This window comes from Saccharopolyspora oryzae (assembly GCF_027853915.1).
In the GTDB taxonomy this organism is placed as follows: Bacteria; Actinomycetota; Actinomycetes; order Mycobacteriales; family Pseudonocardiaceae; genus Saccharopolyspora; species Saccharopolyspora oryzae.
This window is the reverse complement of sequence record NZ_JAQGLA010000057.1, coordinates 1-48,607: the sequence shown is the minus strand read 5'-3', so window position 1 is coordinate 48,607 and position 48,607 is coordinate 1. Positions and strand designations below refer to the sequence as shown.

General features: G+C 70.7%; 44 protein-coding genes. 13 read left to right on the top strand and 31 right to left on the bottom strand.

What is annotated here, in order from left to right; translation table 11 throughout:
* Nucleotides 1-38 precede the first annotated feature (38 nt).
* The 7 genes from OU415_RS26545 to solA all read right to left on the bottom strand — a co-directional run bounded on the left by OU415_RS26545 (nt 39) and on the right by solA (nt 10,560).
* Nucleotides 39-1,136, bottom strand: coding sequence for an NAD(P)/FAD-dependent oxidoreductase (locus OU415_RS26545; protein WP_270951974.1), 1,098 nt, complete (start codon nt 1,134-1,136; stop codon nt 39-41).
* Between the two features lie 29 nt (nt 1,137-1,165).
* Nucleotides 1,166-2,644: a peptide MFS transporter gene (locus OU415_RS26540; RefSeq protein ID WP_270951973.1), complete on the bottom strand. Its 1,479-nt coding sequence runs from the start codon at nt 2,642-2,644 to the stop codon at nt 1,166-1,168.
* A gap of 82 nt (nt 2,645-2,726) precedes the next feature.
* Nucleotides 2,727-4,232 (bottom strand): alpha/beta hydrolase domain-containing protein, encoded by a 1,506-nt coding sequence (locus OU415_RS26535; protein ID WP_270951972.1) that lies wholly within the window; start codon nt 4,230-4,232, stop codon nt 2,727-2,729.
* Nucleotides 4,233-4,313: 81 nt separating this feature from the next.
* Nucleotides 4,314-5,549 carry an MFS transporter gene (locus OU415_RS26530; protein ID WP_270951971.1) on the bottom strand — a complete coding sequence of 412 codons (1,236 nt, stop codon included), beginning with the start codon at nt 5,547-5,549 and terminating at the stop codon, nt 4,314-4,316.
* 26 nt (nt 5,550-5,575) lie between these two features.
* Nucleotides 5,576-7,240 carry a hydantoinase B/oxoprolinase family protein gene (locus OU415_RS26525; protein ID WP_270951970.1) on the bottom strand — a complete coding sequence of 555 codons (1,665 nt, stop codon included), beginning with the start codon at nt 7,238-7,240 and terminating at the stop codon, nt 5,576-5,578.
* Nucleotides 7,240-9,300, bottom strand: a complete 2,061-nt coding sequence (locus tag OU415_RS26520) for a hydantoinase/oxoprolinase family protein (RefSeq protein WP_270951969.1) — start codon at nt 9,298-9,300, stop codon at nt 7,240-7,242. The genes OU415_RS26525 and OU415_RS26520 overlap by 1 nt, the downstream gene beginning before the upstream one ends.
* A 117-nt stretch (nt 9,301-9,417) precedes the next feature.
* On the bottom strand, nt 9,418-10,560 hold the full coding sequence (solA, locus tag OU415_RS26515; protein ID WP_270951968.1) for an N-methyl-L-tryptophan oxidase: 1,143 nt from the start codon (nt 10,558-10,560) through the stop codon (nt 9,418-9,420).
* Nucleotides 10,561-10,644: 84 nt separating this feature from the next.
* On the opposite strand from solA, the gene OU415_RS26510 reads away from it, so the two are divergent.
* On the top strand, nt 10,645-11,535 hold the full coding sequence (locus OU415_RS26510) for a MurR/RpiR family transcriptional regulator (protein WP_270951967.1): 891 nt from the start codon (nt 10,645-10,647) through the stop codon (nt 11,533-11,535).
* Nucleotides 11,536-11,561: 26 nt separating this feature from the next.
* Here OU415_RS26510 and OU415_RS26505 read toward each other — a convergent pair whose 3' ends face one another.
* The 5 genes from OU415_RS26505 to OU415_RS26485 all read right to left on the bottom strand — a co-directional run bounded on the left by OU415_RS26505 (nt 11,562) and on the right by OU415_RS26485 (nt 17,148).
* The gene (locus tag OU415_RS26505) at nt 11,562-12,473 is read right to left on the bottom strand and encodes a phosphotriesterase family protein (protein WP_270951966.1); all 912 of its coding nucleotides are present in this window, start codon (nt 12,471-12,473) and stop codon (nt 11,562-11,564) included.
* The gene (locus OU415_RS26500; protein ID WP_270951965.1) at nt 12,470-13,393 is read right to left on the bottom strand and encodes a saccharopine dehydrogenase NADP-binding domain-containing protein; all 924 of its coding nucleotides are present in this window, start codon (nt 13,391-13,393) and stop codon (nt 12,470-12,472) included. The genes OU415_RS26505 and OU415_RS26500 overlap by 4 nt, the downstream gene beginning before the upstream one ends.
* A gap of 91 nt (nt 13,394-13,484) precedes the next feature.
* Complete coding sequence (locus OU415_RS26495; protein WP_270951964.1) at nt 13,485-14,546, bottom strand: ABC transporter permease; 1,062 nt, start codon at nt 14,544-14,546, stop codon at nt 13,485-13,487.
* Nucleotides 14,547-14,595: 49 nt separating this feature from the next.
* Nucleotides 14,596-16,113, bottom strand: a complete 1,518-nt coding sequence (locus tag OU415_RS26490) for a sugar ABC transporter ATP-binding protein (protein ID WP_270951963.1) — start codon at nt 16,111-16,113, stop codon at nt 14,596-14,598.
* A gap of 3 nt (nt 16,114-16,116) precedes the next feature.
* Nucleotides 16,117-17,148, bottom strand: coding sequence for an ABC transporter substrate-binding protein (locus OU415_RS26485; protein WP_270951962.1), 1,032 nt, complete (start codon nt 17,146-17,148; stop codon nt 16,117-16,119).
* A gap of 345 nt (nt 17,149-17,493) precedes the next feature.
* Between OU415_RS26485 and OU415_RS26480 the strand changes: the two genes are divergently transcribed.
* A complete protein-coding gene (locus OU415_RS26480) occupies nt 17,494-18,273 on the top strand; it encodes a GntR family transcriptional regulator (protein ID WP_270951961.1) in 780 nt (259 codons plus the stop codon).
* 74 nt (nt 18,274-18,347) lie between these two features.
* On the opposite strand, the gene OU415_RS26475 is transcribed toward OU415_RS26480, so the two are convergent.
* A complete protein-coding gene (locus tag OU415_RS26475) occupies nt 18,348-19,715 on the bottom strand; it encodes a sugar porter family MFS transporter (protein WP_270951960.1) in 1,368 nt (455 codons plus the stop codon).
* A 218-nt stretch (nt 19,716-19,933) separates the two neighbouring features.
* On the opposite strand from OU415_RS26475, the gene OU415_RS26470 reads away from it, so the two are divergent.
* Entirely contained in the window at nt 19,934-20,851 is a 918-nt protein-coding gene (locus OU415_RS26470; protein WP_270951959.1) for an SIS domain-containing protein, read from the top strand.
* Between the two features lie 4 nt (nt 20,852-20,855).
* On the opposite strand, the gene OU415_RS26465 is transcribed toward OU415_RS26470, so the two are convergent.
* The 9 genes from OU415_RS26465 to OU415_RS26425 form a co-directional block, all read right to left on the bottom strand.
* Nucleotides 20,856-21,872, bottom strand: coding sequence for a zinc-dependent alcohol dehydrogenase family protein (locus OU415_RS26465; protein ID WP_270951958.1), 1,017 nt, complete (start codon nt 21,870-21,872; stop codon nt 20,856-20,858).
* A complete protein-coding gene (locus tag OU415_RS26460; RefSeq protein WP_270951957.1) occupies nt 21,869-22,801 on the bottom strand; it encodes a phosphoglycerate dehydrogenase in 933 nt (310 codons plus the stop codon). Before OU415_RS26460 ends, OU415_RS26465 begins: the two co-directional genes overlap by 4 nt.
* Entirely contained in the window at nt 22,798-23,739 is a 942-nt protein-coding gene (locus OU415_RS26455) for a shikimate dehydrogenase family protein (protein ID WP_270951956.1), read from the bottom strand. The genes OU415_RS26460 and OU415_RS26455 overlap by 4 nt, the downstream gene beginning before the upstream one ends.
* Entirely contained in the window at nt 23,736-24,374 is a 639-nt protein-coding gene (locus OU415_RS26450; protein ID WP_270951955.1) for a bifunctional 4-hydroxy-2-oxoglutarate aldolase/2-dehydro-3-deoxy-phosphogluconate aldolase, read from the bottom strand. The genes OU415_RS26455 and OU415_RS26450 overlap by 4 nt, the downstream gene beginning before the upstream one ends.
* Nucleotides 24,371-24,985 (bottom strand): glucose-6-phosphate isomerase family protein, encoded by a 615-nt coding sequence (locus OU415_RS26445; RefSeq protein ID WP_270951954.1) that lies wholly within the window; start codon nt 24,983-24,985, stop codon nt 24,371-24,373. Before OU415_RS26445 ends, OU415_RS26450 begins: the two co-directional genes overlap by 4 nt.
* 117 nt (nt 24,986-25,102) lie before the next feature.
* Nucleotides 25,103-26,125 carry a zinc-dependent alcohol dehydrogenase gene (locus OU415_RS26440; RefSeq protein ID WP_270951953.1) on the bottom strand — a complete coding sequence of 341 codons (1,023 nt, stop codon included), beginning with the start codon at nt 26,123-26,125 and terminating at the stop codon, nt 25,103-25,105.
* A complete protein-coding gene (locus tag OU415_RS26435) occupies nt 26,125-27,132 on the bottom strand; it encodes a substrate-binding domain-containing protein (protein WP_270951952.1) in 1,008 nt (335 codons plus the stop codon). Before OU415_RS26435 ends, OU415_RS26440 begins: the two co-directional genes overlap by 1 nt.
* Before the next feature lie 19 nt (nt 27,133-27,151).
* The gene (locus tag OU415_RS26430; RefSeq protein ID WP_270951951.1) at nt 27,152-28,153 is read right to left on the bottom strand and encodes an ABC transporter permease; all 1,002 of its coding nucleotides are present in this window, start codon (nt 28,151-28,153) and stop codon (nt 27,152-27,154) included.
* Nucleotides 28,150-29,685, bottom strand: a complete 1,536-nt coding sequence (locus OU415_RS26425; RefSeq protein WP_270951950.1) for a sugar ABC transporter ATP-binding protein — start codon at nt 29,683-29,685, stop codon at nt 28,150-28,152. Before OU415_RS26425 ends, OU415_RS26430 begins: the two co-directional genes overlap by 4 nt.
* 218 nt (nt 29,686-29,903) lie before the next feature.
* Between OU415_RS26425 and OU415_RS26420 the strand changes: the two genes are divergently transcribed.
* The 3 genes from OU415_RS26420 (at nt 29,904) to OU415_RS26410 (ending at nt 33,025) form a co-directional block, all read left to right on the top strand.
* A complete protein-coding gene (locus OU415_RS26420) occupies nt 29,904-30,635 on the top strand; it encodes an SDR family NAD(P)-dependent oxidoreductase (RefSeq protein ID WP_270951949.1) in 732 nt (243 codons plus the stop codon).
* A 23-nt stretch (nt 30,636-30,658) separates the two neighbouring features.
* Nucleotides 30,659-32,146: a xylulokinase gene (gene xylB, locus OU415_RS26415; protein WP_270951948.1), complete on the top strand. Its 1,488-nt coding sequence runs from the start codon at nt 30,659-30,661 to the stop codon at nt 32,144-32,146.
* 141 nt (nt 32,147-32,287) lie between these two features.
* A complete protein-coding gene (locus tag OU415_RS26410) occupies nt 32,288-33,025 on the top strand; it encodes a class I SAM-dependent methyltransferase (protein WP_270951947.1) in 738 nt (245 codons plus the stop codon).
* A 22-nt stretch (nt 33,026-33,047) separates the two neighbouring features.
* On the opposite strand, the gene OU415_RS26405 is transcribed toward OU415_RS26410, so the two are convergent.
* The 4 genes from OU415_RS26405 to OU415_RS26390 form a co-directional block, all read right to left on the bottom strand.
* A complete protein-coding gene (locus OU415_RS26405; RefSeq protein ID WP_270951946.1) occupies nt 33,048-34,112 on the bottom strand; it encodes a threonine aldolase family protein in 1,065 nt (354 codons plus the stop codon).
* A gap of 39 nt (nt 34,113-34,151) precedes the next feature.
* Nucleotides 34,152-34,511, bottom strand: coding sequence for a DoxX family protein (locus tag OU415_RS26400; protein ID WP_270951945.1), 360 nt, complete (start codon nt 34,509-34,511; stop codon nt 34,152-34,154).
* On the bottom strand, nt 34,508-35,065 hold the full coding sequence (locus tag OU415_RS26395; RefSeq protein WP_270951944.1) for a TetR/AcrR family transcriptional regulator: 558 nt from the start codon (nt 35,063-35,065) through the stop codon (nt 34,508-34,510). The genes OU415_RS26400 and OU415_RS26395 overlap by 4 nt, the downstream gene beginning before the upstream one ends.
* Before the next feature lie 90 nt (nt 35,066-35,155).
* Nucleotides 35,156-36,196: a C40 family peptidase gene (locus OU415_RS26390; protein ID WP_270951943.1), complete on the bottom strand. Its 1,041-nt coding sequence runs from the start codon at nt 36,194-36,196 to the stop codon at nt 35,156-35,158.
* A gap of 383 nt (nt 36,197-36,579) precedes the next feature.
* Here OU415_RS26390 and OU415_RS26385 point away from each other — a divergent pair, with 383 nt between their 5' ends.
* The 6 genes from OU415_RS26385 (at nt 36,580) to OU415_RS26360 (ending at nt 42,097) form a co-directional block, all read left to right on the top strand.
* Entirely contained in the window at nt 36,580-36,939 is a 360-nt protein-coding gene (locus tag OU415_RS26385; protein ID WP_270951942.1) for a BlaI/MecI/CopY family transcriptional regulator, read from the top strand.
* Nucleotides 36,936-37,904 carry a M56 family metallopeptidase gene (locus OU415_RS26380; RefSeq protein ID WP_270951941.1) on the top strand — a complete coding sequence of 323 codons (969 nt, stop codon included), beginning with the start codon at nt 36,936-36,938 and terminating at the stop codon, nt 37,902-37,904. The genes OU415_RS26385 and OU415_RS26380 overlap by 4 nt, the downstream gene beginning before the upstream one ends.
* 217 nt (nt 37,905-38,121) lie before the next feature.
* Entirely contained in the window at nt 38,122-38,505 is a 384-nt protein-coding gene (locus OU415_RS26375; protein ID WP_270951940.1) for a hypothetical protein, read from the top strand.
* 117 nt (nt 38,506-38,622) lie between these two features.
* Nucleotides 38,623-39,771: a PLP-dependent cysteine synthase family protein gene (locus tag OU415_RS26370; protein WP_270951939.1), complete on the top strand. Its 1,149-nt coding sequence runs from the start codon at nt 38,623-38,625 to the stop codon at nt 39,769-39,771.
* The gene (locus OU415_RS26365; RefSeq protein WP_408641919.1) at nt 39,768-41,060 is read left to right on the top strand and encodes an MDR family MFS transporter; all 1,293 of its coding nucleotides are present in this window, start codon (nt 39,768-39,770) and stop codon (nt 41,058-41,060) included. The genes OU415_RS26370 and OU415_RS26365 overlap by 4 nt, the downstream gene beginning before the upstream one ends.
* 113 nt (nt 41,061-41,173) lie before the next feature.
* Entirely contained in the window at nt 41,174-42,097 is a 924-nt protein-coding gene (locus OU415_RS26360) for a cation diffusion facilitator family transporter (protein ID WP_270951938.1), read from the top strand.
* Nucleotides 42,098-42,105: 8 nt separating this feature from the next.
* Here OU415_RS26360 and OU415_RS26355 read toward each other — a convergent pair whose 3' ends face one another.
* Together OU415_RS26355 and OU415_RS26350 are read right to left on the bottom strand one after the other, a co-directional pair.
* Nucleotides 42,106-42,330: a hypothetical protein gene (locus OU415_RS26355; RefSeq protein WP_270951937.1), complete on the bottom strand. Its 225-nt coding sequence runs from the start codon at nt 42,328-42,330 to the stop codon at nt 42,106-42,108.
* Entirely contained in the window at nt 42,297-43,589 is a 1,293-nt protein-coding gene (locus OU415_RS26350; RefSeq protein ID WP_270951936.1) for a M24 family metallopeptidase, read from the bottom strand. Before OU415_RS26350 ends, OU415_RS26355 begins: the two co-directional genes overlap by 34 nt.
* 94 nt (nt 43,590-43,683) lie before the next feature.
* Between OU415_RS26350 and OU415_RS26345 the strand changes: the two genes are divergently transcribed.
* On the top strand, nt 43,684-44,604 hold the full coding sequence (locus OU415_RS26345; RefSeq protein WP_270951935.1) for a LysR family transcriptional regulator: 921 nt from the start codon (nt 43,684-43,686) through the stop codon (nt 44,602-44,604).
* Nucleotides 44,605-44,760: 156 nt separating this feature from the next.
* Here the strand turns inward: OU415_RS26345 and OU415_RS26340 are convergent, their stop codons facing one another.
* From OU415_RS26340 to OU415_RS26330, 3 genes are all read right to left on the bottom strand, one after another.
* On the bottom strand, nt 44,761-46,347 hold the full coding sequence (locus tag OU415_RS26340) for an APC family permease (RefSeq protein ID WP_270951934.1): 1,587 nt from the start codon (nt 46,345-46,347) through the stop codon (nt 44,761-44,763).
* A 29-nt stretch (nt 46,348-46,376) separates the two neighbouring features.
* Nucleotides 46,377-47,579 (bottom strand): ornithine--oxo-acid transaminase, encoded by a 1,203-nt coding sequence (rocD, locus tag OU415_RS26335; RefSeq protein WP_270951933.1) that lies wholly within the window; start codon nt 47,577-47,579, stop codon nt 46,377-46,379.
* A gap of 27 nt (nt 47,580-47,606) precedes the next feature.
* On the bottom strand, nt 47,607-48,607 hold a 1,001-nt coding region (locus tag OU415_RS26330; protein WP_270951932.1), incomplete at its 5' end, for a M20 metallopeptidase family protein.

The following is a 48,607-nucleotide window of genomic DNA, read 5'->3' as shown; positions in this document are numbered from 1 at the left end:
CCGGGGGGACCGGCCCGCGGGCCGCATGCCCGCGACTCTCAGCGCAGCGGGTCGTAGGGCGCCAGGTCGAACCCCGGGTCGACCTGGCGGGCCAACCGCGCCGCGACCGAACCCGCGTACGGGCCCATGGTCAGACCGGACGCCCCCAGCCCGTTGGCCACGACCAAACCGGCGACCTGCGGGACCGCGCCGAGCAGCGGCCGGATGTCGGGTCCCATCGGGCGGAACCCGATGCGGGTCTCCACGTGGGTGGCACCGGCCAGTCCTGGCGCCACCGACAGCGCTTCACCGAGCACCTCCGCCATCCCGGCGGCGGTCAGCCGGTGGTCGAAGCCGGCGTCGTCCTCGCGGGTCGCGCCGACCACGACCCGCGAGTCGTCGAAGGCCAGGAGGTAGTGCCGCGACCGCGGCAGCACGACCGGCCAGTTCGCGGTGTCCACGCCCGGCAGCCGCAGGTGCGTGATCTGCCCGCGCTGCGGCACGACCCGCACCTGGACGCCGATCGGTTCCAGCAGCTGCGGCGACCAAGCACCGGATGCCGCGATCACGGCATCCGCCTCGACGAACACGTCGTCGACCCGCACCCCGCGGACCGCGCTGTCGGCGACGATCGCGGCCGTGCCGTTGATGAGCCGAGCCCCGTGCTGGGCTGCGGCGCGACGCATCGCATCGCGGACCGACCGACCGTCCAGGCGCGCTGCGCCGGGGATGTGGATCGCCGGGCCGTCGTGCTCGAGCGGCGGGAAGAGCTCGCGGGCACGGCTCGCGCTGATCAGCTCCACCTCGCCGGCCATCGGGGACTTCGCGGCGCGCTCGGCCACGAGCCGGAACGCCTCCTCCGATTCGTCCGCCGCGACCAGCCGCAACGAGCCGACCCGGCGGTAGCCGAGCTCGGTCTCCCCGTCGGCTTCCAACGCCGCCAGCAGCTCCTGGTAGTACTCCGCCCCGGCGACCGCGAACCGGTACCACTCGGGATCGTCCACTCTGGACGACCAGGGGCAGATGATCCCGGCACCGGCGGACGTCGCACGACCCGGGTTCGACGAGTCCACCAGGACCACGTCCACCCCGGCCCTGGCCAACTCGTAACCGGCTGCCGCACCGACGATGCCGCTGCCGACGACCACCACTCGCATCTCGCGCTCCTCCAGGTTCGACCGACTTCTCACCGCACACCGGCCATGCGCCGCTGCACCCACGGCGTCATCAGGTGCATGACCACTCCCGCCACCATCACCGCCGCCCCGACCCCGGCGAAGTACCCGACTTCGGTCTCCGCGCGGTAGAACTGCACCAGCTGGGCGTTGATGCCCTGCGCCGCGGCGGAAGCCAGGAACCACAAGCTCATCATCTGCGCCAGGAAAGCACGCGGGGCGAGCTTGGTGGTGGCCGACAACCCCACCGGCGACAGGCACATCGATCCGCAGATCACCACGAAGTAGCTCGCGACGAGCCACCACGGACTGGCCGGCGCATCCACGCCGTGGAGCAGACCGGGCCCGGCCATCAGCACGAACGACGCCCCGCCGAGCAGCAGCCCGGTGGCGAACTTGCGCGGCGTCGCGGGCTGCCGGTCCCCCAGCTTGATCCACAGCCAGGCGAAGGTGGGGGCCAGCAGGAGCGTGGCGATCGGGTTCAGCGACTGGAACCACGAGGACGGCACCGCGAACCCGAAGATCTCCAGGTCGGTCCGGGTGTCGGCGAACTGCGCCAGCACCGAGCCGGACTGCTGGTTGACCACCCAGTAGCACACCGCGCCGATGAACAGCGGGATGTAGGCGATCAACCGGGACCGCTCCACGGCATCGGTGTGCGGGCTGCGCAGCATCATGATCAGGTACGCCACCGGCAGCACCACCGCGAGGACCGTCACGGCGTTGATCAGCGCTTGGACGGTCAAAGCCCCGGCGACGCCGAGCACCACGAGAACCACCACCAGCACGGCGGTGCCCGCGGCTGCGCGCATCGCCACCTGGCGCCGCTCACCGGACCGCAGCGGATTGGTCGGCGCGTCCCCGGACTGCCCGAGCCGGCTCCGCCCCCGTGCGTACACCACCAGCCCCGCCGCCATTCCGATGGCCGCGAGGACGAACCCGAGGTGGTAGTCGACCTGCTGCCCGAGCGTGCCCACCAGGTACGGCGCGATGAAGGCACCCAGGTTGATGCCCATGTAGAACAGGGAGAACCCGGCATCGCGGCGGTTGTCGGTCGGCGAGTACAGCTCCCCCACCATGCTGGACACGTTCGGCTTCAGCAGTCCGGTGCCGACCACGATCAGCAGCATCGACACCAGCAGCGCTGGTAATCCGCCGGGTAGCGCCAGCGCGATGTGACCGCACATGATCAGGACGCCGCCCAGCAGGACCGCGCGGCGCATGCCCAGCAACCGGTCGGCCACCCAGCCCCCGAGGACGCCGGATATGAACACCAGGGCGCCGTAGATCGACACCAGCGCCGAGGAGGTCTGCTTCTCCAGCCCGAGCCCGCCGTCGGAGGTCTGGTCGTACAGGTAGTACAGCAGGATCGCGGACATCCCGTAGTAGGAGAACCGCTCCCACATCTCCAGGAAGAACAACGTGGCCAGCCCGCGGGGGTGGCCGAAGAACCCTCTGTCGCTAGGGGAAACCTTCGTCTGTTCGCTCATGACCGCCTCTCGGTGGATGGCGCGTACCGGCAGGGGATCGTCGGCCGTCCGGTGCCGGACGGCCGACGATCTCGGGTGGTCGTTACGGGACCGGACGCGGGTTCGACGTCCCGACGCGGGAAGCTTCGGCGTCGCGGACGATCTCGCCGGCGTCGTGCGCGAGGACGAAGCCCTGCTGGAGGTTCCTGTTCGTCACGCTGCGCACCGCCCGCACGTAGGCGTCGTGGGTCGGGTACAGCGAAGCGAGCTTCTCCGCGGTGAAGGGCCGGTGCGATCCGTACAGGCGGCAGAGCTCCTGCCCGGAGTTCTCGCCGTCGTTGGTCGCGGTCGGCGCGTCCACTTCGGACAGCCGGATGCCGCCGAACGCGAGTCCGTTCTCATCGCGCGGGATCACGTTGCCGGTCGGGGTGGGTGTCGTCCGGATCGGCTGCGCGGTGGGTGGCTGCTGGTCGTGGCGAACCCAGTTGACGAGGTGCTGGTACCCGGCGTTGAGCACGCTCTTCACCTCGACGTGGCTCAGCGGCTGCCGGTCGCATGCGAACGAGAAGGGCTTCAGGCCGTCGCGCGCGGCGGTCAGCATGCGGTCCATCATGAACCAGTAGTCGACGTGCGATGCACCGGCGATCTCCCACGTCCGGAGAACCCCGGAATCCGGCTGCTCCGGCGTCCGGTTCAGGACGGCCTCGGTCTCGGTGCTGATCCGCATCAGCTTCGCGGGGATGTCGGTCCGGAACGGGCCGCCGCTGCCCACGAAGAGCATGAAGCCGTCGTACACCTGGGCCAGCGGCTGGATCGAGTTGTAGTACAGCGCCAGCCGCGACGCCGACTGCGACTGGCCGACGGCCAGCACGGTGGCCGGTCGAAGTCCGCCGAGGACGGCGGGGTTCGTCCGAACGGCCTGTCCGGCTTGGGAGAAGATGTCGTAGGACAGCGAGTCGTCGGTGATCGTGCCACCCGCGGTGACGTCGAGCGCGCCGTAGCGGCCCGGGCTCCACGCGGTCAGGCCGTAGGGCGGTTCCTGCACGCCGACGCGTTGCGCCGACACCCCCACGTAGGCGTAGCCCTCGCGCGTCAGGTAGTCGCGGGATTCCTGCCAGTGCACGTCGAGGTTGTAGCCCGAGGTCACGTTGACCCATTCGACGATCACGGTGCCGTTGAACTTCGCGGGGTCCTCCGGGCGCCGGACGATCATCCTGGTCTGGTACGGGTTCCCGGTGGACAGCGCGACGCCGTCGGCCATCGGCGGCGTGTCGTAGCGCGTCGCGTTCCCGCCGAAGAAGTACTCCTCCTCGACGTATCCGCGCCGGGACAGGTCGAAGCCGGGTTCCGCGGCCAGCTGGGGGTAGTTGTGCGTGAGGTCGGTCCCGGGTGGCATCGCCGCCGGGATCGGCCCCGTGACGGTCGGCACCGGAACTTGCGCCGCCGCCAGGGCTCCACCATCCGTGGTCGACGGTGCCTGCTCCGCCGCAGGAGCCGCGGGCGGCTCGGCGGCCGAGGCCATCGTGGACAGGAGCGTGGCAGCGGTCAGGGCGCCCAGAACCGCAACGGGAAGCGACCTGCGCTTGGTCTTGGGAAGGAATCTCTTCATGGAACCCTCAGTTCTTCCGCGGGTGTCGAGTTCTGTCCGATCAGGTGGTGTCGGTGACCTGTTCCGACCTGGCGAAATCAGCTAGTCGAGCACTCGGCCCCTGGTCTCCGGGAGCAGCCAGACGAACAGGACGGTCAGCGCTGTGCAGACGAGCAGGACCACGACGATGGCGCTGCCCAGACCGATGCCGTCCGACGCCCAGCCGATCAGGGCCGGGCTGAACGCCGCGACGCCGCGGCCGACGTTGTAGGTGATCCCGGCCCCGGTCCCGCGCACCCGTGCCGGGAACAGTTCGGTGAACAGCGCGCCCTTGCCCGATGCCTGCGCCGAGATGAAGAACCCGACCACGGCTGCGAGCAGCAGGTTGTACCAGAGCGCCTGGACGGGGACGGCCATGAACAGGAAGCCGAAGACCGCCGTGCCCAGGTAGAAGAGCGTGAACGCCCAGCGCCGTCCGATCCGGTCGTGCACGTGCCCGCCGAGCACGTAGCCGAGCCAGTTGCCGACGATCATGAACCAGATGTAGAGCGCCGTGCTGCTCACGCTCAGGCCGCGTTCTTCCTTCAAGTAGAGGGGGATCCAGGTCTGCAGGGCGTAGGTGCTGGCCAGTCCGGTGGCGCCGAAGAGGGTGCCCAGCACGGTGTACTTGCGCAGTCCCGGCGCGAACAGCTCGCCGAACGCGCCCTTCTGCCGCGGTTCGCGCCGCACCCGGACCGTCGGCACATCGCGCAGGTTCCGCCGGATCAGCAGGGCCACCACCGCCGGCAGGATGCCGACGGCGAACATCACCCGCCAGGCGAGGGTTTCGGGCAGCCACGCGTGGCTGAGCACGTAGGCGAGGTTGGCCACGCCCCAGCCGACCGCCCACGCCGACTGGATCCAGGCCAGCGCTCGGCCCCGCCGCTCCGGCGCGGCGTACTCGGCCATCAGCGCCGCGCCCACCGGCCACTCGGCGCCGAAGAAGAACCCTTCGAGGGTGCGCCAGATCAGCAGCTGCTCGAAGTTCTGCGCGGTCGCGGTCAGGCCGGTGAACAGGGCGTAGGCGGCGATGACCAGGACCAGCACCTGGACCCGGCCGAACCGGTCGGCCAGGCGTCCGCCGACCACGCCGCCCACTGCCGAGGCGATGAGCGCGCTGGAGGTGGCCAGACCGCCCTGGGCGGTGGTCAGGCCGAGCGTGGCGATGATGCCGCTGAGCGCCAGCGGGAACATCTGGTTGGTGAAGCCGTCCAGGCCCCAACCCGACCAGGTCGCCCAGGTCACGCGGCGGACCAGGGATCTGTCCGGAGGTGCGGATACGGTCGGTGCTGTCGTCATGCCTGCGCTCCAATCGGTGCCAGGAGTCAGTCGGCCGAGGTGAATCCGTGGTGCTCGCGTGCCGCTCGTTCGGTGATGCGACCGTTGCGCAGGTCCTCGCGCACCTGCTCCGGCGAGCGCTGCGCGGGGTCGCCGTAGCCGCCGCTGCCCGGGCTTTCCACCCGGAGCACGTCGCCTTCCCGCAGCTGGACCCCGGAGATCCGGCCGCCCGGCAGTTGGCGTTCATCGGCGCGGCCGGGGTTGATGACGAACCGCCCGGGGCTGCCGTCCTGACCGCCCTGCAGGCCCCACGGGCGGGACGCCTGGCGGTCGGCGTGCGCGGAGAACTCCGCGTGGTCGCAGCGGATCCGCACGTCCCGGCGGACGCCGAGGCCGCCGCGGTGGGTGCCCGCGCCGCCGGAGTCGGGGATCAGCTCGTAGGTGTCGACCAGCAGCGGGTACTCCTGCTCCAGCGCCTCGATCGGCAGGTTCGAGGAGTTGGTGATGTGCACCTGGACGGCGTCCATGCCGTCCTTGCCGGTCCGGGCGCCGCCACCACCGGCCACCACCTCCGGGTAGACGAAGAACTCGCCGTCGTGCTCCCCGGAGAACGTCACGTACGTGACGGTGCTGTGGCTGGCCGCGGGCACGCGTTCCGGTACCGCCTCGGCCAGCGCGCCCAGCACGACGTCGGCGACCCGCTGGCAGGTGTCGGTGCGGGCGGTGACCGGCGCGGGCTCGATCGGGTTGACGATGCTGCCGTGCGGCGCGCTGATCCCGACGGCGTCGAAGAACCCGCCGTTGGGCGGGATCCCCGGGTCCAGCACCGCTTTCAAGGCGTAGTAGACGGTGGCTTCCAGCGCCGGGCGCACCACGTTGATGCCGACCGGGCTCTGCGGTCCGGTGCCGTCGAAGTCCAGCGACACCCGGTCGCCGGCGATGGTGATGGCCACCACGATCTCGGTGGCGGGCCCGTCGCTGGGGTCCATGCGATCGCGGAACCGGTAGGTGCCGTCCGGGACTTCGAGCAGCGCCGCCGACAGCCGTTTCCGGGAGTGCTCCAGCAGGTGCGCGGTCGCAGCGCGGACGGTCTCGCGGCCGTGGCGCTGGTGCACCTCGCGCAGCCGCCGCTCCCCCACCTCCACCGACGCGAGCTGGGCGAGCATGTCACCGCGCCGTTCCTGCGGCAGTCGCGAGTTGAGCTCGACGAACGCCAGCGGTGCCTGCTCGACCCCGGCGTCGGTGGCGAACTTGACCAGCGGGATCCGCAGGCCTTCCTGGAACAGCGAGTTCGAGTCGCCCGCGTTGCTGCCCGGCACCCGGCCGCCGATGTCGGAGTGGTGCGCGATGTTGGCGCTGTAGCCGAGGAGCTCACCACCGTCGAAGACCGGCTTGACCATCGTGATGTCCGGCAGGTGGGTGCCGCCGCCGTGGTAGGGGTCGTTGGTGATGAACACGTCGCCGGGCCGCGCGGTCAGCGCGGAGGCTTCCAGCGAGTCGATCAGGCCGGTCATCGATCCCATGTGGATCGGCATGTTCTCGGCCTGAGCGACCAGCTTGCCGTGCTCGTCGAACAGCGCGGTGGAGCAGTCCGAGCGCTCCTTGATGTTCGTCGAGTAGCTGGCCCGGCGCAGCACCGCGCCCATCTCCTCCGCGATGGTCACCAGGGACGCGCCGATGACCTGCACGGTGATCGGATCGGGAGTGCTCATCACTGCTCCAGTTCGATGATCAGGTTGCCGCAGCGGTCGACGCGCGCGGTGGACGACGGGGGGATGACCGTGGTGGTGTCGAGCTGTTCGACGATGGCGGGGCCGGGCAGCACGGTGCCCGCGCGCAGACCCGACCGGTCGTAGACGGGGGTGTCGAGCTCGCCCGTGTCGTCGAAGTCCACCGGTCGGTGCCCGAGCAGCGCGCCGGAGGGGTCGGTTCCCCCTTCGACGGCGGGAAGTTCGGGTTTGTCCACCACTGCCGCCGGGGTCAGCTGCACCTCCACGATCTGCACCCGGGCGTCGTGGTGGGCGAAGCCGTAGCTCTTGGTGTGCTGGTCGTGGAAGGCGGCGGTGAGCTCGGCGAGCGCGGCGGCGTCGAACCTCGCCGCGTCGATCACCTGCTGCGGCAAGGTCACGGAGAGCTCGAAGTTCTGCCTGGCGTAGCGCATCCTGGCCACACCGGTGATCGTCGTGTCCACATCGGAGGGTGCTTCGGCGGCGAGCCAGTCCGCGGCGGCGCCGTGCACCTCGTGCAGCGCTTCGTTGAGCTTGTCCAGGTCGCTGTCGGCGACGTCGGCCAGCACCGCTTTGGCGAACTCGGTGCGGATGTCGGTGACGAGCAGGCCGAGCGCGCACAGCGTTCCCGGGTTCGGCGGTACGAGCACGGTGCTCATGCCGACCTCGCGCGCGACCTCGACGGCGTGCAGCGGTCCGGCGCCGCCGAAGGCGACCAGCACGTAGTCGCGCGGGTCCTCACCGGCCTCCACCGAGACCTTGCGCACCGCACCGGCCATGTTGACCGCCGCGATCCGGCCGATGCCGCGTGCCGCCGCTGCCCGGTCGGTGCCCATCGCGGTGGCGATGCGGTCCACCGCCCGCGCCGCCGCCGGGTGGTCGACGGCGAGCGCGCCACCGAGGATGTGCTCCGGGTTCAGCCGTCCGCGCAGGACGTTGGCGTCGGTGACGGTGGGTTCGACCCCGCCGCGGCCGTAGGCGGCGGGTCCGGGCTGGGATCCGGCGCTGCTGGGGCCGACTTCCAGCGCCCCACCGGTGTCGACCCGGGCGATGCTGCCGCCGCCGGCACCGACGGTGTGGATGTCCAGCGACGGGGTGCGCACCGGGCGGTCGTTGATGCGCCGCTGCGCGGACACCAGCGCTCGACCGTCCCGCACAAGGCACACGTCGGTGCTGGTGCCGCCCATGTCGAAGGTGATCAGGTCGCCGAAGCCCGCCTGGCCGGCCACCTGCGACGCGGCGACCACGCCAGCCGACGGCCCGGACAGCAGCGTCGTGACCGGGTAGCGGCCGACCGATGCCAACGACATCATGCCGCCGCTGGAACCGATCACCTTGGGTTCGACCGGCACGCCGGTGGAGCGGATCCGCTCGGCCAGCCGCGACATGTAGCGGTTGATCCGCGGGCCGACGTAGGCGTTGACCACGGTGGTGGAGAACCGCTCGAACTCGCGGAAGACCGGTGCGATCTCGGCGGAGGCGCACACGTAGACCGAGGGCAGCGCCGCGCGCAGCCGTTCCGCCACCTCCAGCTCGTGGTGGGCGTTGCGGTAGCTGTGCAAGAAGCACACCGCGACGGCCTCGGGTTCATCGGCTCGCACCCGGTCGATCACCGCGGCGAGGTCGTCGGCGTCGAGCGGTTCGAGCACCTTGCCCTCGGCCGACATCCGCTCCACCACCGGGTGCACTTGGGACCGCGGCACCAGAGGTGGCGCCTTGTCGGCGTCCAGGTCGTAGAGGTCGGGGCGCTGCTGGCGGCCGATCTCCACGATGTCGCGCAGACCTGCGGTGGTGACCAGGGCGGTGCGGGCGCCGTTGGATTCCAGCACGGTGTTGGTGGCCACGGTGGTGCCGTGGCCGAGGTAGCCGACTTCTGCCGGGTCGGCACCGGCCAGGCGCAGCACCGCGCGGACGCCGTCGGCGACGGCGATCGACTGGTCGTCGGTGGTGGACGGCAGCTTGTGGACGTGGAACAGGCCGGTGGACGTGTCCAGCGCGGTCACGTCGGTGAACGTGCCGCCGACGTCGATACCGATGCGCAGCATGGCATTCCCCAAGGGTCGTTCGAGCGAGCGGTGTGGCCGTCCCGGACCGGGACGGCGGACGAGGTGCCGCGCTGCACCAGGGCTGCGCGGGTAGCTAGGAGGAGGGGCCGGTCCGCCTCAGCGGAGGCGGGACAGCGACAAGTGGTCGATCGGCACGTCGGTGCGACCGGTGCGCAGCAGTTCCGCGGCCGCCCTGGCGAACACGGGTGCCAACTTGAAGCCGTGACCGGAGAAGCCGCCCATCACCAGCACGTTCGGCCGGTCCGGGTCGCGGCCGATGATGCCGTGGTTGTCCGCGGTGTAGCCCTCCATGAAGGTCCGCACCGCGGCGGGGCGCGACGGCAGTCCGCGCAGGCAGCTCGACACCGCCGCGGACACCCTGGCGACGTAGTCCGGAGCCACCTCCGGATCCAGCAGGTCCGGGTCGTCCACTGTGGACTTCGGAACGTGCAGGTTGACCTTCACCCCGCCGCCGACGTCCGGGAAGAAGGAGAAGGTGTTCTCCCCGCCGCTGCGCCGGATTCCCACCGGGAAGTGCGCGGGTCCCCAGCCCTCGGCGGTCTCGAACCAGCACAGCACGGCGCGCCGGATCTCGACCTCGCGAGCGAGCATCGGCACGCTCCGGGTGATCCACGGCCCGGTGCACACGACCGCCTGGTCGAACTCCGCGACCTGGATCTCGTCACCGCGGCGGAAGTGCACGGCGACGCCGTCGCCGTGGTCGACGACGTCCTCGACGGTGGTGCCGGTGTGCAGCTGCGCTCCGGCTTTCTCGGCGAGCAGGGTCGTTTCGGCGATCGCGCGTTGCGGGTGCAGCAGGCCGCCTTGGCGGTCGAGCAGCACGACGTCGTCCGGGAAGAGGCGGTGCTGCGGGAACCGGCGAGCGGCTTCCCGGTGGTCGAGCCGCTCGACGTCGAGGCCCCACTGCTCGGTCACGTCGACCACGGTGCGCACGTCGGCGTCCTCGGCAGATCCGATGGTCATCGCACCGCAGGGCTCGAAGAGCGGGACACCCGCGCGGGCGCTGAGCTCCTGCCACGCCGCGCGCGCTTCCCGCAGCAGCGGGACGTAATCACCGCCCTCCTTGTACGCGACGCGGAAGATGCGCGTCTCACCACCGGCCGCACCGCGTTCGTGGCCGATGCCGAACTGCTCGAAGCCGGTCACCGCGAGGCCGTCGGCGGCGAGCCGGTGCAGCAGCTGGCTGCCCATCGTGCCCACTCCGATCACTGCGACGCTCGACTGCTGAACTGGTTTCATCACGGTCTCCGCAGGAGGTCGGGAACCCTTGGCTCCACTAGCCCAGGAACGTAGCATTCACTTCGTGGAGGCACAATGGACAACGTGAACACTTCGCGAACCGAGTCGCTGGGGCAGCGCATCCGAAACCGGGTGGGCGGGCTCGCGAGCGGCGAACGAGCGGTGGCCGACTACCTGCAACGCCATCCCGAGGAGGCGGCGATCTCCTCGGCCGCCAAGCTCGGGGAAGTCACCGGCACCAGCGATGCGACGGTCATCCGGACGGCGCGCAAGCTCGGCTTCGACGGGCTCAACGACCTCAAGCGCAGCCTCGTCGACCACCTGGCCCGCCGCCGCGACCCCGCGCAGGTCCTCGACCACCGGGTGCAGCGGCTGCACCCCGAGCACGGCGTGCTGCAACCCGTGATCGACGCCGGACTGGCCCTCCTCGGCGAGGTGCCCGCGCTCATCGACAGCGCCGACTGGTCGCACGCCGTCGCAGCGCTCAACGAGGCCGAGCACATCTGGACCTACGGAATCGGCCCCAGCGCCGCCATCGCCGACCACCTGGCGCTGGGCCTGCGACGCGCGGGTAAACCGGCGGATTCCTGGACCGCGACCGGATTCCGCCTCGCCGACGACCTGCTGCGCCTGCAACCCGGGCACGCGGTGGCCGTCATCGCACCGCTGCGGGTGTTCCGCGAGATCGGCATCGTCCTCGACCACGCGCACCGGATCGGCGCGCGCAGCGTGCTGCTGACCGAAGCCATCGACGAGGCCCGCGAAACCCGGGCTGGCACCGTGCTACCGCTGCCCGACTCCACCGAGGGCGCGGCGAACGAGCTCATCGCCCCGCTGACCATCGTGCACGCCCTCGTGCTGGAACTCGCCGCCGCCGAGCGCACCTCGGCGGTGCAGCAGTACCAGCGACTCAACGAACTGCGCACCGAGATCGCCGGCACGAACCTGGACATCAGCCACCTGCCCGAGCTGTGAACCCCTCCCCGCAGCCGGGGCGGGGTTCACGCGTGCCAGTCGAGCAATCGGGCCGGGTTGGCGCGCATGATCGCGTCCGCGTGGGCGGCGCCGAACTCGCGGACCAGCCGGGGCAGGAACCGCTTCGGCAGGTACTCCAGCCCCGGGATCCCGCCGTAGGCGCGGTACCTGCTGCGGCGGGCGACGTCGCCGCCGAGCAGCCGGCGCACGGCACCGCCGCGCTCGGCGGTGCCGAGCAGGCAGTCCAGGACCACCGAGTCCGGCCAGTCGCGGTGCCGGGCGATGCCGTCGTAGCCGAGGTAGGCCCCGGCCGCGCAGAGCTCGGCGTGCAGGCCGGGGTCCGGGTTGCGGTCGGCGTGCGCGAGCACCACCCGATCAGCCCGAACACCGTGGGAGCCCAGCTCGTCGAGCACCTCGAAGGTGGCGCTGCCGTGTTCGAGGTGCACCATCACCGGCGCTCCGGTGGCCGCGTGCGCGGCGGCGACCGCGGCCAGCACCCGGTGCTCGAAGGCGGTGATCGACCAGTAGCCGATCCCCGCCTTCAGCAGCCCGGCGCGCACTCCGTCCACATCGGACATGCCGGTGACCAGGTCGGCGGTGAACCGCTCGGCCAGTTCCTCCTCGGTGCCGGCCAGCAGCGGGTGGTCGTCCGGGTAGTGGGCCTGCCGGTGCGCGCCGGTGGTCGCGATGACGTGCAGGCCGGTGCGCTCGGCGATGCGGGCCATCCCGGCCGGGTCCCGGCCGAGGCCGATCGGCGTCGCCTCGACCATCGCCTCGATCCCGGCCTCGCGCAGGTGCTGCGCCTCCTGCCCGCTGCGCTGCTCGTCGTCGAGCTCGTCGCCCGGCAGCAACGGCGTGACCTGGAACAGGTGCTCGTGGTAGTCGGTGCGGCCGAGCTCCTGCGCAGGTACGTCGCCGAGGACGGTGCGGACCGTCATCGCACCGCCTCGGCCGCCGCCGCGAGCTCGCCGACGGTCTGCTCGTCCAGCTCCAGGTCGAAGACCTCCGCGATCACCTGCGACCAGCCGTGGATGAAGTACCGCCAGCCGTCCACCACGGTGAGCTGCGCCGACTCCTCCTGCGCCCGGGCCTGGTGCAGGAACTCCAGGCTCCCCCGGTAGTTCAGCTCCCACACGACGGCGTTGCGCGGCCACCGGACCTCGTCCGACAGCGGCGAACCGGGCCGGTCCTTGCCGAGACCGGTGGCGTTGACGATCAGGCTGCCCTCCGGGCACGCCGCGACCAGCTCGTCGGCGGGTCCGTCGGCCACCACCGCCACGACGTCGTCGGTGTCCAGTCCGCCTCGGCGCAGCACCTCGACCAGCTCGGCCAGGCGGTGCTCGTCGGTGTCGGTGCACACGATCCGGCGCGGCCGGTCGTCGCGGCGCGCCAGGTACCAGGCGATCGCCGTGCCGGCCCCGCCCGCGCCGAGGCACAGCAGGTCCGCGCCGGTCCTGGCGAAGTGGTCCGGGGCGAGGAACTCCTCAATGGACAGTCCGGCGGTGATCGGGTCCTTCGCGTGCCCGACCAGCGCGTCGCCCCGCTTGGACACCGAGGAGATCTCCCCGCAGAGACCGGCGAACTCGTCCAGCTCGGCGAACATGTCCCCGGCCGCGTCGTGCACCCCGATCTTGTGCGTGGTGATCAGCGCTCCGCGCAGCCCCGGGTCGCCCTGGATCGCGCCGACCACCTCGCGGTACTGCTCGCGGCTGGCCCCGACCGGGAGGTCGAAGCCGACCAACTGGTCCGATGGCAGTCCGAGCACCCGGGCCCAGGCCGGGAAGACCTTGCGGATCGAGGACTCCCCGGTGCTCACGCCGACGAAACCCATCGCCGCGTCGTCGTTCAGCTTGGTCATGCGGTCTTCTCCTCGATCTGTGCGGGACGCTCCGGCGTGCGGCCGGAGGAGGCGCCGGTGCCCATGCGGTCTACGGCCTCAGGAGCGCCGCTCATTTCCCCGCCATCCCGGGTAGGCCGCGCGACTTCCCGCCGCGCAGGTTCTCCGCGCCCACCGCGATCAGGATCAGCACCCCGATCGCGATCTGCAGCCAGAACGGGTCGACGCCGAGCAGCGTGCCGCCGTTGTTGAGCAACCCGACCACCAGGGCACCGACCAGCGCGCCGAGCGCGGTGCCCTTGGCGCCGAACAGGCTGGCCCCGCCGATGACGCACGCGGCGATGGCCTGCAGCTCGTAGCCGGTACCCGAGGTCGGAACACCGTTGCCCAGCCGGGAAGCCAGCAGGACGCCCGCGAACGCGGCGAGCAGCCCGGACAGCGCGTAGGCCGACAGCAGCACCGCTCGCACCGGAACACCGGTCAGGCGGGCGGATTCGACGTTCGAACCGACGGCGTAGACGTACTGGCCCCAGACGGTGCGCCGCAGCAGCCAGGCCATCACGACCGTCACCAGCAGCATCAGCCAGGTCAGGTTGGACACCCCGAACAGCGAGCCGCCGGCGATCGCGGTGAACTCCGCTGGCAGCGGCTGCACCGTGCGGCCGTCGGTCAGCAGCAGCGTCGCGCCCCGGGCGATGCCCATCATGCCCAGGGTGACGATGAACGGCGGCATCCGCAGCACCGCCACCAGCACGCCGTTGATCAACCCGGCGCCTGCGCCGACGATCAGCGCGAGGACGACGGACAGCGCCACCGGCAGACCACCGGTGGTCTCGAACACCGCGGTCGCGGCGACCACCCCGGCCAGGCCGACCACCGAACCCACCGACAGGTCGATGCCGGCGGTGAGGATCACCAGCAGCTGCCCGACCGCGATGATCGCGTAGATCGACACCTGGCGGCCCAGGTTGTCCAGGTTCGTCCCGCTCAGGAACGAGTCGGTGGCCAGGCTCAGCCCGAACGCGATCAGCAGCAGCACCGGGATGCCGCCGAACCCGCGGTCGAAGAGGTGGCTCAGCCGCAGGATCTCCGAATCGGCCGGTTCCGGCTTGGACTTGCGCTTGCGCTTCCCGCCCGCCGCGGAAGGCGCGGGGGCGCTTGCGACGTCGGTCATCGCATCTCCTGTGTTCTCATCGGGCGCCCGCGCCCGTTCGGTTCCCGGTTCATGAGGTCTCCTGCGCGCCGGCGGCGACGGGGCTGGCCAGGTGCAGCACGTCCTCCTCGGTGGCCTCTGCCGGATCGAGGTACCCGGCGATGCGCTGCTGCCGGACCACGGCGATCCGGTCGCACAGGCCGAGCAGTTCCGGCAGGTAGGACGACACCACCACGACGGCCAGCCCGGCGGCGGCCAGTTCGGCGATGACCCGGTAGATGTCGGCCTTCGCGCCGACGTCCACGCCCTTGGTCGGCTCGTCGAGCAGCAGCACCTTGGCACCGGTCGCCCGCCACCGGGCGACCAGCGTCTTCTGCTGGTTGCCGCCGGAGAGCGAGGACACCGGGTCGGTCCAGTCGCCGAACTTCACCCGCAGCCCGTCGGCCGCGGCGGAAACGTGGTCGCGCACCTTGCCGCGGCGCAGCACGCCGAGCGAGCTGACCGAGCCGATGCTGGCCATGGCCACGTTCTTCTCGATGCTCAACCCGAGCATCAGCCCGGATTCCTTGCGGTCCTCGGTCAGCAGGCCGATCCCGCTGCGCGCCGCCGCCCGCGGCGAGGAGGTGTCGACCGCCTGGCCGTCCACCAGCACCTGGCCGGCCAGAACGGGGTCGGCGCCGAACACGGCCCGCAGCAGCTCGCTGCGTCCCGAGCCGAGCAGCCCGGCCAGGCCGAGGATCTCCCCGGACCGCACCGAGAGGTCCACCGGCTCGTCGAAGCCGACCGGCCGGATCCCGCGCAGCTCCAAGCGGACGTCCCCGGGCTCGGCCCGCTCGCCCGGGTAGAGGCTTTCGATGTTCCGGCCGACCATGGCGTGCACCAAGGTGTCCTCGGTGTGCTCGGCCATCGGTTCGGTGGCCACCAGCCTGCCGTCGCGCAGGACGGTGACCCGGTCGCCGATGGCGAACATCTCCTCCATGCGGTGGCTGACGTAGAGCACGGCCACGCCCTCGTCGCGCAGCGCGCGGATCCGGTCGAGCAGCGCCGCGGCTTCCTGCTCGGACAGCGCGGTGGTCGGTTCGTCGAAGATCACCAGCTTCGCGTTCTGGCCGAGCACCCGGGCGATCTCCACCAGCTGCCGGGTCGCGGTCGGCAGCTCGGCCACGCGGGTTTCCGGGTCCAGGTCGGCCAGCCCCACCCGGGACAGCATCGCGGTGGCCATCTCGCGCTGCCGCCGCAGATCGCGGAACCCGGCGCGGGACGGGAAGCGCCCCATGCACAGGTTCGCCGACACGGTGAGCTCCGGCAGCAGGCTGAGCTCCTGGTAGACGACGCCGACCCCGGCATCGCGCGCCGCCGAGGGGGTGAGCACCGGGCGCATCGGCTCCCCGGCCACCAGGTACTCCCCCGCGTCGCGGGTCTCCGCGCCGGTGAGGATCTTGATCAGGGTCGACTTGCCCGCCCCGTTCTCCCCGGCCAGGCAGTGCACCTCGCCGGGGAGGACCTCCAGGTCCACGCCGTCCAGCGCGGTCACGGCGCGGTAGGTCTTGCGCACGCCGCGCAGGCTGATCACTGCGGTGTCGGCCATCGCTCAGCCCTTGGTCTTCGGCGGGTCGAGCAGCTGGGCGTACTCCGGCTTGTCCACATCGGACTTGTCGATGACGACCGCGCCCGGGTCGAGGTTCACCGGCGGGGTGCTGCCCGCGGCGGACATCGCCGCTTCCACCACGCCCTGGTAGCCGAAGAAGAACGGGTTCTGCACCAGGATCGCGTCGACGGATCCGTTGCGCACGCCCTCGACCTCGGCCGGGTCGGAGTCGAACGCCACCACCGCGAGCCGGTCGGCCGCACCCCGCTCGGCGACCGCGCGCGCCGCGCCGGTGCCGGAGGTGTTGTTGTCGGCGAAAACGCCCGCCAGGTCCGGGATTCCGGTGATGGCGTCGTTGACCTGGCCGACGGCCTTGTTCAGGTCGTTGTCGTTGACCGCGGTCTGCACGACCTTCGCCTGCGGGCACTTCTCGGCGAGCCCGGAGGTGAACCCGGTCAGCCGGTCGGTCAGCACCTGCTGGCCGGAGGTCGAGCTCTCGTGCAGGATCTTGCCCGCTTCCTTGCCCTGCGCGGTGAGCAGCTCGCACATCCGCTGCCCGGCCTGCTGGCCGGCCTTGACGTTGTCGGTGCCGATGAAGCCCTCGGAGGCGGTGGTGATCGAGTTGTCCACCGTGATCACCTTGATGCCCTGCGCCCTGGCCCGGTCCACCGCGCTGTTGAGCGCGGTGGAGGAGTTCGAGGCGAGCACGATCGCCTTGGCCCCGCGGGCGATCGAGTTCTCCACCAGGCTGACCTGCTGGTCGATGTCGGTCTCCGAGGTGGGGCCGAACAGTCCCAGCTCGACTCCCAGGTCGTCGCCGGCCTTCTCGGATCCGGCCAGCATCGACTGCCAGAACTCCGAGTCGGTCGCCTTGGTGATCACGTCGACCTTGGTCCCGGCGACCCCGCTGGTGCCGGAACCGGCACCCGCCGCGGACGGCCCGAAGGCCGCTTTCCCGCCGACCAGCCCGGCACCGACCGCGACCACCGCGATCGCGGCCGCGACACCGGACGAGACGAACCGTATGCGCGCCATTGCAGCTCCTCGTTCACTAACTCGCTGAAATCCGGCTCAGCCCGCGACGGGCCTCGGGCTGGAACGGCACGTGGCGCGGCGCGCCCTCGCCTCGCAGCACGCGCCCACCGCTTCCGCGTTCGAGCGCCCAGCCGGAGCCCTCTTCGGACCAGAAGTGGCTTAACTGTCGTCCTGTCATGACAGGATGTCAAGACCTCGGAGATCACTGATATCGGTTCGCGCGTCAGACGTGCTGGAGATGATTTCGATGCCGGTAGCTCTCACGGCGATGAGCGCTGCGCAGAGCGGCGATCGCCCCGGCGAGTCAGCCGGCCCGGGGCGGGAGTCCTGATATCCTCTCATGACATGGTGACACGTATCGACCGCTCGTCCCCGCTGCCCTTCTACCACCAGCTGAAGCAGATCGTGGTCAGCGACATCAAGCGGCGCGGCATGTCACCCGGCGATCGGCTGCCCGGCGATCACGAGCTCTGCGAGACCTACGACGTTTCGCGCACCGTGGTGCGCCAGGCGCTTGCGGACCTCGAAGCGGAAGGCGTCATCGAGCGCATCAAGGGGCGAGGCACGTTCGTCTCGAAGCCGAAGATCGCCGAAGGGCTCGTCCGGTCCCTCACCGGCCTCTACGCGGACGTCGCAGCCCGCGGGTCGTCGCTGCGCAGCGACGTGCGGCGGATGGAGGTCGTCCCGGCCGACGAGCAGATCGCCGCCGACCTGGACCTCGCGCCGGGCTCCCCGGTGATCGTCATCGAGCGCTTGCGGTTCGTCGACGACGAACCCTGGGTGTTCACCGTGACCCACCTGCCGCACCACATCGCGCCCGGGCTGGAGCACGAGGACCTCACCACCCAGTCCTTGTACACCCTGCTCGAGCAGCACTACGGGGTCCAGCTCAAGCGGGGCAGGCGGTCGGTCGAGGCCACCAAGGCCAGCGCCGAGCTCGCCGCCGACCTGGACATCCCGGACGGGGATCCGGTTCTGCTGCTGCGCAGCACCAGCTTCGGCGTCGACGACCGCCCGGTGGAGATGTTCGTGGCGTTCCACCGCGGCGACCGCAGCCGGTTCGACGTCGACCTGGAGAGCTCGACCACGAGCAGCCCCAACACCCTGATGCGCGTCACCGCCTAGCAAGCCGCTCGCCGCCCACGGAGGTGAGCGGCGAGCGGGACCGTCCACGAAGGACATTGTCGGCTGCGGGAACCTCAGCGGCGCAGCGAGGATTCGATGTCCTCCAGGGTGCGGCCCTTCGTCTCCGGCAGGCGCTTGGCGAAGAACACCAGGCCGACGAGGCCGAACAGCGCGTAGACCCAGAACAGCCCGGTGGGCGTGATCAGCTGGATCAGGCTGAGCGCGGTCAGCGAGATGATGAAGTCCAGCCCCCAGTGCGTCAGGGAGCCGAGGCCGGAGGCCTTGCCGCGCACCCGGGTCGGGAAGATCTCGCTGTTGATCAGCCAGATCGAGATGCCGAGGCTGACCGAGAACGCGGTGATGTAGAGGATCAGGCCCGCCACCAGCAGACCGCCCACGACGCCGGACTGCGAGGGCAGCAGGTACAGCGCGCCCAGGAACAGCAGGCTGAGCACCACGACCGCGGTGCCGCCCAGCAGCAGCGGGCGCCGGCCGACGCGGTCGATGAGCAGCAGCGCGATCAGGGTGCAGATCATGTTCGCGGCGCCGATGCCCACCGAGGACAGCAGGGCGGAGGAGTCGCCGAAGCCCGCCTGCGTGAGCAGGGTCGGCGTGTAGCTGATCACCGCGTTGACGCCGACGAGCTGATTGGTCGCCGCCACGCCGACCCCGATCAGCACCGCGGGCCGCAGCCGGGCGCCGAACAGGTCCCGGTACGTCAGTCCCCGCTCGGCTTCCGCAGCCGCGGAGATGGCCGCGATCTCGGACTCGATCTCGTCGGCGGGCAACGTCCGGGCGAGCGCCCGGCGGGCGTCGTCGACGCGACCGCGGGCGAGCAGCCAGCGCGGGCTCTCCGGCAGCCGGAACAGCCCGAAGAACATCACCACGGCCGGGATCGCGGCCAGCGCCAGCATCCACCGCCACGCCGCCGCGTCGGCCAGCGCGTAACCGGCCACGTAGGACGCCAGGATGCCCACCGTGACCATCAGCTGGAAGCTGGACACCAGTCGACCGCGGATGTGCGGGGCGGCGATCTCGGCGATGTAGGCGGGAACGCACGAAGACGTCGCACCGATGGCGATGCCGAGGACCAACCGCGCCACCACCAGCGCACCGAAGCCCGGCGCCGCGGCGCACGCGACCGCGCCGACGGCCGCCACCGCCGAAAGCACCAGCAGCGTCCGCTTGCGGCCGATGCGGTCGGTCAGCGGGCTTCCGGTCAGCGCACCCACGATCGCGCCGGCGAGCATCGCCGCGACCACGACCTGCTGCCCGATCTCGGACATCTGGAACTGCGGGGTGATGTAGAGCAGCGCGGCGGAGATGATCCCGAGGTCGTAGCCGAAGAGGAAGCCGCCCAGCGCCGAGATCGCGGCGGCGCCGAACACCCCGGCGCGCCGCCGGGACGATGCTCTCGATCGGTCGAGGACAGGTGAAGTCATGGACGAGGCTCCAGGAGAAGGCGGGCCCGGTGCGGGCACCGACGCTGGACAGCGCCCCACGGGCAACTGTCGAACCGCGAGAGATGAGACCTCCTGTCCGTACAGGATGTCAAGGCGGCGCGACGAGATGTCCGAATTGCCGCGCGGTTTCTCGTAGTATCACTACATCAGCTGGACTAGGCTGGTCCCGACCGACAACGCCGACGAGGGGACGACGGGTGAACGTGGCGGCGAACCAGCCGGACGAGGAATCGCAGAACAGCAAGGTCCCGCTCCTCGAAGCGATCGCGACGCGCATGGGCGAGCTGCGCCGCAGCGAGCGCAAAGTCGCCGAAGCCGTGCTCGCCTCCCCCAGCGACGTGGTGCACCTGAGCATGGCGGCACTGGCCGAACGCGCGGGCGTGAGCGAACCGACGGTGATGCGGTTCTGCACCGCGATGGGCGCCCGCGGCTTCCAGGCGTTCAAGCTCGAACTCGCGCAGACCGTCGCGCTCGGGCTGCCCGCCACGCACAGCGCGATCGAACCCGGCGAATCCGTGCCCACCCTCATCACGAAGGTGTTCGACCAGTCGATCAGCAGCCTCGACCGGGCCCGCCGCGCCCTCGACACGGCGCAGATCGAGCAGGCCGTGGAGCTGCTGGTCGAGGCGGACGAGGCGGTGTTCGTCGGGTTCGGCGCGTCGTCGATCGTCGCGCAGGACGCCCAGCAGAAGTTCCCGCTGTTCGGCATCCCGTGCACCGCACCCGTGGACGCGCACCAGCAGTTCATCGCCGCGTCGCTGGCCGGGCCCGGCACGGTCATGGTGGCGCTGTCGAACACCGGCCGGACGCAGAGCGTGCTCGACGTGGCGGCGGCCGCTCAGGAGCAGGGTGCGAAGGTCCTCGGGATCACCGGCGAGCAGAGCCCGCTGGCGGAGCTGGCCGACGTGCCGCTGGTCGTGAAGACCTTCGAGGACACCGATTTCTACACGCCGACGCTGAGCCGGCTGGCCGCGCTCGTGGTGGTCGACGTGCTCGCCACCGGGGTCGCGCTGCGCCGCCCGCCGGAGCACCTGGTCCGCCTGCAGCGGATGAAGGAGGAGCTGACCGCGATGCGGGCCGGGACGCGACCCCCCGCCGCGTCCCGACCCGAATAGCCCGTCAGGGCGCCAGAACCGCCTTCAGGCAGCTGCTGTCGGCCACCGCCGCCAACGCGTCCGGGTACTCGTCGAGCGAGAACCGGTGCGTGATCATCCCGTCGGTCCGCACCCGGCCCGAGCGCAGCACCCGCAGTGCCCGCTCGATCCCGTGCAGCTGCGCGAAGGACCCGATGATCGTCAGCTCGCGGCGGAACACCTCGTAGGCGGGCACCGGCCAGCTCGCCGACTCCGCGGCCATGCCGTACACGACGATCGTCCCGCCCTCGCGGACCAGGCCGAAGGTCTCCTCCAGCACCGACACCGCGCCGGTCGCGTCCACCACGACGTCGAAGCCCTCCGGCGCGAGCGCGCGCAGTTCGGCGAGCCCGGCCGACGGGTCGGACCGGTCGAGGCGCACGGTGCGGTCCACGCCGAACTCCGCTGCCTTGGCCAGCTTCGCCGGCGTCGGAGCCGCCACCGTCACCCGACCGGCCCCGGAGTGCGCGGCGAGCTGCGCCAGCAGCAGGCCGGTCGGCCCAGCGCCGAACACCACGACGTCGGATCCGGGCGTCAGCGCCACCCGGTCGAGGCCGTGCACGACGCAGGCCAGCGGCTCGGCCAGCACCGCGGTCTCCGGGGGCAGGTCGTCGACCGCGAAGCAGTTCGCCGCCCGCGCGGTGACGTACTCGGCGAACCCGCCGGGCCGGTTCACGCCCTGCGCCGCGAGGTTCCGGCAGAAGTGCCCCATTCCGCGGCGGCAGGCCGCGCATTCACCGCACCGGGTCGTGTTGTCCAGGACCACGCGCTGCCCCGGTCGCAGACCGGTCACCGCGTCCCCCGTGCGCACCACCTCGCCGAGGATCTCGTGCCCGGGGATCAGCGGGTAGGTCGGGCCGAACTCGCCCTCGTGCAGGTGCAGATCGGTGCCGCAGACCCCGGCCAGCACCACCCGGAGCAGCACCTCGTCCGACGCCGGTTCCGGATCCGGAACACTGGTGATCTGGAACGACTTCGGTCCGTCGTAGACGACAGCCTTCACGCGGCTCCTCCTTTCAGAACGGACAGCAGATTAGCCACCGCACCCGCTGTCGCCCGACGCACGCTGGCCCCGGTGTAGCCGCCGACGTGCGGCGTGGCGATCACGCGCTCGTGCCGCAGCAGCGGGGTCAGCTCCGGTGGCTCGGTGTCGAACGCGTCGACCGCGTAAGCCGTGAGCCCGCCGTCGTCGAGTGCGGCGAGCACCGCGGCGTCGTCGACGAGCGCCGACCGCGCGGTGTTGATCAGGACCGCGCCTCTCGGCGCCCGGGCCAGCAGGTCGGCCGTGATCAGCGGCTTTCCGTCGGGTGGCGGCGGGCAGTGCAGGGTGATGACGTCGCTGCGGCGCACCAGCTCCGCGGGCTCCACCTGTTCCGCACCTTCGAACGACGAGAACGGGTCGTGCGCGACGACGTCGGCGCCGAGCGCGCGGAACGCCCCGGCGACCCGCCGCCCGATCTCCCCCAGCCCGAACACGCCGACGGTCACGTCGGCCAATTCCCGTCCCTGGTAGCGGTTCCAGCCGCCCTCGTGCACCGACGCCGCCGACCACGGCACGTGCCGCAGCGCGGACATGGCCAGCACGATCGCCAGCTCCGCCACGCCTTGCGCGTTGGCCCCGACGGCACGCTCGACGCGCACGCCGCGGGCGGTTGCCGCATCCAGGTCGATCCCGTCGGTTCCGGCGCCGTTGCGGCTGATCACCTTCAGCTCCGGCGCCGCGTCGAGCACCCGGTCGGTGATCCGCTCGACCCCGGCGAGCCAGCCCGCGCAGTCGGGGACGAGCGCGAGCAGGTCCTCTTCGGACGGCAGCTTCCCCGCCGGCCCCGGCACCAGCTCGTACCCGGCTTCGGCCAGGGGCGCCAGTTCGGGCACCGCGTCGAGCCCGGCCGCCGTCAGGGAGCGAGGGGTGACCAGGATCCGCCCGCTCATCGCCGCGCTCCTGCCGCGAGGTCGGACAGCGCCTGGAACTCCGGTCCGCGGGTGGCGATCTCGATCCCGAAGACCTCGGAGATCACCTGGGTCCAGCCGTGCAGGAAGTACACCCAGCCGTCGTGGACGCCGACGTGCCCGGCCGCGCGGGCCTGGTCGAGGAACCGCAGTTCGCCGCGGTAGTTGAGGTCCCACGCGAGCGCGTCCCGGGGGAAGGTCGCGCCGTCGGTCAGCGGGGACCCGGGCGCGTCCTTGCCCAGCCCGGTCGCGTTGACCACCAGCGATCCGGGGCTCAGGGAGGCCAGCACGCGGTCGTTGTCGCCCGGCTCCGGCGTGGTCGCGGTCTCGATCGCCACGTCCGTGCCGGCTTCGGCGTGGACCTTCTTCAGCGCGTCGAGGCGATCCGGGTCGCGGTCGGACACCACGATCCGGCGCGGCCGGTCGGCGCCGCGGCCGGACCGGCTCAGGTACCAGCTGAGCGCGATGGCCGCGCCACCCGCACCGATCAGGAACACGTCGGCACCGCTGGAGCTCCAGTAGCCGGGAGGCGCCACCGCGTCGACGGCGAGCCCCGCGGAGATGGGGTCCTTGGCGTGCGCGACCACACCGTCCGATGTGGACAGGCAGCTCACCTCGTGCATCAGCTCGGCGAGCGGGTCCACCCGCGCGAACAGGTCGCGGCAGGCGGTGAACAGGTCGAGCTTGTGGGTGGTCACGAGCGCGCCGCGGCCCAGTTCGCCGGCGGCCAGGAACTCCACGACGCGCCGGTAGTCCTCGGCGGGCGCGTGCACCGGCAGGTCGATGCCCTCGAGCACGGCGTCGATCCCGAGGTGCTCGGCCCAGCGCGGGAAGACCGTCCGGATCGACGAGCTCTTCGTCGTGACCCCGATGAAGTACAGCGTCGGACGGCTCGCGGGCGGCGGCAGTTCCAGGCTCATGCGGCCGCCTCCACGACCTGCACCGCGGCGCGCGCCCGTTCGGTGATCTCGGCCCACTTCCCGGCGGTGATGTCCTTGCGCGGGGCGATCCAAGTCCCGCCCACGGCCAGGACCGCGGGGTGCGCGAGGTAGTCGGCGAGGTTGTCCGGCGACACACCGCCGGTCGGCACGAACCGCACGCCCGCGGCCGAGAACGGTCCGGCGAGCGATCGCAGGGTGCCGAGCCCGCCGTAGCTGCCCGCGGGGAAGAACTTCACCACGTCGCAGCCCTCGGCGAGGCAGTCCATGATCTCGGCGGGCGTCACCGCGCCGGGCACGAACGGCAGGCCCGCCTCGCGCGCCGCCGCCAGCACTCCACCACCGCATCCGGGCGCCACGCCGAAGCGCGCGCCGGCCTGGGCGGCATCGGTGACGTTGGCCGGGCTGAGCAGCGTGCCCGCGCCGACGATCATCTCCGGCACCTCGGCCGCCACGCGCTCGATCGCGGTCCGCGCCGCGCTCGTGCGGTAGGTGACCTCCATGACCGGCAGGCCGCCCGCCACCAGTGCGCGGGCCAGCGGCACCGCGTCGTCCGCGTTCTCGATCTCGACGACCGGCACGACCCGGATCGTCCCGAGCTCGGTCAGCACGCTCACGCGACCGCCCCCGGGTAGCCGACGTGGTCCGGGTTGCGCCGCAGCGTCCACCCGCCTTCGCCGTCCTCGACGACCAGCGAGGCCATCCCGCCCGCCTGGGCGATCAGGTCGTAGTTCTGGCCCGCGTCGGTGTTGTAGCAGAACAACGTGACGAGCGGTTCGTCGCCGGTGTTGACGCTGCGGTGCACCCAGTGCCCGGGGACGTGCACCGCGCGGCCGGGCTCGAGTTCGAGCGCTTCGCTGCGACCGTCGAGGGTTTCCAGCAGCAGCAGGCCGTTTCCGCTCAGGCAGTGGTAGAGCTCGGCGCGGTCGGGGACGGCGTGCAGGTGGCCGCGCGTGACCGCGTACTCCGCACCGACGCGCCCCGGCTGCATCGTCGACGTGCCGATGGTCAGCGCACCCGGACCTTCCGCGCACCGGTGCTCCTCGACCCGGTAGACCAGGTGGTCCGGGCCGAGCTCGGCGAGCAGGTCGCGGTAGGCGGACTCGTCCCGGTACACGCCGCCCATGTCGCCGAGCCGCTTCTCGTACACGGAGGTGCGCCCGGTCAGCGCACCGTCGGTACCGACGAGCAGCGAGCCCGGCTCGGGCACCGAACGGAGTTCCGTCATCACAACACCTTTCTTGTAGTTCAACTACGCGGCGGCGGGCACAGTCGTCCCCGCCGCCGCGTTCGCGGGGGAACGCACGGTTTTCGACGTCCCCGCAAGGGGATCTGGGTAGTCCTGCTACACCGGAAGCTCCCCGGAAACCTGGACCAGCACCTTCACCTGGCCAGGGTCTTGGGCCGCGGCGAAAGCCTCCGCGGCCCGGTCGAGCGGGAAGATCGCGCTGACCAGCTCGTCGACGGGCACGCGGGACACCAGGCGCAGCGCGGCCTCGACGTCCTCGCGCACGTACATCAGGCTGCCCAGGACGGTGATCTCGCGGTCCTGCACGAGGTGCAGCGGCACCGCCACCGGCCCGGCCGGGACGCCGACGACGACGAACGTGCCGCCCTTCAGCAGCAGTTCGATCCCCTGCCGCACGGTCGGTTCGGTCGCGACGCAGTCGAAGACCACGTCCACTCCCCCGGCGATCTCGTCCGCGCGGTCCGGCGGCAGGGCGAGATCCGCCCCCAGCCGCAGCGCGCGGTCGCGCTTGTCGGGCATCGGATCGGTCACCGCGATCTCGGCCGCACCGGCCGCGCGGGCGGCGGCCACGACGAGCAACCCGATCGGCCCGGCACCGAGCACGACGACCCGGCTCCCGTCGCGCACACCTGCCCGGCGCACCGCGTGCACCGGCGTGGCGAGCGGTTCGACGAGCGCGGCGGCGAGGTCTCCCACGTCGTCGGGCAGCACGTGCAGCCGGTCGGCGGCGACGGTGAACAGGTCGCTCATCGCGCCGTCGGTCTGGCAGCCGAACACCGCGAGCTCGGCGCAGATGTTGTAGCGCCCCTCCGCGCAGCGGCGGCACCGTCCACAAGCGAGCCCCGGTTCGAGCACGACGCGATCACCGGGACGGCACGTGCTCACCCCGGATCCGACCGCCTCGACGACGCCGACGGCCTCGTGCCCCGGCGCGTACGGCAGGTCGATGAACGGGTGCTCGCCCGCGACCGCGTGGGTGTCGCTGCCGCAGATCCCCACCAGCACCGGGCGGACCAGGACCTCGCCGTGGCCGGGCTCCGGGCGCGGCGTGCGCTCCAGCCGGACCTCACCGCTCGGGTGCACCCGGACCCGGCGCACGGTTTCCCTCGTCGGCCCCATCAGAAGATGCTCTCCGGGTTGTAGAACTCCTTGACGTTCTCGCAGCCGATGCCCGCGGCACGCGTGTTGGTGTCCTTCGGCAGGGTCTTCGGGTCCTTCTCACCGGTGGCGATGCCCAGCGCGGTGTCGAACGCGGCGTGCGCGGCGAGGTCCGGCGAGTTCAGCCCGGTCGAGACGTACTGGCTGTCGCAGCCCTTGGCGATCTCGGCCAGCGCCTCCTTCTGGCCGTCGGCCGACGCGGCGACCAGCACGTTGGTGTTGCCCTGGTTGCGCAGCACCTGCAAGGCGCCGAGCGCCATCGAGTCGTTCAGGCCGAGCATCACGCCGATGCCGGGGTTGGCGGCCAGCATCGACTCGGTCGCCGGGACCGCCTCCTCCTGCGTGTAGTTGCCGCTGGCCGACGCGACGACCTGCGGAGTGACGCCACCCTCCTTGAGCCCGTCGAGGAAGCCGTTCTGCCGTGCCGGGCCGACGATCTCGTCGTTGGGACCGCCGTTGAGCACGCCGACCTGCACGGTCTTGCCGCCGCCGAGCCGCTTCGCGGTGAGCTGGCCGGACAGGCGGCCGATCTCGTGGTTGTCCGACTGGATCGAGGTGACGCCCACGCCCGGGATGCCGGTGTCGACGAACAGCAGCGGCACCTGGCTGGCGACCTGGGTCAGCTGCGCCCGCTCGGTTTCGGGGCTCTTCGCATCGACCACGATCACGTCGGCGCCCTGCGACAGCATCGTCTGCACCTGGTTGATCTGCGTGACCGGATCGCCGTTGGCGTTCTGGAACAGCAGCTTGAAGCCCTTCTCCTTGGCCTTCTGCTCGGCCACCGCCTGCATCGCCACGTAGAAGGGCGCGTCCATCTGGCGGGCCGCGAAGCCGATGGTGACCTCGTTGGCGGGCTTGGGCTGCGGCCCCGAACCCGAACCGGATCCGACGGTGCCGCACGCGGCCACCGCGAACGTCGTCGCACTCGCGACAGCGGCGGCCAGCAGGCGGGATTTCACTTTGCGCATAGCAGAACTCCGTTGTTCTTCAGTGGTTGCGGGAACGGTTGCGGCCGATGGTGGCGAGACCGATGGCGAGCAGGATCAGCGCGCCGCGGAAGGCGTCCTGCAGGAACGTCGACACGTTGAGCAGGACGAGGAGGTTCGAGATGACGCCGAAGATCGCGGTACCGATGACGGTGCCGACGACCTTGCCCTGACCGCCGTTGAGCCGGGCGCCGCCGATGACGACGGCCGCGATCGCGTCGAGCTCGAACAGGTTGCCCGCGGTGGGCGTGGCAGCGCCGACGCGGGAGACCAGCAGGAATCCGCCCAGGCCGACGAGCAGCCCGGCGATCACGTAGACGGACACGAGGGTTCCGCGCACCGGGATGCCCGAGGCCTGCGCGGCCTCGACCCGGCTGCCGACCGCGAACACGCGACGCCCGAAGACCGTGCGGCGCAACAGGAACGCGAGCCCGACGGCGACGAGGAGCCAGATGATGCCCAGCACCGGGACACCGGCGACGGTCGCCGTGCCGACAGCGGTGAAGCTCGGCGCGGACGGGGTCAGCGGGCTGCCCTCGGTGTAGGCGTAGACCAGGCCCCGCGCCAGCGCGAGCATGCCGAGGGTGACGATGAACGGTTCGAGCCCGCGGAACGCGACCATGAACCCGTTGAGCGCACCGAGGACCATGCCGACGACGAGCGCCACGCCCAGTCCGACCAGCGTTGACGACCCGCCGAACATCCCCGCGGACAGCACGCAGGCGAGTCCCAGCACCGAGCCGACGCTGATGTCGATCCCGCCGGAGACCACCACCAGGAGCTGGGCGAGCGCGACGATTCCGGTCACCGAGATCTGCAGGACTAGGTTCTGCAGGTTGCGGCTGGTCAGGAACGCGTCGCTGCTCAACGACGCGACCGCGAACAGGACGATCAGGATCAGCAGCGGGTACTGCTGGCGCAGCCAGCCCGCGCCGCGATCGCGCCAGAACGACCGCGGCGGGCTGCTGGCGCCGGTCGCGAGGTTCTCCTCGACGGCGGTCATGCCGCCTCACCTCCCAGGGCAGTGCGGATCAGGTCATCGGTGGTGGCCGTCGCGGTGTCGAACTCGCCGGCCACCTGCCCGTCGCGCAGGACGAGCACGCGGTGGCACAGCATCAGCGCCTCCTCCGCCTCGCTGGTGACGACGAGGACCGCGCGGTTCTCGCGGCACAGGTCGTGGATGATCCGGTAGATGTTGAGCCGGGCACCGACGTCGATGCCCTTGGTCGGTTCGTCGAGCACGACGACCGCGGGGTCCGCCTCGAGCCACTTGGCCAGGCACACCTTCTGCTGGTTGCCGCCGGAGAGCGTGCTGGTCAGCACGTCCGGGCCGCCCTTGACCTGGAACCGCCGGATCAGCTCGGCGACCCGGGTGCGTTCCCGGCGGCGGCGCAGCACGCCCAAGCGCGACGAGCGGCCGAGCGTGGACAGCGTCAGGTTCTCGCCGTTGCTGAAGTCGGCGACGAACCCCTCCCGGCGGCGGTCCTCGGTCAGGTAGACCACGCCGCGGCGCAGCGCCGCGCCCGGCGAGCGGAGCGCCGTCGGTTCACCGTCGATCTCGACCTCGCCGGAGACCGGGCGCTGCTGACCGGACACCGACCGCGCCACCGAGGAACGACCGCTGCCCACGAGTCCGTAGACGCCGACGACCTCGCCCTTGCCGACCTCGAAGGACACGTCCTGGGCGGAACCGGCGTGCAGCCCGCGCACGGAGAGCGCGGGCGGACCGGCGTTCTCGGGGAGCTCGGGCGGCCGGTCGAGCGCGCTGACGGCTTCGCCGATCATGAGCGTGGTGATCCGGCCGGGATCGGTGTCCCGGGTGCGCAGCACGTCGACGAGTTCTCCGTTGCGCAGCACGGCGATCCGGTCCGACAGCGCGAAGACCTCGGGCATCCGGTGCGACACGAACACGACCGCGGTGCCCGCGGCGCGCTCGGCCGCGACCATCTCCTCGATCTCCTTGAAGTGCTCCTCCGACGTCGACGCGGTCGTCTCGTCGAGGATCAGCACCCGGTGCGGTGTGACGGTGGCGCGGCTGAGCGCGAGCATCTGCCGCTGCCCCGGGGCGAGGTGCCGCGCGGGCATCGCCGGGTCGACGTCGCCGAGCCCGACCTCCCGCAGCAGTTCCCGCGTCTCCTGGTCGTCGCCCCGCCGCGCGAGCTGCCACGGCAGGACGTCCCGACCTGCGCGCAGCCGGTACAGCCACACGTTCTCCGCGATCGAGAAGTCGTCGACGACCAGCGGTTCCTGGTGCATCAGCAGGATTCCCGCCCGCTCCGCGTCCGCCGGTCCGACGACCGGGCCGTCGTGGCCCTCGACGCGGATCTCACCGTCGTCGGGGGCTTCCTGCCCGGCGAGCAGCCGGGCGAACGTCGACTTGCCCGCTCCGTTGGCCCCGCAGACCGCCAGCACCTCGCCCGCGTAGCCGTCCAGGTCGAGGCCTTCCAGAGCTCGGACGCCCGGATACCTCCTGCCGACCCCGCGGGCCGAGAACACGACCCGGGGTGATCCCGGGGGCCGCTCGGCACCACTCATGCGCACCTCCTCGCACTCGCCGCGTTGTAGTGAAACTACACAGATGAGGTCGCTCAGGCTAGCCTCCCGGGCGAATTCTCGAGACGGACGTCACTCTTTTGGCCCAATGAACGATCGCGGAGAGTCAGCTAACCTAGCGAAACTACAAAATGGCGGTGTGGCCTTCCGTTCTCACGGACGTTCGCGGCCGTCGCCGCCGCCGTCCCGGAGAGGGAGAGATGACCGAGCGATTCACCGGCCGCCGCATCGCCGTCACAGGCGCCGCAGGAGGGATCGGCAGCGCGCTGTGCCAGTCGTTGCTCGAGCAGGGCGCCCGCGTCCACGGACTCGACCGCGACGGCCTCGACGCACTTCCGGCAGGTGTCGAGCCGAATCAGGTGGACCTGCGCTCCGAGGACTCCGTGGCCGGTGTCGTGCGCGAGCTCTACGCGCAGGACCCGACTCCGGTCGACCTCGTGACCTGCGCCGGCATCGTCGAGGACGACGTGGCCGCCGAGGACATGCCGATGGACCTCTACGACGCCGTGATGGGCGTCAACCTGCGCGGCGTCTTCCTGACCTGCCGGGAGTTCGGGCGCGAACTGCTCGCCCGCGGTGGCGGCGCGATCGTCAACGTGGCCTCCATGTCGGGCAACGCGATCGTCAACCACCCGCAGAAGCAGTCGGTCTACAACACGAGCAAAGCCGGGGTGAGCGCGCTGACCCGCTCGCTCGCCGTCGAGTGGGGCCCGCGCGGGGTGCGCGTGAACGCGGTGTCCCCCGGCTACGTCGACACTCCGCTCAACGCGCTCAAGGCGCACATGCACGAGCAGTGGAAGGCCGAGACCGTGCTCGGCAGGTTCGGCGAGCTGCGGGAGATCTCCGCGGCGATCGAGTACCTGCTCAGCGACGACTCCGGGTTCTGCTGCGGTACGGAACTGCTCGTCGACGGCGGGTTCTCGCTGCGCTGATCGACCCCGGGAAAGCGGACAAGATGATCATTTCACATGACCTGGGCACCACCGGCGACAAGGCGACGCTGGTCGACGAGACCGGCCGGGTCCTCGCCGCGGTGACCGAGACCTACGACACCGACTTCGGCCTGCGGGGCAAGGCAGAGCAGGACGCCGACGCGTGGTGGCGCGCGGTGTGCGCGGCGACGCGACGGCTCGTCGACGCGCACCCCGAAGCGCTCGACCAGATCGAAGGCGTCTCGTTCTCCGGCCAGATGATGGGCGCGGTCCTGCTCGACGCCGAGGGGCGCCCGGTCCGCCCGGCCATCATCTGGGCCGACACGCGTTCGGTGGCGCAAACCGGTTCGCTCATCGACGAGATCGGCATGGAGCGGGCCTACGCGATCACCGGCCACCGGCTCAACCCCACCTACTCGCTGTCCAAGGTGATGTGGGTGCGCGACAACGAACCCGAAGCCTTCGCCCGCACCAGGCACGTCGTGCTGGCCAAGGACTACGTGGTGCACCGCCTGACCGGCGCCATCGTCACCGACCCGTCGGACGCCAGCAGCACCAACGCCTACGACCAGTCCGCGCAGGACTGGTCCGACGACCTGTTCGCGGCGGCCGGTCTCGACCGGGGCTTGTTCCCGGAGATCGCCCCGTCGACCACCATCGCGGGCACGGTGACCGCCGAAGCGGCCCGCGAAACGGGCCTGCGCGAGGGAACGCCGGTCGTCCTCGGTGGCGGGGACGGTCCGATGGCCGCCCTCGGCGCCGGAGTCCTCGACGCGACCTGCGGCGCCTACGCCTACCTCGGCTCGTCGTCCTGGGTGTCGCTCGCCGCGGACGCACCGCTGCACGACCCGGGCATGCGCACGATGACGTTCAACCACGTCGTCCCAGGCCAGTTCGTGCCCACGGCCACGATGCAGGCCGGCGGCGCCTCGCTGGAGTGGATCGTGTCGACGCTGGCCCCTGGAATCGAGGACCGCTACGCGAACCTCCTCGGCGGCGCCGCGGAGGTCTCCGCGAGCGAGGACGGCCTGTACTTCCTCCCCCACCTCCTCGGCGAGCGGTCGCCGTACTGGAACCCGCGCGCCCGAGCGGTGTTCGCAGGCCTGGCCCGCCACCACGGCCCGGCGCACATGACGCGCGCGGTGCTCGAAGGCGTGGCGTTCAACCTGTACACGGGCCTGCGCGCGTTCACCGAGAACGGCGCGAGCATCGAGCACGTCGACGCCATCGGCGGCGCCGCGAACGCCGGTGTGCTGCTGCGGATCTTCGCCGATGTGTGGGGTGTTCCGGTGCGGCGCAGGGAACTCGTCGACGAGGCGACATCGCTCGGCGCCGCGATCGTGGGCGGTGTCGGCACCGGCATGTTCGACTCGTTCGAGATCGCCCGGAAGTTCGCGGAGAACCGGGCCGAAGAACGACCGGAACCCGAAACGCACCAGCGCTACGCGCGGGAGTACGACGTGTTCATGGACGCCTACCGCCGCCTGGAGCCGTGGTTCGACACGCTTTGACCGGTGTGCCCGCCCATCACCAAGCCGGCGGGCGGGCACACAGCGCTGCAACGAACTGGCCGCGCTTGACTGCTTCCCGCGCGAAGGCGTCTTTCCCAGAAGTGGCGGCCGGAGCCACCGCTGCCGACTAGGGTCGGGGCAATGACTTCTGGGTGGACGAACGAGACCGCTATTCAGCAGTGGAGCGATTCCGCCGAGCGCGAGGCGTTGGAGGCGACCGCCGCGGACGGGGACTTCGCCAAGCGCCACCTGATCAATCCCGATCAGCTGCGGCTGCTCGGTGATGTGTCCGGTCAACGGGTTCTGGACGCGGGGTGCGGCAACGGCTACTTCAGCCGCATGCTCGCCGAGCGGGGCGCGCACGTCGTCGGGGTCGAGCCGGCTGGGGGTTTGCTCGCCTTCGCGCGGGAGAAGGAAGGCGAACTGGGCCAGGGCGTCAGCTACGTGCAGGCGGACCTGACCCGGCTTCCCGATCTCGGCGACCCCTTCGACGCCGTGGTGTGCAGCATGGTCCTGATGGCGATCCCGGACTGGAAACCCGCGCTGCGCGGCTGCGTCGAATCCCTCCGCCCGGGCGGGCTGCTCGTGTTCTCCGTGGTCCACCCCGCGTTCGAACAGCTCTGGACCTCCTGGCGGGAGCACGGCGAGTACCGCACGAGCAGGTACTTGGAGGAGTACGAGATCCCCGGGCACGCCCCCGACTTCCACCGGCCGATGTCGGCGTACCTCAACGAGCTGGCCGCGCTCGGCTGCCGCCTGCGCGAGGTCGTCGAACCCGGGCTGGACCCGGCTGTCGCCGCTCAGAGCGGTGTTCCCGGGATCGAGGGCTACGTCCGGATGCCGAACTTCCTCATCGTGTCAGCCGAAACCCCCAGCTGAGCAGCCGATTTCACCTCCCGGCTCAACCGGCCTGCGCGCGCTCCACCAGATCCCGCACCAGCTCCACGACTTCCGCCGGACTGAACTCCATCGCGTTCTCGCCGACCGAGATCTCGAAGGCGCACCGCGATGGGTCCGGTGAGGAACGGACCTTGTAGAACAGCTGCGTGCCGTGCTCGGCGATCATCTGAGCCCCAGCCCGCTCGACCGCGGCCTTCGCGGCAGGCACGTGAACGTGGAACAACGAGGTCTGCGGCGGGTCCGGGAACGCGCGCACGGTCCCATCCGCGTTGAGCTCGGCCGCGATCGCCACCGCGTGATCTCGGAACTCGGACATCCGCGGCACGAGCCGGTCCAACCCCGCCAAAGCCCCCAGTGCCAGCGGCCACGCATCCGGGATAGCGCCACCGAGGCGCTTCCGCCACACCGCGGCTTCCGCCATGATCTCCGCATCACCGACCAGCACCGCACCCCGGACCCCTCCGAGTCCTTTGTAGAGCGATACGTACGCGGTGTCGAAGAGCCCGGCGATCTGCGCGTAGGGGCGGTCGTAGTACGGCTGCGCCTCGAAGATCCGGCCACCGTCGAGGTGTGCGGCCGCCCCGCGCGAACGGGCCAGTTCGACCTGCTCGCGCAGCTGCGCCCACTCGGGCAGCAGTCCGCCGAGATCCCGCTGCGGCAACTCCCACACGACCGCGGCCAGCGGTTCACCGATCGCATCCAGATCAGCCGTGGTCATCAGCTGGTTCCGATCACAAGCAGCGTGGAAGCGCAGACCGTGGACGGCGTTGTATCCCTGCAGCTCCCAGTTGTCGAGGTGCACGTGCGGATGTCCCGCGAAGGTCCACCGCCCCCGGCGCTCGGCATGCATCCGCAACGCGACCTGCTGAGCCATCGTTCCAGTGGGGAAGAACAACGCCGCCGGTGCGCCGAACAACTCCGCCATCCGCTCTTCCAGGACGGCCACCGGTTCTTCCGGCGAGGTTTCGGGACCGACCAGATCGATCCATTGACGCAGCAGGTCGTGCGGCTTGCGCCGCAGTGGGGAGTGCAGGGCCAACGAGCGCCGGATCACCGGAACGTCCATGTCACCGGACACTGCCATTTCCCACTGACAACGCCCTCTCTACACCGCGTAGGAGAAGACCAGGACCGCTGTTGAGAAGGTCAGCATTCCCAGGCAGTTGAGCCAGAACTCCTGCTTCAGGAACTGGGCTCGGATGTGGGCGTAGACCGCGCAGACGAAGTAGGCGATCACCGCGGCGTTCGTGGCGAAGGCGATGCCCGGGTACTTGAGGCCGACCAGCAGACCCGCCGTTGCCAGGAGTTTCACCGCGATGAGGATCCACCACCAGTCCCGCGGGAGGTTGACCCCTTCCAGGCAGCGCTGGATGAAGACCGGTGGCTTCAGCGACATCACCGCGTCGCCGAGGAGCACGAGCGCCAGAAGCGCGGTCGGCCACCAGGTGTGGGGCAAGCCGGTCATTGCTGTCCTCCTCCGGTGATCACGAACCCGATCACCTCGCGCAGCTGGTCGATCGCGTCCGATTCCCGGAGGGTTCCGTGCGCGACGGTCATGAGAATGCCGAGGTACGCGAAGTAGACGACGCGCGCACCGCGGCCGGATTCGGCTTCGTCCAGACCCGCACCCGCGAGCGCGCCGGCGATCTCGTCGATCAGGGACTGCGCGAGCTTGCGGAAGATCTCCGACTCGTGCACTCCGCGCACGACGATCGCCGCGTACTCGCGCGAGAGCTCCACGTCGAGCATGAAGTACCGGACGAAGGGCTCGATCAGGGCCACGACGCCGTCCACCGCGGACGTCGGCTCGGCCGTGGCCGGCTCGTCCGCCCTCGCGCGGTGGACCGCGTCGATCCAGATGTCGAAGATCGCGACGAGGAGCGCGTCCTTGTCCCCGACCGACATCACCGTCCCGGAGCTGACCCCGGCCTCGGCCGCGATCTTGCGGACCGTCGTGGCCCCGAACCCCTGGTCGCGGAACAGGCGCTCGGCCGCGGTCAGCACCTTCTGCCGCGTCACCTCGCGCTTCTCCGCACGTGACTGAACATGTTCACTGAACACGTTCAGGACATTAGCGCGGGCACTCCCCCTGCGCAACCACCTGCGGGCTCAGCCGGCGATCCGGCGCGCACCGATGTAGTGACCGTCGCCCTCGACCGAGCGCACGTCGACGAGCTGCCCCTCGGTGGGCGCGTCCACGACCTTGCCGCCGCCCACGTACATCGCCACGTGGTGGATGGTCGACGGATCCCCGGATCCGTCGTCGTAGAAGACGAGGTCGCCGGGCTGCAGCTGGCTCCTCGACACCGGCCTCCCGGCCGTCCACTGCGTCCGGCTGCTCGGCGGGATCGAGATGCCCGCCTGCTTGTAGGCCCACTGGGTCAGGCCCGAGCAGTCGAAGGTCGTCGGCCCCTTCGAGCCCCACTCGTACTCCGAGCCCCGTTTGGACAGAGCCGCCTGCAGCGCGGTGTTCGCCGCGCCCGGCGGGCCGAGGTACGCGCCCGTGTCGACCGGACCCTGCAAGCGCTCCCGGTCCGAATCGCCGAGTTCGCCGAGCGCCTGCCGGACCTCGCCGATGCGCTCGTCGAGATCGTCCTTGCGCCGCTGGACCTCGTCGAGCAGCCGCGCCGCTTCGTCGGTCGCCTGCTGGGCGCGGAGTTCCGACTCCTGCGCCTGCTCGCGGGAGCTGCGCGCCCGCGCGAGCGCCTCGTTGTAGCCGGCGAGGACCTTCGCGTTGTTGTCCGCTAGCGCGCCGAGCATGGTTGCCCGCTCGAGGAATTCGTCCGGACCGTTGCTGGTCAGCGCGGCGGTGAACTCGTCCACCCGAGCGCCGCGGCACGCCGATCCGGCGAGCCGATCGATCTCGCCGCGCAGCTCTTCCTGCTCCCGCAGCGCTCCGTCTTCGATCCGCCTGGCCTGCGCGACCGATTCCTTCGCGCGGTCCAGCTCCGCCTGGTTGGCGTCGTGGGCCATCTCGGCTTCGGTGAGGTCCTCTTCCGCCTTCGCGGCCTCAGCACCGAGCTCCTGGTACTCCTTGACCGGGTCGGATGGCTGCGCGCCTGCGGGCACCGCGAGGGTCCCGGCCACCACGGCGACGGCCGAAGCCGCGAGCGCCACCTCCACGGATCGCTTGAGGCGTTGTAAGCCCACGTCTCGAACTTCTCCTCTGCACTTGCCGGGCGCCCGGCAGCGGGCCGATCCCGGCTTGCGAACTAGCCGCCCGGAAGCTACTCGAAAGCCGGAATCTTGTCTACTAGGTGCCCTAGTACTAAGCGACGAGGTTTATATATTTTCGTTGCCCACCAAGAACTTCACGTCGATCGCGTTGCCAAATATTGCTACTATCTGTCATAGTTGGCCTGTCGTCGGATTCGAAGCTCTGGCGGCCATCAGGCGCGGACCGGCCCTCCCCGCCCTACACCCCCCCGGGGGAAGGCCGGTCCGCATCCCGCTCCACCGCAGCCACCCGGACCGGACGAGGGATCCCGTCGGCCGAACCCGGTATCCTCGACACCGCGAAAGCGGGAGGTGGCATGCAGGGCTTGGGAGAACTCGAAGACGGCGTGATGGACGTGCTGTGGACGTCGGCCACGCCGATGACCGTTCGCGAAGTCCTCGCGAAGCTCAACGAAACGCGCGATCTCGCTTACACGACCGTGATGACGGTCCTGGACAACCTCTACCGCAAGAACTGGGTCGACCGCGAACTGCAGAACCGCGCGTACCTCTACACGCCCACCGAAACCCGGGAGGAAGCCGCTTCCCGCGTGCTGCGCGAGCTGCTCGACTCCAGCGGTGACCCCGAGGCCGTCCTGCTCCACTTCGCGCAGTCGGCCTCGGACGACGAGACCGCCGCGCTGCGCCGCGGGCTCCGTCGACGGCCCCGGCGATGATCCTCGCCATCGCACTGCTGCTCGGCGTGGCGGTCGTCGCCGGGTGCGCCCCCGCCGTCCTGAACCGGATGCTGCGGCGCCGGGTGGACCCACAGCTCGTGCTCATGACGTGGGGTGCCCTGATCGCCACCACCTTCGCCACCGTGACGGCAGCGCTGACGATCGCCGTGCTGCCGGCCCACGGGCCCGCACCGCTGCTCGTCGAGCTGCTCCACCACTGCTGGACCGCCCTGCAGCACGGCTCCACCCCGCAGCTCCACCTGGCCGCAGGCCTGCTGCTGCTCACCGCGATCGCGGGCCTGTCGTCCCGAGTGAGCATCGGACTGCTGCGGCATGCCCGGCACCAGCGCCGCGCGCACCGCCGCCAGCTCGAGCTCTTGCACATCGCAGCACGCCGGGAGTCCGGTGCTTTCCCCATCATGTGGCTGCCGCACCCCAAACCGATGGCCTACAGCGTGGCCGGCACGCCGGGGTTCGTGGTCGCCACCGACGGGGTCCGGGACCAGCTCGGCGCCGATGCCGCCGCAGTGCTCGAGCACGAACGCGCCCACCTGCGCGGACGCCACCACCTCCTGGTCGGGCTGGCCGAAGCGCTGTCCCGATCGGCGCCGTGGCTCCCGCTGATGCGCCGCTCCCCGGAGCTGGTGCGGACCGCCGTCGAGCTGGCCGCCGACCGCTCCGCCGCGCACTTGCACGGCCCAGGCGCAGTGCGCTCGGCACTGCTGCGCATGTCCGACGTCCACGGCGGCGGCCCCGTGCCCGCCGATGCGCTGGGCATGGCCCACAGCGCCGTCGACCTCCGGCTCCACCACTTGAACGGGCTGACGGCGGCACCGGGCAAGGCCAAGCGGGCCCTGGCCTCCGGCGTGGTGGGACTGACCGCGGCCACACTGCCGACGGTCGCCGGAATCGCCCTCGTACCCGTGCTGGCGATGGCTTCCTGCCCGTTCGTCCTCGGGGTCTGATCCCGCCGCCTGATCCACTAGCCGATCTAGTACTACCCAACATCCGATCAGCTCACCCGAACGAGCTACTAAGCCAGGTAGTATTGGCGACTCTGCGTGCGGCACATGACGGGTTTCACCCAAAGGCATTGCCGCACAATGACAATTCAGTACACGAAGGAAGACAAGCTCCGGACCGCTGCGGTCCGGCGCGCCGGGCTCGCGTACGATCGTGACCGTGCGCGATCGACTGCCCACCATCCGCATTCTGCGGCTCTCGCTCCTCTGCGTCGTCCTGACGACGCTGGGCGTCGTCTGCGCAGCGCACACCCTGGTCGGAGCGCCCACCCCCTGCGCATCCAGCACCTACTCGCAATCGTGCGGGACCGGCGACGACGAACAGCCGGAGTACCCGGACCACGGACCGAGCGACACCCACTGCGTCGCCTCGACGCGGGACGTCACGTCCACTGTGGATACCGGATCGTCCGCGCCGGACGCCGCAGCGGACGGAATCCCGGCCGCGTTCCACCGCACCAGCTCCGCAGTCGTCCGGCCGAGCCCAGCGTTTTCCACGCCAGGACGCGAGATCCTGAGCTTGACGTGCGTCTGGCGAACCTGATCAGTCCTCGCACCCGCTCCTGATCGCAATCGCCGCACTGCTCCCCGGCGGTCGACCTCCGACCGCCCGGACCAGCGCGCCCGATTCCACCCACCTGCGCGAACCACGAGGAACGTGATGCAAGGACTCCTCCCCCGCACCGGATTCGGCAACCGGCTCGGTGCCCCAGCGGGATCTGCTGCTTTAACTCCGCACAACCACGCCATCGACACCACCGTCGGCAGCACTCCTGTCCTGTGGATCGACCAGCCGTTCAACGGTCCCGGCACCGGGTTCTGGGCCAAGCTCGAAGGACACAACCCGGGCGGCATGAAGGACCGGCCCGCGCTGCACATGATCGAACGCGCGCGGCAGCGCGGCGAGCTCGAGCCCGGCGGCACGATCGTCGAGTCGACCAGCGGCACGCTGGGCCTGGGACTCGCGCTCGCCGGGATCAACTACGGGCACCCGGTGACGCTGGTGACCGACCCCGGTCTGGAACCGATGATGCACCGGATGCTCCGGGCGTTCGGGGCGCGCGTGGACGTGGTCACCAGCCCCCACCCGAGCGGTGGTTGGCAGCAGGCACGTCGCGACCGGGTCGCCGAGCACATGGCGGCCACCCCGGGATCCTTCTGCCCGGACCAGTACAACAACCCCGACAACGTCGCCGGGTACACGCCGCTGGCGCTGGAACTCGTCGCGCAGCTGCGCAGCATCGACGTCCTCGTGTGCTCGGTGGGCACCGGCGGCCACTCGGCCGGCGTGGCCCGGGTGCTGCGCACCTTCTTCCCCGAGCTGCGGCTCATCGGGGTCGACGCGATCGGATCCACGATCTTCGGCCAGCCCGCGCGGCAGCGGATCATGCGCGGCCTCGGGTCGAGCATCTACCCGCGCAACATCGAGTACTCGGCGTTCGACGAGGTGCACTGGGTCGGGCCCGCCGAGGCGGTCTGGTCGGCGCGGCAGCTGGCCACCACGACCTACGCCAGCGGCGGCTGGAGCGTCGGCGCGGTCGGCCTGGTCGCCGGCTGGGCCGCCCGCGTCGAGGGGCCGAACACCCGCGTCGCCGCGATCTTCCCCGACGGCCCCCAGCGCTACTTCGACACCGTGTACAACGACGAGTACTGCCACCAGCACGACCTGCTGGGCTCGGCCCCGCCGGAGAACCCGGACGTGCTGGCCCACCCGCAGGAACGCGAGGTCGACCGCTGGACGCGGTGCGGCGACGTGGTCGATCCGGCCGCTCCGGGCTCCTTGGCGACAGTGGGAGGCGAGCCGCGTTGATCCAGACGTTCAAGCAGTTCCGGTCGTTCAACCGGACCGTGCAGCTGCTGGTGATCAACCAGTTCACCATCAACCTGGGCTTCTACATGCTCATCCCCTACCTGGCCGCGCACCTGTCGGACGGCCTGGGGCTGGCGACGTGGATCGTGGGCCTCGTCCTGGGGGTCCGGAACTTCACGCAGCAGGGCATGTTCCTCATCGGCGGGACGCTCGCGGACCGGCTCGGGTACAAGCCGCTCATCATCGCGGGCTGCTTGTTGCGGACCGGGGGCTTCGCGCTGCTCGGAGTGGTGGATTCCGTACCGGCGCTCCTGCTCGCCTCGGCCGCGACGGGATTCGCCGGCGCGCTGTTCAACCCGGCCGTTCGCGCATACCTGTCGCAGGAATCCGGAGAGCGGCGGGTGGAAGCGTTCGCGCTGTTCAACATCTTCTACCAGTCGGGAATCCTGCTCGGCCCGCTGGTCGGCATGGCGCTGACCGGTATCGCGTTCCAGGCGACGTGCTTCACCGCCGCGGCGGTCTTCGCCGCGCTGACCGTGCTGCAGGTCCGGGCCCTGCCGCAGCGCAAGGCGGCGCGCGAGGCGACCGCTGAGCGCTCGGTCCTCGCGGACTGGCGGACGGTGCTGGCCAACCGGTCCTTCGTCCTGTTCTCCATCGCGATGATCGGCACCTACGTGCTGTCGTTCCAGGTCTACCTGGCGCTGCCCCTGGAGGCCCAACGGCTCGCCGGCGACGGTCTGGCCGGAACCGCGACGGTCGCGTCGCTCTTCGCGGTGTCGGGACTGCTGGCCATCGCCGGGCAGATGCGCATCACCGCCTGGTGCAAGCAGCGCTGGGAACCCGGGGTGTGCCTCGTGGTCGGACTGCTGGTGATGGGCACGGCGTTCATCCCACCGCTGCTCACCGCCGCACTACCGGCCGCGACCGGCAGCACTTCGGTGACGGAGGTCGTGCTGCGGGCCGTTCCGCTGGTCCTGTCCGCCGCGCTGATCGGACTGGCGCAGGTGATCGTCTTCCCGTTCGAGATGGACACCATCGTGACCCTGTCCGAGAACAAGATCGTCGCGACGCACTACGGCCTGTACAACACCGTTTGCGGGGTCGGGATCATGATCGGCAACCTCGCGACCGGGAGCGTGCTCGACCTCGCCCGGTCGGCGGGAATGCCCGCGCTGCCCTGGGTGGCCATGTTCGGCATCGGCTTGCTGTGCGCAGCCGGACTCGCTTCGCTGCAACGCGCTCGGCGCTTGACCTCGCCCGGCGCGCAACCTGTGTCGGCTGCCAGCTGACAGAACGGCCCGGGAAGCTCCGACTTCCCGGGCCGTCCGCCCAGCGGGGTCCTTGTCATGCATTCATGCGAATGTCACTATGTATTTGTCGCAAGCAGCGAGGAGGAGGATCGATGGGGCACGGACACGGCCACGGGATCTCGCCCGCCCAGGCCACGAGCGCTTCTTCGAAGCACGTCCGGCGGCTGTGGCTCGCCGCCGGACTGGGCCTGGTCACCTTCGCCGCCCAGGTCGTCGTCGGCCTCTCCACCGGGTCGTTGGCGCTGCTGTCCGACTCCGCCCACGTGTTCACCGACGTGTCCGGCATCCTGATGGCGATCACCGCGATCGTGATCGCGCAGCGGGCGAGCGCTAGCGCCAACCGCACGTTCGGGATGTACCGCGCCGAGGTCTTCGCCGCGCTGTTCAACGCAGTCCTGCTGTTCGCGGTGGCCGGGTGGGTGCTCTACGAAGCCATCGACCGGTTCGAAGAACCACCTGAGGTCCCGGGCCTGCCGGTCGCCGTCGTCGCCGTCGTCGGCCTGGCGATGAACGTCGCCGCGCTCCTGCTGCTGCGCTCAGGAGCCGAGGAGAGCATCAACGTCCGCGGCGCCTACCTGGAAGTCCTGGCCGACATGCTCGGCTCCATCGGCGTGCTCGTCAGCGGCCTCGTGACGCTGCTGTTCGGCTGGCGCTACGCGGACCCGATCATCGGTGTGGCCATCGGCCTGTTCGTGCTGCCGAGGGCCTTCAACCTCGGCAAGGGCGCCTTGCGCATCCTCCTGCAGCACGCGCCGGAACGGATCGACGTCACCGGGATGACCGCCGACCTCGGCGCCCTGGCCGGCGTGCAGGAAGCCCACGACCTGCACGTCTGGACACTCACCTCCGGCATGGAAGTCGCTTCAGCACACCTGAAGATCCAGCGCGACGCCGACCCCTCAGCAGTCCTGGTGGCCGCGCAGCGCCTGCTGTCCGAGAAGTACGAGCTGGAGCACGCGACGCTGCAGATCGAGACAGCCGACGCGGCCCGCCGCTGCCACCAGCTCAGCTGGTGACCGCGCGATCAGGAACGGCAGTCGCCAGCCCAGGAGTCTAAGTCCGGAGTGGACAGTGCGCAGGTGAGGAACGCGGTGATCCCGGAAGCCAGCAGGAATCCGCCGATCACCCCGGATTCCAGCCAGCTCCCCCCCAGACCGCGCCGTTCGTCCGGCGCGTGCTCGACCACGAATGTGGGCGCTCGCCGCAGCTCCGGAGTCACCTGGGCGTGCGTGCTCGCGGTGGTGGGCATGCGATCGCCCCCGTGAGGTCGAGGAGCTCGGCGGCGCCGTGGGTCAGGGCCCGCGCTCCATCCCGGTCGACGACGAAGGTCTGGCTCAACCCGACGCAGGCGCGGCCGAAGCGGCGGAACGAACCGGGGATGTGGAACACCATGCCCTCGCGCAGCGGCTCGTGGTTGCTCGCGGTGATGTGGAAGGGCATCCCGTCCATCCAGTGCGGCTTGTGCGCGAGTCCGACCGGATAGCCGAACAGCTGGTGGAACACGACGTCGTCGGGTAGCGGGCCGAGCGCCGCGCTGGCTTCTGCGGCGACATGCGAGCACGGAACTCCGGGGCGCGCGTGTTCGAGCACCGCCGCAACCGCAGTGCGGGCCAGCTCGGCGAGCAGCTGGTCCTCCGGCGCGAGGCGACCGCGGAGGACGGTGCGCATCACCGGGGCGTGGTAGCGGTGGTGCGTCCCGGCGAACTCCAAGAACGTCGGACCGTCGGCCAGCGGATGTCCCAGCCAGCTCGAGTGCGGGATGCCCGCCCTGTTCCCGGTGACCACCACCGGCCCCCACGCCGACACCGAGTCGGCCGACTCGACCAGCGCGGCTGCGACCGCAGCCGCGACCGAGGATTCCGTCGCATCAGCACGGCCCGCCTCGGCGACTGCGGCCCGAACGCCGGCTTCGGTCACCGAAGCGGCCTGCTCGACGCACCTGATCTCGGCGGGCGAGAGCACCAGCCGTTCGCGTTCGACCAGGTGGTCCGCGTCCACCACGGCGGCGCCGCGCTCGGCCAGCATCCCGAGCACCGATGGAGGCGTGGAGGCGTGCGCGGTCTCGACACCGACCCGTGCAGTGCTGGGCAAGGCGGCGACGACGTGGTCGAGCACGCTGCGCAGGCCCTGCAGCGCGTCGGTGTAGCGGCTGAAGCGCAGCTGGTCGACGCGGGAGCTGGCGATCGCCCGCCCGAGCTCGAGGTCCGGCACGTACAGCGCGGTCGCGGTGTCGGTGACCACCAAGGGCTGAGGTGCGGTCTCGGCGGTGTGGTACCCGCACAGGTACTCGACGCTGGACGGCCGGAACACGATCATCGCGTCCACGCCGAGCCGAGCCATCCGCCCTCGGACTCGTTCCAGGCGCGCGTCGTACTCGGCGTCGTCGAACGGGCGGGACTCAGCCGCAGCGACGCGATCGATCGCCTCCGAGGTCAGCCACGGCGGCACCGCTGCCCCGTCCAGGCCGCTGAGGGCGCTCGGCCGTGCCGGATGCCGCTGATCGTCCATCGTCGCTCCCTCGCATCGGGTGAGGGAAGTTTCCGCGACGGATTTCGTGCACGTCTATTTGGGAAAACTGCATCGATTGCTTTAGCATCCCTTAATGGAGCTGTCGTTGCGACGCCTGCGGATCCTGCACGAGTTCGCCCGACGCGGCACCATCACCGACGCAGCCGCCGCGTTGCACTACACGCCTTCCGCTGTCTCCCAACAACTTTCAGCACTGCAGCGCGAAATCGGCCAAGTCCTGCTGGAGCCTGCGGGAAGACGTTTGCAGCTCACCGATCTCGGGCACACGCTGGCCGAGCACGCGGCCGAGATCCTGGCCGCCGAGCAGCGGGCCCGGGTAGCGCTGGAGCAGCAGCAGGAAGTGCTCACCGGCAAGCTGCAGGTCGGGGTGCTCGCCACGATCGCCGCCTCGCTCGTGCCACCGGCCATGGCGATCCTCGCGCGCCGCCACCCGCAGATCTCCGTGCGCACGCGCGAAGTCCGGCCGGAGGACGCGCTGATGTCCGTCCGCGACGGGGACCTCGACCTGGCGTTCGTGCTCGACTACCCGGACGCGCCGATGTCGTGGGAGCTGAGCCTGGAGTCCACCGTCGTCGGCGTCGAACAGCACCACCTGATCGCGCCCAGCGGCTGGTTGCCCGACGAGCCGGTCGACCTCGCGGAGCTCGCCGGGTACGACTGGGTCGTCTCGGGCGGGGACACCGACTTCGGCCGCGCCCTGATGACCGTGTGCCGGCTGGCGGGCTTCGAACCCCGCATCGCCCACCAGGTCGACGAGCAGGCCACCGCGATGGCGATGGTCGCCGGACAGCTCGGCATCACCCTGGTCGGCGACCTCGGCCTCGCGCTCCGACCGCGAGGCGCGGAGGTCCGCACGCTCCGCCAACCCGTGCTGCGCCGGGTGGTGCTGGTCCGCCGTCAGGCCATCCACCACCGCCCGTCGGAGTCGGCGTTCGTGCACTGCGTCCTCGACGCCAGCCAATCCCTCGGACTCAGCCCCGACGACCCCGGGTGATCACCTCGACGACGTCGGCCGGGCTGGGACGCGCGTCGTTCTCCTCGGCGGCGGCCCGGCCCCATGGGAAGGCCGTGCGCCAGCCCGCCGTGACGAGGCCTTTCGATGCCCGCGTTCACCCGGTCCTGGTCATGCAATTCCGCGCGGTGCCGTGCATCAGACATGCCTCTCGTCGGCGGAGGAGTGCGAACTCTCCGCTTTCGCGAGCTCCTTGGTCAGCGAAACGCCGATCCGGTCCGCGAGCTTGCCGGCGAAGATCGCCACGAGCACCCCGACGATCACCCACGCGATCGCGACGAACACCGGCGACAGGCCGGCCGCGTCCTTCACGCTGTAGCCGATCACGACGAGGATGAAGGCGCCCCCGAGAGCGGGCAGGGCGAGTTCTGGCACCCGTACGGAGATCTGTCCCTTGCGCCAGGCCGCGAAGACCGCCACTTCGACCAGCAGGTAGACGAACAGCAGGCAGGTGGCACCGACTACGGCGAAGTAGAAGTACGCGTCGATGGCTGCGTCACCGGTGCCCATCACCGGCCACCCGGTCAGCCAGGTGGCCACGTTGACGACTGCGCCAATCGCCGCCGCGGCGAGGACGGCGTTGCGGGGGATGCGGTGCGTCGGGTCGATCTCGGCGAACTGGCGCGGTCCGAAACCGTCTCGGGCGAGGGCCATCGCGAGGCGCGCCGACGCCATCACGGCGGACAGGTTCGAGGCGAACGCCGAGAGAACCGCGGTGACGAGCACCATGAGCGCGAACCAGTGGGCGATGTAAGTCTCGCTGAGATCGCCGAGCGTGTTGCCGGAGCTCTGGAAGGCGGCGAGCCCGGCGGCGTCGGTACCGAAGCCGATCGTCTGGGCGAACATGACCACGACGAAGAGCACACCGGTGAGGAGGACGCAGCCGAACAGCGCACGCGGGATGTTGCGCAGGGGGTTGTCGGTTTCTTCGCCCAACGCGGCGCACGCCTCGAAACCAGCCCAGGACAGGAACGCCGCCACAACGGCCGCGAGCACCGCGCCCACACCGATGCGATCGGGCGTGAAGGTCGTGAAGTCGACACCGGTCGACTCCGCCCCGCCCTTGCTCAGGATGACCACGACGAGCACCAGCATGGCGGCGATGCCCAGGCCCTCGATCGCCAGCAGCGCCCGGCTCACCGTGGACGTGTCGCGCGTGTTCAGGTAGCCGGTCATGAGGAGGCAGGCGGTGGCCGCCAGACCGTAGCCGACGCTGGTGCTGGCCCCGAACACGGAACTGAGCAGCGCATTCAGGAAGGCTCCGAATACGGCGGCCGTGCAGACCGTGAAGAACAGGTAGGTGCCGAGCAGGGCGAAGCCCGCCGTGAATCCGGCGCGAGGCCCGAGCGTCGCGCCGACCAGCGCGTAGGCGCTGCCAGCGTGGTTGTAGCGCTGCGTGAGCCGGATGAAGCCGTACGCGACCAGCGCGACACCTATGAAGCCCAGGAGGAACACCAGGGGCACGGCCTTCCCGACCGTGGCGATGATGCCCTGGCCGTTGCCGGACACGGCAAGGGTCGGCCCCATGAGGCCGAGGGAGAGCGCCAGCGCCTCCCAGAGCTTGAGCTTCCGTTTGATCACCACGTGCCTCGTCCTCATCAGTCGGAATGGGCGTGCTGGGAGGGAGTTGGGCTGCGAACTCTCAATGACGTCGTCACGGCTGGAGGTGGGCCCGCGCCTCTCCGCATCGCGCGCTTCAGGGGCAGGCAGGCGGCGCTTCACCACCTACCCGCCTGCTCGTCGTGGCTTGGTCCCTACTCCCCGGTCACCACTGCGCGGAACTGGCCGAGCATCCAGGCGAGGTCTGCTTCCTCGATGGTCAGCGGCGGCGAGAGGCGGACCGTGGAACCGTGGGTGTCCTTCGCCAGGACACCTCGCGCCGCCAGCTCCTCGCAGGCCTCGCGACCCGTCATCAGCTCGGGGTCGATGTCGACTCCGGCCCAGAGGCCGCGGACCCGCACCTCGCTGGCGCCCTTGCCGACCAGCTCCTGGAGTTCCGAGTTCAAGCGCTCGCCGAGGGTCCGGGCCCGGTTCTGGTACTCCCCCGTTTCCAGCAGCCCGACGACGGCGTGGCCAACAGCGGCCGCGAGCGGGTTGCCGCCGAACGTCGAGCCGTGATTGCCCGGCTGGATGACGTCGAGCACGTCGTGATCGGCGATCACGGCCGAGACCGGGACGATGCCACCGCCCAGCGCCTTGCCGAGCACGTACATGTCGGGCACGACGTCCTCGTGGTCGCACGCGAACGTGGTGCCGGTGCGGCCCAGCCCGGACTGGATCTCGTCGGCGATGAACAGGACGCCGGACCTGGTGCACAGCTCCCTGACCTGGCGCAGGTAGCCGGCGGGCGGCAGCCTCACACCGGCCTCGCCTTGGATCGGCTCGATCAGCACCGCAGCCGTGTGCTCGTCGATCGCGGCTTCCAGGGCAGCGATGTCGCCGTGCGGGACGGCGCGGAATCCGGGGGTGAACGGACCGAATCCGTCCCTCGCGGTCGCATCGTTGGAGAACCCGACGATCGTGGTGGTCCGCCCGTGGAAGTTGTCCTCGGCGACGACGATGTTGGCCCGGTCGGCGGGAATGCCCTTGACCTCGTAGCCCCACTTGCGGGCCACCTTGAGCGCGGTCTCCACGGCTTCGGCACCGGTGTTCATCGGCAGCACGAGATCCTTGCCCGCCAGCGCGGCGAGGTCCCGGCAGAACGGGCTGAGCCGGTCGTTGTGGAACGCCCGGCTGGTCAGGGTCACCCGCTCCAGCTGTTCACGCGCGGCGGCCAGGAGCGCCGGATGCCCGTGGCCGAAGTTGAGCGCGGAATAGCCGGCCAGGCAGTCGAGGTAGCGGTTGCCTTCGACATCGGTCATCCACACGCCGCTCGCCTCCGCGATGACGACGGGCAGCGGGTTGTAGTTGCACGCGACGTTGGGTTCAGCCGGGGTCATCGTTTCCGGGGCAGTCATGCGAGAAGTCCTTCTTCGGGGTGTTCGTCAGCCGATGAGCCGCTCGGCTGCGCCGAGATAGCCTGCGAGCATCGCGCCCGCGACGCGGGCCAGATCCTCGTCGCTGGGCAGGAAGTCGCCGCTGTGCAGCGGTTTGTCGGTCTCGGTGCCGACGAACAGCATCAGGGAGGGGATCAGCTCGCCGTAGTAGGCGAAGTCGTCGGCGCCGACGGAGCGCAACGTGCTGGAGATCTGGAAGTCCTGGTCGACCAGGTGCTGAGCGGTCCGGCTGGTCAGTTCGGGGTCGTTCTCGAGCACCGGCTCACCTCGGGTGAAGACGACCTTCGCCTCGCAGCCGTGAGCGCGGGCGACGCTCTCCGCCGTTCCGGCGACCCGGTCGTGGAGCAGTTCCCGCGTGGGCTTCGACAACGTGCGAATCGTGCCGGAGGCACGAGCGACACCCGGGACCACGTTGGCGGCGCTGCCGGCCTGGAGCGAGGAAACGCCGACGACTGCAGGAGCCATCGGGTCGACCGCTCTGCTCACCACGCTCTGCAGTGCGACCACGATCTGCGACAGCGCGAGCACCGGATCCCGCGTGAGGTGCGGGTAGGCCGCGTGGCCGGACTCCCCGATCACCACGATCTCGAACTCGTCGGAGGACGCGTTGACCCCACCCGGAACGCAGGCCACCACGCCCGGTTCCAGCACCGGCTGCACGTGGGCGCCGATCATGGCGCGGCAGTCCTGCGCTATCAGCACGCCGCTGTCGACGATGTCCAGCGCACCGGAGGGATACGTCTCCTCCCGCGGCTGAAGCACCACCAGCAGCGGGGCAGGTCCTCCCACCCGATCCACTGCTCGGGCGAGCGCCGTCACCGCGGCCAGGTGCACGTCGTGACCGCAGGCGTGCATCACGCCGGGCCTCGCCGAGGCCCACGTGACGCCGGTCGTCTCCTCCGTGGCGAGCGCGTCCAGTTCACCGCGCACACCAACGGCCGGTCCAGAACCGCCGATGCGCAGGACCGCGCCGGTCTGCGCGGTGGGCA

Coding starts and splice junctions, on each gene's coding strand:
- OU415_RS26545 (WP_270951974.1), bottom strand. CDS start 1,136: ATGCGAGTGGTGGTCGTCGGCAGCGGCATCGTCGGTGCGGCAGCCGGT.
- OU415_RS26540 (WP_270951973.1), bottom strand. CDS start 2,644: ATGAGCGAACAGACGAAGGTTTCCCCTAGCGACAGAGGGTTCTTCGGC.
- OU415_RS26535 (WP_270951972.1), bottom strand. CDS start 4,232: ATGAAGAGATTCCTTCCCAAGACCAAGCGCAGGTCGCTTCCCGTTGCG.
- OU415_RS26530 (WP_270951971.1), bottom strand. CDS start 5,549: ATGACGACAGCACCGACCGTATCCGCACCTCCGGACAGATCCCTGGTC.
- OU415_RS26525 (WP_270951970.1), bottom strand. CDS start 7,240: ATGAGCACTCCCGATCCGATCACCGTGCAGGTCATCGGCGCGTCCCTG.
- OU415_RS26520 (WP_270951969.1), bottom strand. CDS start 9,300: ATGCTGCGCATCGGTATCGACGTCGGCGGCACGTTCACCGACGTGACC.
- solA (WP_270951968.1), bottom strand. CDS start 10,560: ATGAAACCAGTTCAGCAGTCGAGCGTCGCAGTGATCGGAGTGGGCACG.
- OU415_RS26505 (WP_270951966.1), bottom strand. CDS start 12,473: ATGACGGTCCGCACCGTCCTCGGCGACGTACCTGCGCAGGAGCTCGGC.
- OU415_RS26500 (WP_270951965.1), bottom strand. CDS start 13,393: ATGACCAAGCTGAACGACGACGCGGCGATGGGTTTCGTCGGCGTGAGC.
- OU415_RS26495 (WP_270951964.1), bottom strand. CDS start 14,546: ATGACCGACGTCGCAAGCGCCCCCGCGCCTTCCGCGGCGGGCGGGAAG.
- OU415_RS26490 (WP_270951963.1), bottom strand. CDS start 16,113: ATGGCCGACACCGCAGTGATCAGCCTGCGCGGCGTGCGCAAGACCTAC.
- OU415_RS26485 (WP_270951962.1), bottom strand. CDS start 17,148: ATGGCGCGCATACGGTTCGTCTCGTCCGGTGTCGCGGCCGCGATCGCG.
- OU415_RS26480 (WP_270951961.1), top strand. CDS start 17,494: ATGGTGACACGTATCGACCGCTCGTCCCCGCTGCCCTTCTACCACCAG.
- OU415_RS26475 (WP_270951960.1), bottom strand. CDS start 19,715: ATGACTTCACCTGTCCTCGACCGATCGAGAGCATCGTCCCGGCGGCGC.
- OU415_RS26460 (WP_270951957.1), bottom strand. CDS start 22,801: ATGAGCGGGCGGATCCTGGTCACCCCTCGCTCCCTGACGGCGGCCGGG.
- OU415_RS26455 (WP_270951956.1), bottom strand. CDS start 23,739: ATGAGCCTGGAACTGCCGCCGCCCGCGAGCCGTCCGACGCTGTACTTC.
- OU415_RS26445 (WP_270951954.1), bottom strand. CDS start 24,985: ATGACGGAACTCCGTTCGGTGCCCGAGCCGGGCTCGCTGCTCGTCGGT.
- OU415_RS26440 (WP_270951953.1), bottom strand. CDS start 26,125: ATGGGGCCGACGAGGGAAACCGTGCGCCGGGTCCGGGTGCACCCGAGC.
- OU415_RS26435 (WP_270951952.1), bottom strand. CDS start 27,132: ATGCGCAAAGTGAAATCCCGCCTGCTGGCCGCCGCTGTCGCGAGTGCG.
- OU415_RS26430 (WP_270951951.1), bottom strand. CDS start 28,153: ATGACCGCCGTCGAGGAGAACCTCGCGACCGGCGCCAGCAGCCCGCCG.
- OU415_RS26425 (WP_270951950.1), bottom strand. CDS start 29,685: ATGAGTGGTGCCGAGCGGCCCCCGGGATCACCCCGGGTCGTGTTCTCG.
- OU415_RS26420 (WP_270951949.1), top strand. CDS start 29,904: ATGACCGAGCGATTCACCGGCCGCCGCATCGCCGTCACAGGCGCCGCA.
- xylB (WP_270951948.1), top strand. CDS start 30,659: ATGATCATTTCACATGACCTGGGCACCACCGGCGACAAGGCGACGCTG.
- OU415_RS26410 (WP_270951947.1), top strand. CDS start 32,288: ATGACTTCTGGGTGGACGAACGAGACCGCTATTCAGCAGTGGAGCGAT.
- OU415_RS26405 (WP_270951946.1), bottom strand. CDS start 34,112: ATGGACGTTCCGGTGATCCGGCGCTCGTTGGCCCTGCACTCCCCACTG.
- OU415_RS26400 (WP_270951945.1), bottom strand. CDS start 34,511: ATGACCGGCTTGCCCCACACCTGGTGGCCGACCGCGCTTCTGGCGCTC.
- OU415_RS26385 (WP_270951942.1), top strand. CDS start 36,580: ATGCAGGGCTTGGGAGAACTCGAAGACGGCGTGATGGACGTGCTGTGG.
- OU415_RS26380 (WP_270951941.1), top strand. CDS start 36,936: ATGATCCTCGCCATCGCACTGCTGCTCGGCGTGGCGGTCGTCGCCGGG.
- OU415_RS26370 (WP_270951939.1), top strand. CDS start 38,623: ATGCAAGGACTCCTCCCCCGCACCGGATTCGGCAACCGGCTCGGTGCC.
- OU415_RS26360 (WP_270951938.1), top strand. CDS start 41,174: ATGGGGCACGGACACGGCCACGGGATCTCGCCCGCCCAGGCCACGAGC.
- OU415_RS26355 (WP_270951937.1), bottom strand. CDS start 42,330: ATGCCCACCACCGCGAGCACGCACGCCCAGGTGACTCCGGAGCTGCGG.
- OU415_RS26350 (WP_270951936.1), bottom strand. CDS start 43,589: ATGGACGATCAGCGGCATCCGGCACGGCCGAGCGCCCTCAGCGGCCTG.
- OU415_RS26345 (WP_270951935.1), top strand. CDS start 43,684: ATGGAGCTGTCGTTGCGACGCCTGCGGATCCTGCACGAGTTCGCCCGA.
- rocD (WP_270951933.1), bottom strand. CDS start 47,579: ATGACTGCCCCGGAAACGATGACCCCGGCTGAACCCAACGTCGCGTGC.